Source organism: Myxococcus sp. RHSTA-1-4, from assembly GCF_020037125.1.
GTDB lineage: Bacteria > Myxococcota > Myxococcia > Myxococcales > Myxococcaceae > Myxococcus.
On record NZ_JAIQDG010000003.1, the window covers coordinates 1 to 57,671 of the forward strand.

The following is a 57,671-nucleotide window of genomic DNA, read 5'->3' on the forward strand; positions in this document are numbered from 1 at the left end:
CCACCGCCTTCGCTCCTTCCGAACTCTGGCTCGGCCCAGGCGGCCTCCGTCGCTGCCTGAGCCGGTGAACAGTTACCACGCTCTTTCGCTCCCCGTCCCCCAACAGCCCCATGGCGTAGAGGGCGAACGAGCCACGCCGGCTCTCCTCGCCGAGGACGTCGCCGACTTGCTGGAAGTACCTCTCAAGCCGCTGCACCGCGGCTGCATCCATGAAGGAGTCCATACCTACTTCATGAGTAGGGCGGATGGCGGACAACGCAATAGTGGCCAGGGCGCACAGCCCTCACTTGCCCGCTCCCCCCTGCCTACCCCTGACGCAGTAGTGTTAGGTCTCACCCAGCAAGGGCTGGCTCGTCAGCAGCGCCTCCTCGAACTTTCGCTGATGCCCCATGAACGAAGTTTCTTCGTTAATGAAGGCTGCGAGTGCCGCAACATCAGACTCGGGTGGTAGCGGTAGGTTAAACGTGATTGACAGGAAAGAAGTTAGCGCGAGCCTGTAGAGCGGGGCTGCGTACTCGATGACGTGGTGATTCGAACCTGGCACCTGCAGTGTCGCCTGCAATACCGGGTTGCCATGCAGGAAGTCGTTCCGGGCCTTGTAGAGTAACTCATAAAGCCACGACGCCAGTGTGCGGTCCTCCTTCTCGCTGCCTTTCTTGTGCTTCCTCGTCGGGTACTTGCGTTCCTTACAGCCACGAAGTTCCCAGGGAACGAGCTCCAGACAATCGAAGACCTTGAACAGGTCCGATGTTCCGCCGACACCGGGATGCACGAGAATCTCGAAGGCGCTAATCCAGAGTGCAATCAACCGTCCCTGGTCATAGAAGACGGCGTCGCTGCCGGCGGGCAGCATGGAGGCGTGGAGAGCCATGTTCAGGGACCGGAACAGAGCCTCGTCCTCGACTGCAGGCGCTTCGCTGCCGGACCAACGACGCCAGCGCTCGAGCAGTCTCTTCAAGAGCGGCATGTCGAGGTCTGAGGCATGGACCCTCAAGACTGGCACTTCAGGAGTGGATTGCCCCCGGAACTTCATCAGTTCGTGAATTCCACCGAACGCGGGCGTCGTGGCGACCACATACTTATCGTTCTTGCCGACCATCCACGGGTGGAACGTGAACGAGTTTCCGAAATAGATGCCCTCCTGGCGGGAGTAAGCGAGCCGCCGCGCATGGGCGTGCGGGATGACTGAATGCGCAATGAGATTGCGGAACCCCACAAGGGCCGTGTGATTGAAGAAGTGCTTGGGCGCGTCCGCGCGAACGAGCAGCACGGCAGGCTCGATGGGCACCTCGAAGGCGTCACTGAATCGCCGGAGGAACTCCGCGAAGCTCGGATGCTCCCGCCGAAGGTCCTCGATGCGCTCGTCATCAGCTGGCACCAGCGCGACCTCTCCACCTTCGACGGCGCCTTCGAGCTTGATGTTCGGCAGGACGAAGACGGGATTCCATTCCACGGACATTTCCGAAACCTCCACCGCCATCATGCGGCAGGGAGAGAACGTGCCAGAACGATAATCGTCACCTTTCCCATGAATTCGTGCGCGGTTGGGAGACGCTCTGGAACTTCCCAGCGCAGACGTCTGCGGGAGAGAGCTGAAAGCGGACCTCGCCTTGCCGAGGAACGGTAGCCAGGAGGCAGGGAGGGGCTGACGCAGTCAAGTTAAGCGGTTTGGGCATGTAAAGCCTGGATGCTGGTCGTGCCAGCCTTCATTCCCTCGGCCATGGCCGGCCTGCGTCTCCCCGTTCCGGGTTCGGGTCCTCGAGCAGGGCGGCGGCCCTCAGCCCGGCGTCCGAGCTGCCCCAGACCAGCGCGCGCGGGCCACGCGCGTACCTCCGCCTCCAGGACTGCGCGCTCATCACCAGGTTCAGCGCTCCCGTGGCGGCGCCCACGTCGCCGCAGCTCCGCACGGGCGTGTGGTAGGCGGAGGCGTCGCGGAACGCCTGTCCGAGCCGCAGCGCCACGAAGCCCCACTCCTCCGCGCGGTAGCGGTCGCCGTTGATGTCACAGAGGATGTTCTCCACCGTCTCACGCGTGCCGTCGAGCGGCGCGAGCGCCTCGCTCACGGCGGAGGTCAGCCCCTCGCCCAGGTTGAGCGCGTCGGTATTGATGAGCCTGCGCTCCCGGGCGGTGGCGGCGGTGCGCACGGTGGCCGCGGGCGTCAGGCCCAGCCGGCGCGCCTCGGACGCGTCCATCAGCGCCACGAAGGCGGCGGCCTCGCCGGGCACGAAGCCGGTGCGCGACCCCGCTTCGAGCCACTGGTTGTTCTCTCGCAGCCAGTCCAGCGTCTCCAGGTCATGGTAGCTGTCGACACCGCCCACGATGACCAGCGGGCAGCGCCCGGTGCGTCCAATCCGTGTGACGGCCTCCCGCAGCGCCTCCAGCGCCGCGGCGTGGCCGGCGAGACGGGGCTCGATTCGTGGGCGCAGCCGTCCTCCCTCGACAGCGCCGAGCGCGGCGGCCACCCGCGAGGCGTCCGCCGCGTCCCAGCCGGGGCGCTCCTCCGGGAGCCCCACGAGCACCGGCACCTCGGCGTCCAGGTGCGCCGCCGCCAGCTTCCCGAGGACCTCCTCCAGCGCCGCCGCCCCCAGCAGGGCCATGCGCGCCGCGCCACTCCATTCCCCGGCGTCCAGCAAGCCGTCCCGGGCGATGAACGAATCGGACTCGCCGCCCAGCTCCGGCACCGGCTCGCGCCGCACCCGGCTGATGCCCGCGCGCACGGCCGCCGCCACGCTCTCGGCCGTCGTCCCCACCGGCGCACGCGCTCCCGCCGCGACAAGCTGCACCTTCGCGCTCATCTCAGTCGCTCCTCAGGGTGATGACGGTGAAGTCGAGGTGGTCCGTCTCTCGCGGGCCGACCCGCAGGCCGGTCTGGTACACCATGCGCAGCTTCTTCAGCTCGGGCTCGATGACCACCGTGCCCAGGGTGGCCTCGTGAGAGCGCCGGACGGAGCCGAAGTGGGTGTCGAACCCGAAGCGCCCAGCTCGAGCCGTGGCGACCAGTGGCTGGCGATGGGGCCGAACCCGGCGGGGCCCCGCTCGGCCGGGTCGCCGTGCGGGTACTCGATGCGGTGGGCGGGCTGGTCCACCCGGTGCGCGTCGCGCGTGGCGAGGCCGCGGCCCACGGGGTTGCGGCTGTCGGCGCGGTGCTTGCGCGGGTCCGGGTCGGTGGTGTCGGTGCCTCCCCAGGCCCACTCGTAGGTGATGGGCTGGCTCACGAACGGCTTGGGCGCCGATGGGCTCACGCCCAGCACGCCGCGCCTGTAGAAGCGCTCGCCGTGGACCACCAGCAGCTTGTCGACGTCGTGGATGCGGACGGCGACCTCGACGCTGGGGGCGGGCCGGCCGCCGGGAGCGTGTGCGCTGGCCTGGAGGACGACGTCGGTGTGGGGCTTGGGGGCGACGAGGTCGGCCTCGTAGCGGAGGCTGGAGCGGCCGGGCTCCCCCAGGTAGACGGGCTCGCGCAGCGGCGGTTCCTGCTCGTCCGAGGGGCGGAGTCGACCCGCGTCGTCGAGGTCGAACGTGGCTTTGACCGCGACGACCCAGACGTGGTGGCCATCCTTGTCACGCACCCAGGTGCGCTCGGCGGCGTGCGGGGTGCGGTTGGAGAGGGTCCACATACGAGGTCCGGTGTGGAGCTCACTTTACGAGCGCGTCTGACATGGGCTTTGCCTACTTCACGCGTTTGCCTTTCAGGCCGGTGCGCGCCTCGAAGTCGCGGGCCAGGCGCTCCATTTCTACCGGGTCCTCGCAGCCCAGGCTGAAGGAGAAGGTGGGCTCTGTCGGGTGGCGGTAGAGCAGCAGGCCGGCGTCGCCGCGCTCGTAGAGGGCACAGTGCTCCGCGGGAGGGAGGCGCTGGAAACCCTGCTCCTCGGCCAGCGCGGGCACGAGGTCCGCGCGGTACTGGGCCGCGGCCTTGGGGTCCTCCGGGGAGGAGAACTCCCAGCGGTGGGGCAGCAGGGGCAGGCGAAGCTCCTTGAAGGCCGAGTAGTAGAGGAACTCCTCCAGGCCCACGTGCTTGGGGCGACTGGCTTCTGGAGGGAAGTTCTCATCCAGAGGCATGCGGACGAGCATGCAGTCGTCGGCGCCGTGAGGCCTTGTCCGGTCGAGGAAGTAGTCCCAGCCGGCGAGTCCGTCGTCTCCCGCCACGTAGATGTAGCGCTCGCGCTGTGGCCAGTCCATGACCAGGTAGGTCCCAATGTTCCCCTCGATAGCGAAGTCAGCCTCGGCGAGTTCGAGGCCTCCCATGCTCGCGCCCATCGTCTGCAGGAAGCGACGGTACGCGCCCGGCAGAGGCCCCGCGTACTTTTCCATGTGCGCGATGGCCAACTCGTCCGCCGGTACGACCTCTTCGGAGAAGCCGGGGCGGTACTTCTCGATGAATTCGACGAGTGCCTTCATGGTCCCTCCTATGAATCAGCCGCACTTCGTATCGCAATAGAGGGCGGGAAGCTTCTCCTGGCACTTCGAGCATGAAGGCACGTTCTCACCGGTCTTGAAGCGCTGGGTGCGCTCCTCCAGGGTGAGTTCCTTCGTTACCGGGTCCTCTACCAACGCCTGGAAGGTTATCTGGGGGCCCTTTCCGGGTTTGAGTCCCTTCACCACCGGGGAGAACCACCGCTCGATGAGTTGCTTGGGCTTGTGTCCCTTCGTCTTCTCCATGACCTGCCTGGCGGCACAAGGCCACTCATCCGTTTCGCCTCTGGTTTCCCAGGCGACGGGGGGACTTGCACACTCGAAGCCTGCCGATGAAACAGACATCGCGAAGGCTGGAGGTGCGTTGCCGGAACATGCCGCGAGCTTCTTGCCTTTATTGCCTTGGCAAGTGCAAACGCAGATCATGACACCGAGCATGTATCCCTTGGAGAAGGTGTCGTTTGCCTTGTCCCATCGAAGCACGGCGTTAGCCTTGAAGAACGACTTGAGGGCATCGACTTTCGCCTTGAACCCCGGGATTTCGCCTGTTAATGCGGCTAGTTCTTGCTTCTCGGTGGAGTTCAACCCGCGTTTGTCGCGCTTGGTCTCCAGGTCGATGAGTCTCCGCTGCTTTGCGATTAGCTCCGCTGTCGCCTTGCTCAGTTCTCGAATCTTCTCCTTCTGAGCGTCGAACGACTTGCGCACCGCCTTGAACAGCGTGCGAATCATCTCCAGCGTCTCCGCCCCTGCCTCCAGCGGGTGCGTCTTGCCGCAGCGCCCACAGGGCTTGTCGTCACCGTAGATGACGGCCATCATCCCGGGGGCCTGGATGATGCCCGTCATGGTGGCGGCGTTGGCGGGGCCGCCGGAGGGGCCGCAGTTGTTGAGCATGGGGTCGCCCAGCAGCTGGACGTTCTTGCCCTCAATCTGGACGTTCATCGAGCCGGGGCCGATGAACTTCGTGGGGCCGAGGGTGTTGCCGGAGAGGAGGCCTCCGCCGGTGCCCTTGCTGGCGAGGTCGCCCTGGCTGCCGAAGCTGGCGCCGGTGATGGCGACGGGCTGGCCTTCAATCGTCACCGTCTTGGAGTAGCCCTTGGGCGAATCCCCGCTGTTGCCGATGTTGGGCAGGGGCGTGGGGACGAAGGGGGCCGGAGGGCCGGGCATCTTGCAGACGTTGGGGAGGGTGGCGGCGGCGATGCCGGAGCTGCCCTTTGTGACGGGAGTCCTGGGGAAGTTGACGGTGACCTTGGCCATGGCGGGTTGACTCCTTCACCATCCGGATTGGGCTCATGGAAGTGCTTGTGGTGGGCCACCAGCATCTTGCCGCCGTCTGACATACGCTCCGGCTACTTCACGCGTCTGCCTTTCAGGCCGGTGCGCCACCTGAAGCATCCCCTCATTTTCGAAATCCCCTCGGCGGACGCTCGGTTGGCCGGCTGTGGATCTCCGAGGGAAAGGTCCAAATAAAGGGATGCCTCATGTCTGCCCGAGCTTCGCTTGGAGGAAGGCTGGAAGTTCGATTCTACATGAATCGGCGTGTCCCGTGCGCGCGGTCCGCCCTCGCCGCGAGTTCGCGCAAGGCGTGCGTGTCACCTCTTGTCCGCACGAGCCGTCTCCCGGCAGCATCCGCTCCGGAGGGAGAACCCCATGAGCAGCCTTGGCAATACCGACAAAGAAGCAGGAGCCGTCCGGCCTCACAGCAGCCTCCGCACCTACGCTCTCGCCGGCCGCCGCGGCCTGCGAGTCTCTCCCCTCTCGCTCGGCGCCGGCACCTTCGGCGATGGCTGGGACCCGGCGTGGCAATCGCCACCCGATGAAATCGAGCGCATCCTCGGTGTCTACCTGGACGCGGGCGGCAACGTCATCGACACGGCGGACCGCTATCAGAATGGCCGGAGCGAGGAGCTCGTGGGCGCCTGGTTGCGCAAGTCGGGCCGGCGCGACGACGTGGTGCTCGCGACGAAGTGCGGGTATGGCGCGCCCGGTGACGTCCACCAGGGAGGCAATGCCCGCCTGACGATGCAGCGCGCCCTGGAGGCGTCACTGCGAAGGCTGGGCACGGACGTCATCGACCTCTACCACGTACACCTCTGGGACACCTTCACCCCCGTGGACGAGGTGATGGCGACGCTCGACACGTTCGTGCGGGCGGGGAAGATTCGCTACGTCGGGATGAGCAACGTGCCCGCGTGGTACCTCGGGCGGGCGCAGACGCTCGCCGAGTGGCGCGGCTGGGAGCCGGTGGCCGTGGTGCAGGTGAACTACAGCCTGCTGGCGCGCACCATCGAGTACGAGTTCGTCGATGCCGCGCAGGAGCTGGGCATCGGCCTCACGGCCTGGAGCCCGCTGGCCAATGGCCTGCTCTCCGGCAAATACCGGGTGAACGAGCAGGGCCAGTTCGAAGGAGACGGGCGCGTGACGAAGACGTGGGTCACCGACACCACGGTGGAGCCCTCCGCCCAGACGAAGCGGATGCTGGACACGCTCGTGGCCACGGCGGCCGAGCTGGAGCGGACGCCCGCCCAGGTCGCGCTGAACTGGGTTGCGAACCGTCCGGGCGTCGTCTCCACCGTCATTGGCGCGCGGACCGAGGCGCAGCTCCGCGACAACCTCGCGGCGTTGGACTTCGCGCTGCCGCCGGCGCTCGCGGCCCGGCTGGAGGAGGCGGGGAGGCCCCCCGCGCAGTACCCCTACTCGTTCTTCACCGATGCGTTCCACGACGCCACGGTCCGCTCCGGCCTGCCCGTGCAACGCGAGCCCCGTGGGTATCGCGGCCGTGGCTTCCGCTGACGGAGCGCTCGCGCGGAGGCCGCCAGGTTCGACGCCGGCAAGGAATTGACAGACAGCCCGGGCCCCGAGGTGAGGAGGCCCGGGCTGTCAGCCCGCCGTGCCGGGCCTGTTACTTCACGCAGGTCGTGTACTTGTTGTTGTACGCGGTGCCGCACGAGTAGCTGGTGCCCGTGCCCGTCGCGTAGTAGCCGCTCGGGCAGCCCGTGCCGCACGAGTAGATGGTCGAACCGCCCAGGGCCTGGCACGTGGTGTTCTTGTTGCTGTACGCGGTGCCGCACGAGTAGCTGGTGCCGGTGGCCGTCGGGTAGTAGCCGCCCGGGCAGCCCGTGCCGCACGGGTAGATGGTCGAACCGCCCAGCGACTCGCACGTGGTGTACTTGTTGCCGTACGCGGTGCCGCACGAGTAGTTGGTGCCGGTGGCCGTCGGGTAGTACCCGCTCGGACAGCCCGTGCCGCACGGGTAGATGGTGAGCTCACTCTCCGCCGTTCCCAGTGCCTCTTCCTGGACCGGCTCCGCCTCCTCCTGGACGGGACCACAGCCCGTGCTGGCCAGCAGCGCGATGCAGGCGACTGCACTCAGTACGGAGATTCTGCTGCTCTTCATGGTGTCTACCTTTCGTTGTTCAATCTCAGTTGGTTTGTCTGAGATGTTTTGGTGCATGTTTCGGGCATGCGGCGCGGGCCAGGAATGCGATTGCGAACCCGCCGGACATGGGGGTGCCGCAGCGCCCCCGGCCGCCATCAAGCGAGCCGGGGTGCTCTCCCGGATGCGTGCTCGTCCGTCAGGCGGTCAGTACGTCGTCGTGTTCGCCATGTTGATGGTGAAGGCAGTCGTGCCGTTGATGCCCGTCAGGCGGAACTTCGAGACGCCCGTGACCTTGGGCTGGCTCAGGTTGGAGCCGTTCAGCAGGATGTACCTGGAGCGGCCGGCCTGCATGCTCCAGGACGCGACGTCCTTCCAGGTGTTGGTGGCGGAGTCGAACGTCGAGAGCATCACCGAGCCGACGTAGAATGAGCCATTGAACGTGGTCGACTGGTTCACGGTGAGCACGAGGATGCTCAGGTCGAGCTTGCCCGTGGGGGCCATGGCGGGCGTCGGACTGACGTCGACGTAGGGCGCGTCGACCCGGAAGCCGCTGGAGGTCGGACCGGAGAGGGGAGAGGTGTTGGGGAACTCGAGGGTCAGCGTGCCATCGCTGGTGAGCTGCGTGCAGGTCGTCCCCGCGGCACAGTCGACGCTGTCCATCGCCGTGAACGTCTGCTGAATGGCGAGGGCACTGAAAGAGGCCACGAGCACCGCGGCGAATGTGAGCTTTCTCATGATGCGTTCCCGGGGAATGGAGAGCGGAGGTCTGCAAAACAGACAAATGATGCAAAGGCAGGAAACGTGCCATTCCTGTCTCCTCTAGAACCCCATGGATGCTGCGCAATTTGTGCGCACAGTGCGCATCCACTGCGCCTGGCCGTGGTGGTCAGGTTGCGTGATAGGGTGTCCACCCAGGAGGTAGTGTCCGGGTGTCACGAGCGTCTCTCGTCCAGCTCACGCTGCTGCCGTTGATGCTTGCCACCGGCGCCCAGGCCTGGCAGGTGGACGGCGACGCGCGGCGAATCGACACGGCCGGAAGGGCCGGGGACACGGCGCGGGAGCTGCGGGTGGCGCCCGGGGTCGTCACCTCCCTGGTGTTCGACACGCCGCTGGACCTGGAGGCCATGAAGGCGGAGTTGGAGGGGCTGGGCGCGCGCTTCGGGCTGGTGGACGTGGGCCAGAGCCGGATGACGATGCTGCTGCGCCCGTCCGCGGGCTTCTCGCCGGGCTCACGTCAGCGGGTGGAGGTGCGCTTCTCCCGGGGCGAGGAGCCCCGGCGCGCGGTGCTCGAGCTGGTGTCGGTGCCGAAGGCGGAGGCGGAGCGGCAGGTGGAGGTGACACGCCAGCGTCCGCCGGAGGAGGGGCGGGTGGCCGCGCTGGAGGCTCGCGGCGCCGCTTGCGAGGCGGAGCTGGAGGCGGTGAAGGCACGAAGCGCCATGCCGCTGGCCATGCTGGTGCTGGAGGGGGGCTTGAAGCCGGAGCACCCTCGTGGAGGTCGGCTCCTCAAATCCAACGAGGACTGGCCGCACCCGGAAGATATGGAGCTGACGCAGGCGGCTTTGTACCGCACGAAGGGACGAGCTGCTCTCTCTCTGCGCCTAAGTCTCGCGCTGGGCTCGCAGCGCTGGACGCCGGGGGAAGCCGTGGTGGAGGACGCGCGCACGGGGCGGCGCCGGAAGGTGCACGGCGTGGCCATGAATCAGCCGGCGCTTGAGCCGGGCGCGGAGGCGCTGCTGGTGGTGGAGTGGGAAGCGACTTCCGAGGCAGGCGGCATCGTGGATGTGCGGGTACTGGAGCGGGAGGGCGCGCGCCACGTCGGTGTCGGCGATGTGGAACCGGGCCCTCCCTGAGCATGAACGCGCCGGGCGCCCGGATTCCGGGCGTACGTGCCACGACGAGGCCAGGGTGAGACGAGCATGAGCAATGCGGAAGAGCTGGGGCCAGGAGTGCGGGTGGGGGACTTCCTGCTGGCGCGCAAGCTGGGGGAGGGGGGCTTCGGCGGCGTGTGGCTGGCCCACGGCATCCACGAACCCCGGGTGCCGGTGGCCCTCAAGCTGGGCTGGGAGTCGGAGGCGGGGCGCAAGGCGGGCGGTCGTGGCCGCAGGGAGTTGCGGGTGCTGCTGGAGTTGGACCATCCCCACATCGTGCGCCCGCTGGCGTATGGCCTCTGGCCGGCGCGTCCCGGAGGCAGGCCCTACCTCGTCATGGAGTATGTGGAAGGGGAAGCGCTGGACGCGTGGGTCCGCCGCGCCAACCCATCGTTGGAGGTGCTGGGGACCGTCTTCGGCAAGCTGCTGTCGGCGCTGGCCCATGCGCACTCGCGTGGTGTGCTGCACCGGGACCTGAAGCCCGGCAACGTGTGGGTGGATGCGGCCACGCAGCCGACGCTGCTGGACTGGGGCGCCGGGGACGCGGTTGGGGCGCTGACGCTCACCGAGCGGGGACTGCCCCCAGGCACGCCGGGTTATCGCAGCCCCCAGGCGGAGTGCTTCGCCGGCCCGGGCGCGTACGCCTGCACGCCCCTGGACGATCTGTACGCGCTGGGCGTCACCTTTTATGTGGCGCTCACCGAGGTGCACCCCTTCCCCTTCGAGTCGCGCGAGCAGCTCTCGCTTGCGGTGGCGCACGTCCGGCCCGTGGCGGCGCACGCCCTCAACCCCCGCGTGCCCGAGGTGCTGGGCACATGGGTGTCTCGGCTGATGGCCTCCCGGGTGGAGGAGCGCTTCTTCAGCGCATCCGATGCTCTGGACGCGTTGCGCGCGGTGCTGACCACGCCCGGGGGGGACTGGGGCACCCGCGTCTACGAGCACCAGGCCCCCAAGCCGCATCGAGAGGCGCCCACCCAGCCGCCGACCACCGGGGACGGCCCGCCGGCGGAGGATGTGGAGGTGCTCGCTCACCATGCACTGAGCGCTTCGTGGGCGCGGGACGTCGACGAGCGGCATGAGGCCGCTGTGGCGCGCCGGGATGCGCTGCTGGCGGTGGCCGCCGCACGCGCAGAGGTGGTTGCGGTACCCGCCCGGAACGAGGTGCCCCCCGCTATACCGGAAGCGGGCCCTCCCGTGCCGAAGCGCCCACGGGTCCGAGTGGCACGCGGGTGGGGTTGGGTCCTGGGTGGCCTGCTCGTCCTGACCGTGGGCGTGGGGCTGCGGTGGATTGGGTGGGAGATTCCGCGCGCCGATTCGGTTGCGCGCCAGCCCTCGCCAACCACGAAGCCCGTGGCACCCTCCCGCCTCGAAAGCGCTCAGCCCGAGGCGGTGGTGCCCGCTACGTTGACTCCTGCATCTTCGCTCCCCCTGCCGCTACCAGCCAAGGAAGGCCTTTCCGTGAATCCGTCTCCGCTGCTTGCTCCTACTGCCTCCGCCCCTACCAGCCGCCGATCGCGGCTCGTCGCTCGCGCCGCGCAGTGCGTGGTGGGGGCTACCCTCGCGGCCACGCAAGCGGCCTGCCCGGGCATTCCCCTGCGTCCCGCCGAAGAGAAGTGTCCGCTTGGCGCCTTTCAGACCATCAAGGACCTGGGTTTGCCGTCCGATGAGACGCTGGCCATTTGGCTCGACGCCAGTTTGCCCCACCACATGAGGAAGGGCCTCTACCGCGAGGGGCCCCTCACGAGTGAGGTCATCAGCCCCCTTGCAATCCGGCATGCCTTGATCTCCGGCCAAGTCATCTTCGGAGGCAACGGGCGGATGTTCGTGCGCTACACTGCGATTACGCCCAGGGGCGGCAGGACGATGCCCTTCTGTGCCCAGCTTGGCGATTCATTTGACGCGGGAGGGGTTGGACTACCCATGGATGATGGCTCCACACCTCAGGCCATCAAGATGGGCTCACGGGGGACTGGCTACTTGGTCGACCACTTCTATTAACCGAGCCTCTTCAGCAAGGTCGGCTAATGCAGGCCTCTCGGAGAGGGTGTCCGCCCTCCCTCAATTGGGCTTGCGCCTCTTGCCGCGCTTGAATCTGGTCAGCTTATCGGCAGCGGCTGCAACGCGTTTGCGCACATTGGCCTTGCCGTCCGGCTTCCACTGCGCGGCCTGACGGATGAAGTCCTCGTCCTGCGTGCGGCTGCTGAGCAGATCCTTGTCGAATTTGATTCTGACCAGGAGCGGGAACCGCACCGCCTGACCACTGATGAGCCCCTGTCCAGGGCCGAAGCCAGGAAGCATGCGAGCGTCGGACTCGGAGAGGTTCTCCATGACGGACCGTACGAAAGCCTGGTCCTTGGGGTTCACGAGTCGCAGCACAAGGAAGCTGTTGCACTGGGCCAGAATGGTCTCATCGACACGGCTGGGGCGCTGAGTTACCAGCATGAGGCCCACTCCGAACTTTCGTCCCTCCGTTACCACTTTCCGCAGTGTGGCGAGAGATGGGGTGTCGTCCGTTCCCTCTCTGCCGGAGGGGATGAAGTTGTGGGCTTCTTCGACTACGGACAGGAATGGAGCGATCCTGTCGGAGAGCTCGGCACGGTGAGCGAAAAGCGCCTCCATGAGCAGTGACACAATGGTGCTCTGCGTGAGGTGGTCGTACCCACCGAGGTACAGGATGGATACCTGACTGGGGGCGACGATCTCCTCAGGTTGTTCATGAGGATCGGGCAACTGCTCGAACTTCAACGAGGGGTGGAGCTGACGGAGCCGCTTGTTGCTCGACTCCATCTTTGCGAGCTGTGCGACCACGAGGTTCAAGGCGCGACGCGTTGCGAGCATGGTGGGGCGTCGGTGAGGACCGCTATTGGCGGATTGACTCCCGATCTGCCTCTCCACGTGGCCCAGCAGACGCCGGATATACCCGATGACGGACTCGCCCGCCTCGGGCGCCTCCTGCGCCATGACTGCGTGCATGAACTCGAATTGAGGCTCGGTCAGGCCCTCAGTCATCTTGGCGATGAGTGTCTCGACAATGGCGCGGTTCTCCTCGGCCATGACCAGGTGTGGGTAGAACAATCGGACCTGGGTGTCGGGGAACAGGTCCCGCTTCTCCCAAAGTCCGATGTAGTCGCCGTGAGGATCGAAGATGACAAGGGGGTAGCCCTGGTCAATGAGCTCGCGAAGGATTCTCCGGGCCGCAACCGCCTTTCCACCTCCTGTCATGGCGAGAATGGCCATATGACGGGCAACGACTCGCTCAGCGGAGATGGCCACAGGGACATCAGAGCGGGCGATGAGTGTCCCGATCGGAAGTTGGGTCTGTCCCTCCAGTCCTCCGGCGAGAAGCTCCCGGATGGCTTCCGCGGGTGGATAACGCACGTCAGCGGCGGGCGGGATGGGGTACGTCAGTGGGAAGAGGTCCAGACGCCCTGTTTCTTCCGCCCACGTGAACCCAAGCACGAGCACGCGAGCCTGGAGTTGGTCCCTGCTGTTGGACAACACCGTGTCCACGAGAGAAATGGACTCGTTGGCCAGCTCCTGGGCTGCTTCGTAGGGGAAGAAGGGATTGTACCGGTCGATCGACGTGATGCGTCCCCATGCAATGATGTTGGACCGGTCGGTGTAGTCCTCGTTGGGAATTTCCATCGGCACAGCCACTAGGTCGCCGACTCGTGAGCGAAAGCTCTTGAGGATGAACGAGAACTCAGAGGTCGAGGCATCACCGACGATGGTGCCAATCGAGTCCCAGGTGCTGAGGGATTCCATGGTCTAGGATCTCCGGAAGTCGGGCCTGAAAAGCCAGTCGCGAGTGTTTGCGCTGACGATACGTCGAGCCATCCGAATGACAGCCGGATTCCCGCTATCCATGGCCCTACGCATCAACTGGGCGGTCAGCATTACGTTCATCTGTCGGGACATCCACTCGGGCACCTTGGCGTGCTTGTCCACGATGTCGAGCCCCACCGGGAAGGAGTATCGGGGCAACAGGCGCGACATGTGAACGATCAGTTGCAGAAGCTCGCTGAAGTCAAAAGGCCCGGTGCGGAACGCCTCGACACGGATGGGCATCGTCTCCGCGTGTGGCTTGACGTACGTGGTCAGTGGGCGCGGGAAGCCCTTGATGTCCATCGCCCACGAGGTGGGAATCTTGTTGTCGGGCCCCTGCTTGTCCAGAGCAACGGGTGCGATGTATTCGGCCTCGTCGAGCACGCACTCCAGCAGGATGGGATCGGTGATGCGGTATTCACGAAGCTTCTGGAACATCGTCCGCATGCTTGTGCCGTCAAGGTAGCCGTCCGCCTTGAGCTGCTCGAGGAGGGCCATAGTGAGGATGCCGGGAGTGGCGGATGTAGGTCGCTCTACCACGCCACAAACGGTGGCCGTCGCCTGCTCCAGCATTCGGAGTTGCTCCCGGTAGACGGATACGAACTGAGCGGCCCTCCCCTCGCGACGCTTCCCGCCGCCCGGCAGCAGCTTCTGGGCGGTGGAGGACGTGAAGGAAGGAAAGTCCTCCAGCGCATAGGGAGAGACCGGGATGACCAGGGGGCCGTGCAGGATGCACATGGAGGGTTTCTCACTCTGGAGCATTGCCAGAGCACCCGCAGCCTCACAGCAGTAGCGGGCAGCATCCCGCAGCTTCATTACGTCGTCGAAGCCCTCCTCGTACACACCTGTACCCGCGGAGTCGTAGAGTTCGTCCACGAGCTGTACGTCAAAGGCGAACCGCTCGCGCTGCTGGCTCCGACCCCCGGGAGTCACTACATAGGAACCCACACGGATGGCGAGGGGAGCGCTGCCAAGCGAGGTGACATTCGCGACCCCACCATCGACAAAACCAATTTTATGGCCTTGGAACTTCTGCCATGTCGCCCGATGGTCTACATGGACCTTCTGGAGCTTTCCCGCCTCCATCAGGGTCTGCCGGAGGGTGTCCGCGAGCGTATCCAGCACATCCATGAACTCGGCCTGTGCGTTGGCCGAGAGTGAGAGGCCAGACTTGAGAATCTCCGTCAGGATGTGCGGCCGGACGAGCCGCTTATCCAGGCGCTTGCGTTTGGGACGTGCGGGTTCGGATGGGGGCTGCGGAACGACGCGCAGTGGCGGCCCTGACCTCGGAGGTTTCAGTGGCTGCGGTGCATCGTGCGCTTCAGGGGGCGGGAGCGTGCTGTCGCGGCGGAGACCTATTGCCTGCTGGAGACTCAACGCGAACGGGTCCGCATGAGACCATGCCGCCATGCCGTCCGGAAGCGCCCCTGCCGCAAGCCCCCGAAGCGCTGCATGCTGCACCGGGCTGCCCGAGCGGGTGACGACATCCCAGTCCAACGCACAGGCGCAGTCATTCTGGACCGTGATGAGGCCCCAGAAGAAATCGCCAGCCTGGACTCCCTCCAGCCCACGGCCTTCGACCTTGTTGCCTACGAGCCGCCAGTTCTTCTTTTGCCGACGAAGGGGACGCCGGGTGACGTTCCGGTCCGAGTGCCTCCGCGTGACCACTTCGATTTCTTCCTGGTCGAGCCCCTCTGGAAAGAGGGTGTCCATGACGGACGCGTTGAAGTTGATGGCCCGCTGCTTTGCCCCACCTTCTCGCCCTTCCCGCCTGACTGCAGCGAACCACCCGAGCTCCGACGAGCGCAGCTCGCGAAGCACGAAGAACTGCCTTGGGAGTGTGGTCTTGCTCACGGGTGCCTCGCATCAAGCGCTGGAACGTCCTAGCGCCCCCCTCACATCTGCGTCAGGCGACAACTCTTACCACTGAGTCCTTCCCTGATTGTAGAGATTCCACGTAATCCGGGAAGGGGTGCGCAACTCTTGCGCCGAGCGTGGCGAGCAACTCGTGAGCGATGGCCCAGGCCAGGAGCGGCGGAACGCTGTTGCCGATCTGCCGGAAGGCGGGATTCATCGTGCCGGAGAATCTGAACCCATCTGGGAACGACTGAAGGCGCGCCGCCTCTCGCACGGAGATGACCCGCTGTTGCGAGGACTCGTAGTGGATGTGGCTGTAGGTGTCCTTGCCCAGGTGGGCCATCAACGTCCTGGCGGGCTCGTCCTTGGCCATCTTCCGCCACTTGTTGGGGAATTTCTTGGGGTCATACGGAGGAACGTAGTCGGCGCGGCGTGGGAGCGGCTGCCCTGACTTTCGGCACTTTTCGACCTGTTGCTCGTACAACTTCTCGGCGAGCGCATGGGCCTTGGGATAGTCGTCTCCAGGCTTCATTCTCTTGAAGAGCCGGTAGTCGCGTTGGGTGAGGCAGCGTGTGACGTGGTCCCTCAGGTATCCCGCAGATGGAAAATCGGGCCACTCCTTCATGAGTCGCGCATAGGCGCTAGGCGGATTGTCCCCATAGGGCAGCTTGCCGTTGAGGCGTCGGGTCCCACGGCGGTCCAGTCCGTGGATATGGTCTTCCAGGGGGGGGAGGTCCGCTAGGGCCTCTTCGACGGTCACCCAGGGGCGAGCATTTAGGGGGGGCGCCGCTGGGGCGCGGAATCGACTGTGCTGGGTCTCGCTCGTGTGGAGGATGTGCTTCAAGGCGACTTTGCGCGAGCCCTCGTATCCGGGGGGGAAGTTGCCCCTCCGGGTTGGTTCCGGAAATGAGGGCTTGAGACCCAGCTTTTCGTGGATGGCCACGAGGAAGAAGCGCTCGCGCAGTTGGGGAACTCCATAGTTGGCGGCGTTCAGCAGGGTGTAGGCGCACTTGTAGCCCAGCTGTTCCAGCGACTCGCAGATCTCGTCCCCGAGGTTGTGTCCGCCCCAATTGAGGATGTCGGGCACATTCTCCATGACCAACGCGAGGGGCTTCAGCTCATCCACGTACTCAAGATAGGGAACGTAGAGCCTGGCACGTGGATCGTTCTTGAACGCGACGGGGTCCTTCGCGACTTCCCGCAGCTTGGCACGCCCGACCCGGGTGAAGGCCGGGCAGGGGGGACCACCCACGATGATGTCGACGCCCCTCTCCGTTCGCCACCTCAGGTCGTCGAGAAACTCACTGGGCTTTACCCGCAAGATATCCTTGGGGTTGGCCTGCAGCTCGTCAGGCTCACCGTCCTTGTGGTGATGGAAGTTCAGGGCGTAGGAGCGGGAAGCATCCTTGTCGATTTCGATCCCGCCGATGCTGAAGCAGCCCGCGGTTACGAAGCCGAGCGCCATCCCTCCGCAACCGGAGAAAAGGTCCAGCAGCCGTGGTGGTTCTCCCAGCTGAATTCTCTCCCACTTGTCCTTGATGCGCGCGCCCATTCCGCTGGGGCTTATAGCCCATGAACCGGGGGGCGCCCACTTACGATCCGCCCCTCTGGGGCTGCCGCGCCGGCCTCTTCCACTTGCGCGTGCTCCGCTGTGCGACGACGGACCTGCGTTCCATCGGGCTCCTCAGGTCCTCCATCCAGCGTTGCTCCATGTCGCCCTCGCCCGGTAGCGCATCGACCTGAACGACCCTCCAAGAGGGAGGCGGATTCCACTCCGCGTCCTGTAGCGCTGCTCGGACGGTGTCGACGACTTCGGGAAGTGCCTCGAAGACTTGATGCTCCCAGATGCGGCAGACCCGCCAACCGTCGGCTTCGAGCTGGAGCGTCTGCCGACGGTCGCGTCCAACGTTCTCCTGCAGCTTGGCCGACCAGAAATCACTCCGCGTTCTAGGCCGCACGTAATGCTCGGGGCATCCGTGCCAGAAGCATCCATCAATGAAGATAGCGACCCGGGCTCTGGCGAAGACTACGTCCGGGCGACCCGAAGGCGTCCTGGCCTGAAGTCGAAAGCGCAGACCGGCCTGCCACAGGGCAGAGCGCAGAAGTCGTTCGGGAGAGGTGTCCCTGCCTCGGATCCTCGACATCTGCTCGGAGCGAGTAAGCGCCATACCCTCCCATTCCCTGGTTGCTCGCCTGGGGTGCGTATGCCCCGAGCGGTGTCCTGAATATCCCGACTTCAGAGGTTATTTTCAAGAGGTCCAACTGGGGGAGTCAGTAAGCAATTTCTACGACTGGGTTAATGTGCGCTCATTGACACTGGGGAGCGCATTCGGTGGGGACTCCCTTTCGCGAGGAACCGATGGCGGACACGAAGTGGTTTTTCCCCTCGACCCAGGGGGGAGAAGAGAGTGGCCTCAACGAGCCCGGAATCGAATTCTTCCGGCAGCCTGGAGCTCTAGCTCGTGAGACGCTCCAGAACAGCGGTGACGCGTGGGATGGCGGCAGCAACCCGGTAACGGTCACGTTTGAATTGCTCGATCTGCCCATCGAACAGTTCCCGGGTGTCGACCGGTTGCGTGAGGTCATTCAGAGTTGCCGCAACTACGTGCTGACGCCCTATAAGGACGAACGTCAAAAGATTGAAAATGGACGCGACTGGTTTGAAGAAGCGCTCAAGCTTCTTGCCGGGACGCATGTACCCGTGTTGCGCATCCGCGATGAGCACACGACGGGACTGGAAGGGAGTGAGCACGACGAGGACAAGGCCTGGGTCCGCCTGATCAAGAAGCAGGGAAGCGCCGCAATGCATGGTGCCGGCGGCGGCACCTATGGCATCGGGCAGCGCGCGCCTTTCGCATTCTCGCGGCTGCGGACAGTTTTCTACTCAACGCGTACTCGCGATGGGAAGAGCGCGTTCATAGGTAAGACAATCCTCAGCTCATTCCGAGAAGGGGAAGAGGTCTTCCGCCCCATCGGATTCTGGGGCAATCAGGTGGAGAGGGGGAGAGGAGTCTATGCGGTGCGCTCCGACGAGCACATTCCCGCACCGTTTCGACGCTCGACGGTAGGCACCGACCTCTACATCATGGGATTCAGTCCGGAGGGTTGGCGGGTCCGAGTGGTGGATTCAGTCATCCGGAACTTCTTTGCTGCCATCCATGGAGGACGCTTGGTCGTCCGGCTTGTTGGAGGCGGAGAGCCAATAGAGATCAGCGCGAGGACGATTGAACAGGTGGTCGAGACGCGGCTCAAGGAAGCCCTTCAGGCTGCAGGCTCTCGGAAGGGAGCTCAAAAAGAAGTTCGGGATACACTGGGCGCCACGAGGCATTACCTGAAGGCTCTTGGCAGCCCGGTAGGGGGCAAGCCATTCGAGTTTTCGCATTCGAAACTGGGACGCGTGCAGTTGTATGTTGCAATGGACGACGATGCGCCGTCGCGCACCGCATTCATGCGCACACCGCGCATCCTCGTCTATGAGCGGACTCAGAATCTGCTTAATGGTTATGCCGCTGTCTTCCTGTGTGAAGATTCCGTCGGCAACGAGGTGCTTGCCCGTATGGAAGATCCGGCTCACTCGGAGTGGAATCGCGAGAGAATTGAAGAAGGCGATCGCATCATCTCTGAGATCAACTCGTTCGTCCGGGGGTCCCTGAAGAAGCTGGCGGAAAAGGATCCCGACGAGCCCCAGGACCTTCCCGACCTTGGCCGCTACCTTCCCGAGGACAGCGCCATTCGTCCCGGAGCACGGCAGAGAGGGGCTCGTGTGCGCACCGACCGCGTTACCGAGGACGAAACTGCTCGGCACCAGCAACCCAAGGGGGCAAAGCGCGCCAAGCGAACTCAGAAGCTACCCGGTGGTCCACAGGTGCTGCTTCTTCCCATCGAGTCAGGCGATCTGGGAGAGTCGGACAACCTGTCGGCTGCGCAAGACGGTGAGCCTGTGGGCGCGAATGAAAGTGGCGCGTCGCATGAGCGGACCTCTCAGGGGGGGGCTCAGGGGCATGAGGAGGCTGTGACCACTGCGGGAGTCGGGCTCACCGGTGCTGAGGGCCCGGGCGAACTGCCTGGTACGTTGGGAAGGGAGAGTTCGGTGCCCGGCAACCGGGAGGGCTCGCGCGGTGGACCAGGTCCGTTCGGTCCAGAGGGGCCCGGTTCGATTGAGTGGCCCGAAGCTCAACGTGGCGCAGGCCCCTCGTCTGAGGAGGGAGGCTCAGCCTCTGCTCAGGTTGGAGGACAGGATGCCACTACAGGCTCCGATACTGCTCCCGGGAGTCGCGGCTCGGGGCTTCGTGCACTGTCCCCCTCTCGCGTGTCCTTCCGTGCATGGTTCTCTCCAGAGGAACGAACCACTCACTTGCTACTGCGGTCGACGCGTAGAGGGCGTGCGACGTTGAGGCTTGTCGCTTCAGGCGAGGATTCGGACTACGAGTTGCAGATTTCCTCAGCGTTCGATGTTCGTACGGGGGAGCAGTTCAAGTGCGTTGGCGACCGCATCCTGGACTTGGCATTCGAGGCGGAACAGCGCCGGGAGCTGCGTCTCGATCTTCGCCCCGCGCGTCGTGTCGCGCTCTCCATCGAGGTGGACCATGGCGCGTAGGCCTCGGACAATTTCGTTTCCGCATCCGGTTGTAGGTGTTGGCGATGATGTCGACGGAGCCCTGAGCTGCAACGAGCCCGAACTCGATTTTGGGGTCGACACCACGGCCCTCATTGTCGATGGGCTCCAGGTTGAGAACCCGACAATTGCCGGTCTCATCCGACAGGGAGAAGCCGCATTCACGGTCCGCGTCACCTGCGGAGCCACGTACTACCGGGAGACATTCCAGACGCAAGAGGGGCAACTGCGACACGTTCTCCCAACCTCGAAGTTGTTGGGGGACGTGAAAATCCAGGTTCGCGTATGTACGCTAAAGCGTCTTGAGAGCTACCGTCCTGAGGGGTTGCACCCGGACTACGAGGGGCGCTCCTTCGCCGTGCAAGCAGGTGATGTGCTCGCGGTAGGGGATGATTTCACTGTTCGCGCGGAGAAACAGTTTGACCCGCTTGCAACGGATATCCCATCCATCATGCGCATCACTCGTGGCAAGGAGAAACAGGGGGCGTTTCATGTTGATTTTACCAGGGAACAGATTGTTATCTCCCTGTCGCATGAAGATTATGCCCGTTATGGAGTTGCCAGCAATGTGGCTCCAGGTGTCATCCATTCTGCTGTCGTGTTTCCTGTCCTGTGTGAGGCGATTGCGATTCTTTGTCGTCCGCCCGAGGAGAATGAGTTCCTGGTCGAAACCCGGTGGTTTCCACGGTTGAAGGAGATGCTTGAGGCGCGAGGTATCGACGCAAGCGAAAGTCTGGTGATTGCAGCTCAAAAGTTGCTCGACGCGCCACTCGCACGGGCGCTTGCAGACACACTGAAGGGTCGCGAGGACGACTGAGATGTCACGTATCCATGTGCTCCGTAAGCAGACGCTCGATGAGTTGGAGAATCGCGTGGTCAGCGGTGAGGGCATCCCAAGGTATCTACAACCGGGGCCTTTTGATTTTCTACCCGAACAGTTGCTGGAGTTCCCACACGAGCCCCAGCAGGATGCGCCGACGCTGATGCTCGAGGATGGTCGCCGGGGGCGCGCTTCTACGGATATCGAGAATGCACTCAAGATATATGAGTGGCTTGGGCCTATGTCCGAGACAGAGGCGCGCGATGAGCGATTGTGGGCGTGGTTGGCTCACGTTCCATTTGCGGATTACACGCGTTCGCGCTGGCCGGTTCCCACCGACGCCAAACAGGCTCGAGACTCCATCTTTGATCATTGGTTCGTCTACCACGAAGGCCGGAGGTCGCTGCGTCGCCATGCAATTGGACGCCTTTGGTGGGCGGTCCATCTGACGCGTGCGCCCTGGGAATACGACGATGCGCTCGCTCCGCTGCGAAAGGACGACCCGTACGCCTATACCCGGATGCTTCTTGGTAATCAGGAGGTCTTCTTTCATACGCTCGAACGTGAGTTTGGTAGTAATAGGCGCATTCTGATTGCTCTGCTTGAGGTGATTGATCGCTTCCGCGCTCGCCGGGCTCCGACCCCTCTCGTTAAGTGGTTGGCGAAAGAGGTCAATCTGGCCTGTCGCTACCGTGAACTCGACCTGCTGCCCATTGAAGAACTCCTTGCGTTCATGGAGGCGATGGCGGCGCTGGAGAGGGAGTCCACTGCAGGCACCTGAGTGCGATGTCGAGGTGGTCGACCGGGAGTTCCTCTGCCTTCCCTCATGAGCATGGGGCACCGACTTGCCTGAGGGGAGCGCCATTTCGCCTTCTCTCCTCGCGCCACCGGTGCGCAAGTGCGGTTCCTGACACCGCCGCGCTCGCCTAGCGCTCAGTTCCCACCAAGCCTCCGGTAGCCTGGGCCTTCCTTGTCTCAGGCTTCATGGAGGGGCAGGGGCTTCCGGGGGGATTCGCATGGCCAGGGACGAGAAGAACAGAGCCCTCATCGACGGCATGAGCCCGGGACCGGCAGCACTCAGCGCTGTCCATCAACGAGGATGATGGAAGCGTGCTGGGCATCGACAAGTTGGTGCTCGATGAGAAGGTGCTCGGGGAAATCCCGTTGGAGCAGCGCTTGGTATTTGTGCTCGCTGAGTCCACCTCCACCTACCTCTTCTGCCAGTCCGTGGCTGAGCGGGTGCTCGCGCTCCACTCGGAGGGCCCGCGCTGACCGGAACGGCGCCGCGGGCCTCACTCCGTGGCGCTTCAGGGCCGGCGCGCCGGTGGCGGAGTCCCCGCCTTCGGCGCGGGGCGCGTGTCCTCGTCCGCCTCCCGCTCGCGCGGCGTCTCATTCCCTCGCGGACGGTGGGGGAGGGCGGTGGCTATCATGTTCAGCAGCCGCAGCTCCGAGCGGGACATGCCCTCGAGCTTCTGCCTCAGCTCGCGCAGCGCCGCGGGCTCCTTCTCGGGCGCGGCCAGGGGCTTGCGCCGCCTCCCCGGGGCCATGTCAAAGGCCATGTCCAGCGCCAGGGCCTCGTGCGGCGGCACCCGCAGCACCTTGCACACGGCGCGCAGCGTGGTGAGGCTGGGTAGCATCTGGCCGCGCTCCAGCCGTGCGTACACCTCCCGGGCGAGGCCGAGCTGCTCGGCCACGTCCGCCTGGGTGAGGCCCAGCAGCTTGCGGGCCTCGCGCAAGCGCATGCCCAGGTGAATGCCGAGTTCAGTCTTCATTCCGTGCCATCTCGCGAGGCGGCCCTCTGTAGCACGGCCGACCCGGGAGGTGATGGAGCCACGCGGCGGATTCAACGACCCGGGCCGAGGAGGCGGGGCGTACCGTGCGCGTGGAGCGCTCGGGGTAGTAGGCTAGGGAGCGGCAACCTCGGGAGGGCTCGTCCATGTCCACGTTCGACCGGAAGCCACGCCCTGCCTTCTCCTCCTCCCCGGCCCCGGACGCGAAGCCGGCGTCGCTGAGCCAGGGGAAGACCCCCCTGACGAACCCGCTCCAGCCCCAGGCCGCCCCGGCGGGTGGCACCGGAGCGGTGGAGCTGTCATCACCGGGCGCCAGTGAGGCCGGGGAGTCTCCTCCCGCTCCGGCCCTCCGGTTCGACTTCTCCCGCATCCCCCTCTACCCCCCGCTTCGGGAATCGCTCCAGCGGACCTTCGGTCCCGAGGCGGCGCGCATCCCCATCCACCCGCGCTCATCCCTCGCCACGGGCGCCAGGGGCCTCACCGTGAACGGCGAGGTCCACCTCGCGCCGGGCTTCGATGACGTGCGGAGTGCCGACGGCCGCGGGCGCGTGGGGCACGAGGTCGCCCATGCGCTCCAGCAGCGTGCCGGCGCCGGAGGCGGACTGACGGGAGCGCGCCGGGCGAATCTGGAGGCGGAGGCCGGCCTCGCCGCCCGCTCCTTCATCGAGGGAACGCCCTTCGCCATCCGTGGCCAGGCGCCGGCACGGCTCGCCCTCTACGATGGGGACCCTCCCAACGGGCTGCCTCCACCGCAGACCGTCCGGTGGGGAGGAGACCCCTTCACCATCACCTTCGAGCGCAGCCAGGAGAACGGCTCGGACTCCCTCTCCGCGAGCATCGAGTACACCGGCCCCTTCCCCCTCGAGGGGCCCTCGCTGGAGGGCCGGCGCATACGCCTGCGCGTCACGCTGGGCTCCGCGCCGCTGCGGGCGGTCCTCCTGCCTCCGAACGAGTTCGCTCCCGGCGAGAACGCGCTCTCCCTGGACCTCTACGGCAACGGCGCCCGCGTGGTGAAGCTGCTCGACCGGGTCCGGGTCGATGCGAGTCCCGGCAAGGGCCGGCACCACGACCTCTCGTTCGGTTTCAGCGGTGGCAGCACGTCGTACCTCTCCGTCTGGGTGAAGGACCCGAACGCCCGCCCGGCGACGGAAGCGCCCTCACCCGCGACGCAGGGAGACCTCCCCGGCGAGAATCCAGCGTCCCTGATGGACCTGCGCACCCTCGGCGCCGAGCTCCGCATCGACGGGGATGGGGACCAGTCCAAGGAGCTCCTGCTGCACCTGGTGCCGAAGGACCAGTGGCCCGACCCGACATTCAAGGACGTGCCCCGGAACATGCAGCTGCGCGTGATGCAGTTGTCGTCCCGGCAGGAGCGGGCCTTCATGTTCCAGCTTCCCGCTCCGGCGCCCCACGCCCGGGGCAGCTTCTTCCCCCTCTTCCGCGAGGCCACGGATGGGAAGGCGCCGTCCCGCATCTCCCTGGTCCTGCCCACCGACTCCCAGCCGCTGCTCATCTACCCGCCCACCCGCGACACGAAGGGTGTCACGTACCGCATCACCGTGGCGGGCCAGCAGCTCACCGCGGTGTTTCCCCCGGAGAAGGTCGTGCACCGCATCGCCTCCGCGGGCGAGGTGCGGACGGCGGGCGGCATCTCCTCCGTGGACATCACCCTGGGGGCCTACCGGGACCGCTTCCGCCTGACCGTGACGCGCAGTGGCGGGAGCGCCATGCTCGGCATCTCGGCGCTCGGCCCCCAGGGGCCCTCGGGGGGCACGGGCGTGCCGCTCCAGTTCGCGGGCGTCCCCTCCCTGGAGGTCCTCGACGGGGACGGGCTCTCCCTGGCACTCGACCTGGACCACGACCAGCAGGCCGACCTGCGCCTCCATGACCGGCTCGACTCGCCGGCTGAAGTGGATGGCGGAGGCAACCCGGAGCAGAACCGCAACCACCAACTGCGCGTGGTGGGCCCCGCCGTCGGCGGCGAGAAGCTCTTCCACTTCACGGTGCGCCAGGGCTCCCTGCGCGGAGGGGCTGCCCGCCCGAGCCGTGAGGACCAGCTCGCGGCCTCCAGCGCGCAGGCCATCACCGGCCTGGGGGAGCAGGCCGCCCTCGGGTCCGTCAGCGACGAGCTGAACGCCTACGAGGGCGCCATGCGCGCCGAGCGCCACAAGGCCGCCAGCCGCGGGCTGCTGGGCAAGGGCACCTACCAGGCCTGGACGGAGCTGTCCGCCGACATGGTCCGCCTGGAGCCGCAGGCGAATGCCAACAACGTGCAGCCCGCCCTCCGGGACCAGGCCAGCGCCCATGCCGCGGCCTTCTACCAGGCACTCGCGGACGAGACGCGCGGCGAGGTGCGGTTCCGGGCGGGGCATGGCTGGTGGAGCACGAGCAACCCGTACACGGGCGCGAACATCAGCCCGGCGGGGGAGCGGGGGGCGGGCCCGGAGCTCGCGGGGAGCCTGAAGAACGGAAGGTGGCAGGCCGCGCTGTCGCAATACCGGTTGCTGGTCCAGGGCATGGACCAGTGGATTGTCGAGCGGCTCCGCAAGGCGGGCCGCACGCAGGACGTGCAGGATGCGCAGCGCGTCGAGTACCTGGGCGCGATGCGGGAGCAGCTCGAGGCGCTGCGCGGGAAGCCCGGCATCCGCCGCGTGCAGGCCGTCTTCCACCCGGATGAGCAGTACAAGTCCACGGCCCGCATCTTCGAGGTGCCGTTGTCGCTCCTCCTCTGGTCGGAGGGCGGCAAGTGGCACCTCAAGGACATCACCAACCCGAAGAACACCTTCGAGGACACGGAGGACGCCGCGCGGGGACAGAGCGAGCCACCGCGGTCGCTCTTCGAGAAGCTCGACTACAAGGTCCACTTCCCCAAGGGCATCATCCACTACCAGGTGCCCGGCGGGAGCGGCGGGCGCATCGAGACGACCGAGCGGCGAAGCTGGCACGAGTACCTGAGCTACATCGGGCTCGGGGCCGCCGCGGTGGGCGTCTCGCTGGCGACCTTCGGTACGGGCACCGTGGCGGTGGCGGGTGCGTGGGTGCTGGCGGGCTCGGGCGTCATTGGCGCCGTGGCGGCCGCCGGCGACGTGGAGGAGCGGCTGCGCCATGGCAACCGCGACTGGTCGGCCATCTCGCTCGATGTCGCGGCCATCCTCGCGGGGCTGGCGGGCGCCTCGGCCCTGGCCGCAGGGCGCATCACGCTGGGCGCCACGGCCGCGGCCCGGCAGGGCCAGGCCTGGTCCGGACTGGCGGCGCGGCTCGCCGTCTTTTCGGAGCGGCTCTACCTGCCGCTGAACCTCGGCAAGGGAGCCGCGGACGCGCTCACCCTGGTCGTCCTCACGGACCAGATTGCCGGGCAGCTCGACCAGATTGAACAGGCGCCCGGGAGCCGCTCGGACAAGGACAGGGCCAAGGCGCTGGTGCTGGCGCAGTTCCTGGCGACGGGGGGAATCCTCGCGCTGGGCATCAAGGGCTCCCTGCCCCGGCCCGGGCGGGGCCAGCGCCTCTACCTGCACTTCCCCGCGGAAGGTCCTCCGGTCGCCACGCTCCTCCAGCACCTGGAAGAGACGACGCAGGGGCTGCGGGGCGTGCGGCCCCACCTCACGGACACGGACTTCCTGGCGCGGGCCGAGCGCGCCAACAACCTCCAGGTGAGCCTGACCAACAACAAGAAGGTGCCGGCGACGAAGATTGTCTTCCTGGAGCCGATGCCGGGCTCCAGCCCGCTCAAGGTCGTCGAGGTGCTCGACGACACGGGCGCGGCGCTGGGCAAGCTCAAGGCCACCGCGGATGGATTCCAGATTCCGCTCCAGCCCGCGGCGCGGGTGCGCGTCACGCTGGCCGATGGCACCGTCTTCGAGTGGATTCCCACGCAGGCTCCGCACCCCGGCTACCGGCTGGCCATCAAGCCGTCGAAGCCCTTCCAGGAAGCGGGCTTCTCGGGGGGACATACCCGGGAGGCCTGGGCCGCGACCATGCGGGCCTACGGAGACAAGATAAAGGTCACCAGCCAGCAGAAGCTCGGCTTCCGGGTGCCCGGCGACAAGGTCGATACCGAAATCCGGGGCATCCGCTATGAGTACGACGGCAAGGCCGTCAACGTGCCGAAGACCTTCTTCGAGGGGCAGGGGACGGGCTCGCTCACGAACTTCGAGAAGCACCTGTATGCCCACGCGTCGTACGCGCTGGAGAGCGCCGCGCCCACGGACCGGTTGGTCGCGGTGAAGGTGCCGGTCGTGGACGGGGCGGGCAATCCCGCGGTGCTCAAGGTCATCATCGCGCGGGACGTACCCGCCGCGGGGGACCGCATCGGCACCATCCGGAGCTGGTGGATTTCCGAGGAGAACTTCACCAACCCACAGCTCGTCCGTCCTCCCTGAGCGCCCGGCGGCTCAATCCACCTCGAAGCGGGAGGAAGCCCTGGTACCTTCGAGCCATGCGCACCGTCCGCCTCGAAGGTCCGAGCATCCGCGTCTCCGAAGACCCGAATCGCGTCATTGGTGAGTTCCTGGAGTTCGCGCTCTCGCTGAAGAACATCTCCGGGCGCCCACCGGCCGAGGAGTTCGCCGAGCGGTTCTCTCCGGAGGGGCAGGGGATGAGCCTGCCCGACGTCTTCATGGCCTACCGTCCCGAGAGCCCGGATGACCTTCCCCCGGAGTCTGGCGAGGAGGCCCTGGAGGCGCTGGGCCGCGAGGAGCTCTGGGTGCTCTCACGGCTCCAGTATGGCCAGGGGCCGGAGTCCGCCATCGTCGAAGGGCCCGAGCTGCGGCACCTCTTGCAGGAGGCCCTCTCCCAGCGCGGCGCGGCCTCCGTGTCCTGAGGCCTCGGGGCTCAGGGGACTCCACGCAGCCGCAGTCCCACGCGCGCGAGCAGGGGCGGGCCCAGGGTGTCCACGCCGGCGCGGCCCGCGAGGTACTCGCGGTCGAAGAGGTTCTCCACGGTGGCGAAGCCGTCCACCTTCCAGAAGAGGCGGCGGCTGGCGGACACGCCGACCACGGCGTAGCCCCCCAGGGCGCGCTCGTTGAGGTCGTCCTCGTACTGGATGCCGGTGACTCGCAGCTGCACCGTGGCGGTGACGAGGGCCGGGTCGTCGAAGGTGACGATGGCCGTGCCCCGGTGTCTCGGGTCCTGCGCGAGCTGCCGGCCCACCAGCTCCGGCTGGCCCGGGGCCCGGGTGACGGCCGGGTCCACGAAGGTGTACGCGAGCAGCGCCGTCCACCGGCGCGACAGCCGCCAGTCCACGCTCGTCTCCACGCCCCGCACCCGGGCCTGGCCCAGGTTCTGCCGCTGGCGCGTGGAGCCATCCGGCAGCGGCTCGGCGAGGGTGACGTTGGTGATGGGCTCGTCGAGCACGTTCCAGAAGCCGGTGACGCGCGCGGTGAGGCCGCGGGGGGACGCGGCCTCCACGCCGGCCTCGGCGCCCCACAGCCGCTCGGCGCGCAGCTCCGGGTTGGCGGCGGTGAGCACGGTGCCCACCTGGAAGGGACGGTACAGCTCGTTGAGCGTGGGGGCGCGGAAGGCGCGGTAGCCGGAGGCGCGCAGCGTGAGCCACTGCACGGGGCGCAGCCGCAGGCCCAGGCGCGGGCTGAGCTGCTGCTCGCCACGGTCCTCGAAGGAGGTGGTCTCCACGGCGCCACTGGCGCGCTCCACGCGTTGCTCGCCGTCCAGGTTGCGCCAGACGTCCAGGCGGAGCGCGGCGGACAGCTCCAGCGCGGGAGAGACGGTGTAGAGGTCCTGGAGGTAGAGGCCGCCGGAGAGCTGGGTGCCGCCGGTGGTGCGCACGCGGGTGGAGGTGGGCGTGGGCTCGGGCGGGAAGAGGTGCTCCTCGGAGGTGCCGGCCATGCGCCGCGCGTCCAGGCCGGCGGAGAGCACGTGGGTGCCGCCCCACGTCCACGAGGGCGCCGTCCAGAAGAGGGACGCGCCCTGGTCCTCCGCGGGCACGTCCTGGAAGGCGGCGCGTGACTCGCTGGCGCGGTCCGGTGCCACTCGCGCGCGGTTCTGTTCGAAGCGCTGCACGCGGCCGAAGAGGTCCAGGGAGAAGGTGCCGCGGTCCTCCGTGCGAAGGCGCGCGCCCGCGCCGAGGTGGGCCAGCCCCACGCGGGCGGTGGTGGAGGCGGTGCCGCCGTTCTGGTTCTCCCGGAAGACGCCGGCGCGGGCGGAGAGGGAGAGGGACTCGGAGACGTCCGCGTCCACGCGGCCGTTGAGCACGGCGTGGTTGCTGGGCGTGGCGGTGTCGATGGGGCCGCGCTGCGAGGCGGCGACGATGGGGTAGCCGTCGCTGGTCAGCAACTCCGTCTCCAGTGAGGCGCGCACAGCGCCCCAGCGCTCCGTGCCCCGGGCGGCGAGGAGGCCGGTGTCGAGGTTGCCGTAGCTGAGGTCGGCCTCGAGGCCCGGCCCGGTGATGGGGCGGGAGAGGAGCTGCACCACCCCTCCGAGCGCGCCGCTGCCGTAGAGGGCGGAGCCGCCGCTGGGGACGACCTCGATGCGCTCCAGGCCGAGCCGGGGAAGGGAGCGCCAGAACACCCAGCCACCGAAGGGGTCATTCACCGGGAGGCCATCCTGGAGCACGAGGCCGCGCGCGACGCCCGAGGGCGCGAGGCCCCGGAGGTTGACTCCCTGCGCGGTGGGGTCCGAGACGAGGCTCGGCGTGCGGCGGAAGGTGGCGGCGGAGGGCAGGGTGCGGACGAGCGCGTCCTGCGTCAGCGTGGGGCTGCGCTCGATTTCGTCGCGGGGAATGACCACGATGGTGGCGGGCACGTCGCGGATGGGACGTGGCAGCCGGGTGCCCGTGACGACCGTGCCGGCGGGAGCGCGGTCCTCCTCGCTGGGGGCGTTGCTCGGAGGCGCGGAGGCTCCCGCATCGGCCTCCCTGGACGAGGCCATGGCGGGGACGTCCCGGGTGGGGGCCGCGGAGTCACCTGCTCCGCCGTCTGGCGCCTGTGCGCGGGCCCCTGTCGAAGACAGCAGCACCCTGAGCACGGCCCACGGGAGGAGCGCACGGGAGCGGGTGGGGCGCGGCATGAAGGTCCAGGGAGTCCGAGGGGCGCGCGGTCCAGGCATATGAGCGCTCTAGCGGATGCCCGGGCAGGCAGGCACGTGAAGCCGTCCGGCGTCCTGGGGCGCGGAGGCCCTGAGCGTCGCGTGTTGAACGGCGCCCGGCCCGGGGCGGGTCACCCGCCGGTGTGGCTCCCCGCGACGCCTCGCACCGTGTGCACCGCCGCGTCGACCTCGGCGAGGATGCGGCGGGCGTGGAGCAGGAAGGCCTCGCCCGCGGGCAGCAGGCGCATGCCGTTGCGGGTCCGCTCGAACAGGCGGGTGCCGAGCTCGTCCTCGAGCGCGAGGATGTGCCGGCTGAGCGGAGGCTGCGTCAGGTGCAGCCGCCGCGCGGCCCGGCCCACGTGGCCCTCTTCGGCCACGGCGATGAAGGACTGGATGTGCGTGAGGCTCACGCTCCGCAGTCTAGCGTGCTCCCGGCGGCCGGTACACGCGGGGCCGGCGGTCATTCCGAAACAGCATTGGACGCCACGCCGGGGTGGACGCCACCTTGGCGGCCATGACGATTCCCCTGTTCAAGGGCTCCGACGTGGAGCGCCTGCGCCGCGCGAGCCAGGCGGCGGCGGGCACGCTGGCATATGTCGCGTCGCGGCTCGCGCCCGGCGTCTCGACGGCGGACATCGACGCGTGGGTGCGGGAGGACACGGCGCGCCGGGGCGGCAAGCCCAGCCAGTTGGGCTTCCACGGCTTCCCCGCCACCGTCTGTACCAGCCGCAACCAGGTGGTCTGCCACGGCATCCCCCGCCCGGATGAGCACCTCGCCCCGGGCGACATCATCAACGTCGACGTGACGACGTTCCTCGACGGGTTCCATGGGGACACCTCGGCCACGTTCCTCATTGGCGACGTGTCCGCCGAAGCGCGTCACGTGGTGGACGTGGCGCGGCGGTGCCGGGACGCGGGCATCGCGGTGGTGCGCCACGGCGCGCGGCTGGGGGACATCGGCGCGGCCATCGAGGAGCTGGCTCGGAAGGAGGGCTGCAGCGTCGTGGAGGAGTTCGGCGGGCACGGCATCGGCCACCAGATGCACGCGCCTCCCGTGGTGCCCCACACGGGGAAGCGCGGCACGGGCATCAAGCTGCGCTCGGGCATGGTCCTCACCGTCGAGCCCATGGTGAACCTGGGACGCCCGGGCATCCGCGTGATGCCGGACGGCTGGACGGTGGTGACGGAGGACGGGCGCCTCTCCGCCCAGTTCGAGCACACGATTCTCGTCACCCGTGAGGGCTGTGAGGTGCTCACCCGGCAGGAGCTGCCGCTGACCATTCCCGTGCTTGTGAGTCAGCACTTCGGCACCGGGGCGGAAGCGGCGCACGGCGCCTGAGCACGCCCCGCGTGGAATGGAGGTTCCGTTCCACGTCTTGCTGGAAGAGGCGCCCGGCGCCCGGGCGTGTTCCACATGGAATGGAAGTTCCATTCCACGTCTTGCTGGAAGAGGCGCCCGGCGCCCGGGCGTGTCCCGCGTGGAATGGAGGTTCCGTTCCACCGGGCGGGCTCCCGAGCGTCCGCATGGGCCGGCTGCCGCGCGGAGCTCATGGACCCCGCCGGACGAGGCGGGCAGGCAGCCAGTCCTGCCGTGGCCCCGTGGGATGCACACCCTCATCGTCAGTGCCAGGAGGGCGGGCGATGAAGAGGGAGATGTTGCTGCACGAGCTGCATCCGGCGGTGGTCCACGCACCGCTGGCGCTGCTGCCCACGGCGGCGGTGGCGGACCTCATCTCGGTGACCACGGGGGACAAGGCCTGGGGGAAGGTGGCCCGCCGGGTGTGGGTGGCGGGCACGCTGGGCGGGCTGTTCGCGGGGGTCGCGGGACTGGCGGCCAGTCAGGAGGTGCGGATGGATTCTCCGCGCGCCCGGGACATGGCCTTTCTGCACGGCACGGGCAACACGCTCATCGTGCTGGGGGCCCTGGGGGTGACGGCGTGGCGGCTGCGGCGCGAGCCCACCCTCACCAGCGCACTGGTGGGCCTGGGCGCGTGCGGGCTGGCGCTCTACACGGCGGCGCTCGGCGGGAAGCTGGTCTACGAGCTGGGCGTGGGCATCAACCCGATGCCTCAGGACGCGGCGCAGGGCACGCTGAGGGGACCACCGCTGCTGTCGCGGAACGCGCCCGTGGTGCTGGTGAGGGACGCGCTCCGGGGCGTGAGGTGGCTGGTGTCGCGAGCCCGCGAGCTGCTCACCGGGGAAAGGCCGCTCGCTCCTGGCTCCGAGGGACTCCGCGCTGCCGAGGACGCCACCCTGCCGCTCCCGCTCGACGAGGTGCACCCGCCGGGCAGGCCCGTGCCGCGGGCCTGATGGGGGCCGCGCGCACTGAGTGGACGGGGGCGGGCCCGGTGCCCGCGAGTTGGAACGTGAACGGCATCGGCGCCCGGAAATGGGACCGCTGTTCCCACTTCCGGTCAGGCCTCCCGGGCATCCGGGCAGGCCCACCATCGTGGCAGGCGTGGCATCCTTGTTGCTGCTGACGGCGTGGCGGTTGCTCCCCACTCCCCCGCCCGTCCCCACAGCATGACTGCCCTCCTTCAGGAGCTCCGGCTCGCGGTCCGCGCGTTGCTGCGTGAGAAGGCGTTCACCGCCGTCGTCGTCACCACGCTGGCGCTGTCCATCGGCGCGACCACGGCCGTCTTCAGCACCGTGTACCAGGTGCTCTGGCGGCCCCTCCCGTACCCCGAGGCCTCCCAGCTCTACCGTCTCTTCCAGACCACCACGCCGGGCGCGGGCGCGGGGCCGCACCGGGACCGGGCTCGGGTGTCGACGCCCGTGTGGAACGCGTGGCGCGAGGGCGCGCGGAGCTTCTCCGCGATGGAGGGCTTCCAGGGCGGACGGCAGCAGCTCCGAGGAACGGAGTCCGATGAGCGGGTGATGGTGGCGCGGGCCTCCGCCGGGCTGCTGCCGATGCTCGGAGTCCAGCCCACGCTGGGGCGGCTCTGGGGGGCGGACCTCGAGGTGCCGGGGCGCGACCGCGAGGCCGTGCTCTCGCACTCGCTCTGGCAGCGGCGGTATGGAGGAGACCCCTCCGTGCTGGGGCGGAGCGTGGTCCTGGACGACGAGGTGCACACCCTCGTCGGCGTCCTCCCCGCGAGCTTCCAGTTCGAGCCCGAGGTGGAGGTCTGGAAGCCCCTGGCGCTCGACCCGGCCACCGAGAAGAACAGCGCGCTGCGCGTCTTCGGGCGGCTCCGCCCGCACGCCGCCCCGGAGCAGGGGCACGCCGAGCTGCTCCGGCTCGCGATGGACGCCGAGCGCGTCCCGGACGTGACGCTGACCGGCGTGAGCCTGGAGCCCCTGCATGGGCTCTGGGTGGAGCAGTCCCGCACGCAGCTCCAGGTGGTGACGGGGGTGGCGGTCCTGTTGCTGCTGCTCGGGTGCGCCAACCTCACGAATCTGCTCCTGGCGCGGGGCAGCGCGCGGATGCACGAGATGTCGGTGCGCATCGCGCTCGGCGCGAGCCGTGCCCGGCTCGTCCGGCTGGTGCTCGTGGAGAGCCTGGTGCGGGCGCTGCCCGGTGGCGCCATGGGTCTGCTCGTCGCCCTGTGGGGCCGCGAGCTGCTGAGCACGCTCATCCCACCCCAGCTCGTGACGGGGCCGGGCCTCGAGCCCTTCGTCCTGGTGACGGCGTTGGTGACCTCCATGGCGACCGCGGTGCTGGTGGGCGTGCTGCCCGCGCTCCACGCGTCCCGGGGCGGGGGGCGGGGCGTGCTCGGCCGGTTGACGCGCGGCTCCAGGGCGACGTCGATGGGCCTTGCCCGGCCGGTGCTCGTCATCGTCCAGTTGTCGCTGGCGATGGTGCCCCTGGTGGGCGCCGGGCTCATGCTGCGCACGGTGTGGAAGCTGCAGCATGTCCCGCTCGGCTTCGAGCCACGCGAGGTCGCCGTCGCCGAGCTGTTCGTCCCCCTGGAGAAGTACGCCGGGGGCGAGGCCGCCGTGGCCGCCACCCGGGAGGTCCTCGCCCGGCTGGAGGCGATTCCGGGGGTGACGGCGGTGGGCCTCACGGGCAACCTCCCGTTCTCCGGCAGTGTCTGGCGGCAGACCACGGGCTTCCACGTCGTGGGAGCGCCCGCTCCGGGCGAGGAGACGGCCCAGGCGGGGTACGTGCCCGCCACGGAGGGCTACTTCCGGGCGCTGGGAATCCCGCTGAAGGAGGGCCGCTACCCGAGCGCCGCGGACACGGCCGGCAGCCCGCGCGTGGTCGTCGTCACCGAGGCGTTCGCGCGCCGCTACCTCCCGGGCCGGAGCGCGGTGGGCGCCCGCCTCCAGCTGGACCTGACGGACGCGTCGCGGGGCTCCCACGAGGTCGTCGGCGTCGTCGGGGACGTGCCGATGGAGCGGCTCTCGACGGTGCCCCAGGGGGACCTCTACGTGCCCCTGGGGCAGGAGCCGCGCCGCAACCTGAGCCTCGCGGTGAAGTCCACGCTGCCCCTGGGGCAGCTCACGCCCTTGTTGCAGCAGCAGGTGCGGGCCGCGGACCCGAACCCGCGGATGGTGAAGGTCCGCCCGCTGGAGGGCGCCGTGGAGGACAGCTATGTCCAGGCGCGCGTGGTGGGGTGGCTCCTCGGCGCGTTCGCGGTGCTGGCGATGGTGCTGGCGGCGGTGGGGCTCTACGGCATCCTCGCCTTCTGGGTCGCCCAGCGCACCCGGGAGCTGGGGATTCGGAGCGCCCTGGGCGCGACGCCGGGCGGCCTGCTGCGGATGGTCGTCGGGCAGGGGCTGCGGCTCGCGGGCGTGGGGCTGGCGGTGGGCTTGCCAGGCGCGGCGCTGATGGCGGGCACCCTCTCCGCGCTGCTCTACGGTGTCTCCCCGTACGACCCGCTCATCTTCATCGGTGCGCCCGCGGTGCTGCTGCTCACCGCGCTGGCGGCGAGCTGGCTCCCGGCGGCCTCCGCCATGCGCGTGGCCCCGAACGAGGCGCTCAAGCGGGACACCTGAGCCGGTGGGGCGCGCTCACCGCCGCCAGAGCGCTGCCGTTGTTCTGGCGCCGTGCCGTGAAGGTTCGCCAGTGTTCACCTCGGACCTGGGGGGACTGCCCGAAGGGGCGGGGAGCGCCTCCCGCCACGGGACAGTCGCGGCACGCGGGTGTCACACGACGAATCTCCTTTCCCCCCGGGAGGTTTGATGTCGCCCGGAAATGGCGCTAGAGCTGCGTGGCAGCGAGCGGGGGACGCATGCGCGCACGGGTGGACATGGCGGGGCTGGGCGGACTGGTGCTGGGCATCGCGCTGCTCGCGGCCGGAGTGCCGCTGCTGGTTCCCAAGTGGGTGCTGGAGGACACGCCGAAGCGCCGGGAGCCCTCGGCGGCACCCGAGCGGGCGGCTTCCGCGGTGGCGGCGTCCGCTCTCAAGGAGCGCAAGGACGCACCGGAGCCGCGGCTCCAGGTGGAGCTGGCCCGGGGCAGCGAAGGCGTGGCGGTGGAGGTGGCGCGCGCGCGTTCGGAGCCGGCGGCGCTGGCCCGGTTCGCACAGCAGGCGCTGGTGCCGCTGACGCCGGACGAGGAGGCGCTGCTGCGCGAGGAGCCGGTGGATGACATCGCCGCGCTGGTGGTCCGCACGGAGCGCGCGTTCCTGGACGCGACGCCCGCGACGCGTGTGGAGAAGGAGCGGCGCTACCTGGCCGCGCTGAACCTGGCCGCGAAGCTGGCGGCTCCACCGGAGCCCTCCGCCGCGGACGTCCGGGCGCGGGAGGTGGACGCGCGCTACCAGCGGGCGCTCGCGGAGGAGCGGGTGAAGTGGCGGGGCCTGCCCCCCGAGGAGCAGGCCCACCAGCAGGACGCATTCAAGGAGTGGTTCTTCAGCGGGGAGGAGACGCGATGAAGGCGTTCATGGGGGCATTCCACGCGCTGGTGCTGCTGGTGCCCGCGGTGGCGCTGGCGGTGCCGCACTACGTGGCCCCGCGCGACTGGGGCAGCTTCATCTGGCTGAGTACGTACCTGGACGCCGGCCAGTCCTACACCTTCGAGACACGGGATTTGACGGGCACGGCGCCGGACACGGTGCTGCACGTGCTGCGGGACAGGAGCGGCTGGAGCCAGGTGGCGGTGAGTGACGACTGCGCGGGGACGACGCGCTCGTGTGTCACGTTCACTGCGCCCGACTCGGGTTACTACCGCGTGTGGGTGCGCGCGTACGCGGACGGGCGCGGCGGCACCGCGAGCGTGTACCGAAACGGTACGCTGCTCGTGGCCAACCAGCCCTTCGGCGGCGTGCCCATCTCCTTCGCGTGGAATGCGAAGGAGACCTTCCGGGCCACGTCCACCACGCCCAATGCCGGCGACCACCTCGTCTTCCTGCTGCGCTCCAACACGGAGTACCTGCAGCACGACGATGACAGCGGCCCGAAGCACTACCCGCGCGTCGTGGCCTCGAGCACGCAGAACGGCGGCAGCCAGCGGGTGGTGGTGGGGCGCTACCCGGGCAGCTCGGGCACGGCCAGCTTCGTCCATGACGAGGAGCTGTGGTCCACCATCTTCGACGACAACGATGGGGACGAGGACGGCATCTCCGACGCGCTGGAGCCGCTGGCCGGGTTGAGCAAGGACAACGCGGACTCGGACGGGGACATGGTGCCGGACACGTGGGAGCTGTTCGGCAACGATGGCTTCTCCTTCTCCGAGTGGGGGAGCCCCACGGCGCGGGACGTCTACGTGGAGGTGGACTGGATGCAGCACCCGACGAACCCGTACCTCACGCGCCAGCCCTACCCGGCGCTGGTGGCGGACGCGGCGGCGGTGTTCTCGCGGGACTCCGGAGTGCGGCTGCACGCCTTCATCGACGGGGCGCTGCCCTGGCACGAGGTGGTCTGCTTCGGCGCCTGTAGCGGCGGGGTGGACTTCTACTCGCTGAAGGGGAGCGGGTTCTCCTCGGCGAACCCGGAGCGGCGGCCGTACTTCCATTACGTGGTGTGGGCCAACAAGCACTCCAGCAGCACGAACTGCTCGTCGGGCCGGGCGGAGATGCTGGGCAACGACGTCATCATCAGCATGGGGTGCTGGAGCAGCCCGAGTGCCGCCGAGCAGCGCGGCACCTTCATCCACGAGCTGGGGCACAACCTGGCGCTGGACCACAACGGCAACGACGTGGCGGGGCAGTACAGCGAGGTGCACAACAGCGTGATGAACTACCGCTACCAGCTCACGGGCGTGAGCCACTCGGGGTGGCACTCGTACTCGTTCGGAGGCAACGGGTGCGCGGCGTGCGGCTCGTCGCCGAAAGCGGAGTGCATCGAGTGCCGCGACGGCTTCCTGGGCTGCGGCTTCCCCGGGTGCGGCTCGTGTGACTGTGACGTGAATGAGTGGGGCTCGCTGGCGGTGGACTTCTCGGACGACGGCGACGCGGATGACGGCGCGGGGCGCACGTTGCTGGCGAGCTACGCGCCGGATGACAAGGGCGGGCCGGCGCGGTTCCAGCCGCTCGTTCCGTATGTGGAGCGGCCGGAGGCGATGCGGCGCGAGGCGGTGCTCCGCAAGCGGGAGCGGCTGCTCGCCCGGGGACAGGTGGAGGGCAGGGACTTCCACGTGTCGCCGGACGGCACGGTGCTGTATGCCGAGTGCCCGTGAAGGGGCACGCGGCTGACACGGTGCTCCGGCGGCCCGGTGGATGCCGTGCGGCTGGACGCCGGGCGATGGGGGGCTTCCTCCTCGTCCTCGGACTCGCGGGCTGCCGGGCTCGCTCCGATTCCACTCCCTCGGAGGCGGGCCCGGCCGCGGCGCCTCCGGGGACGGCCGTGCTGGCAACGCCCTCCGGGGCGCGTCCCGGTTCCAGGACTCCGGAGGTGGGAGCGGGGGAGCTCCCTTCGCCGGAGCCTGTCTCCACGGAGCCCCGAGCCGGGGCCGTGAGTCCCTGTTCCGAGGTGTGGCGCGCCGCGCAGGTGGACGTGGCCTTCAAGGAGGAGCCGGAGGACGCGGCCGGGCAGCGCACGGGCCCCCGGCTGGAGCGGCGCTTCACGGTGGCCCGGCAGCTCCAGGGCGCGTACCGCTACCAGGACCAGTGGGCCTCGGTGCTGGAGTACGAGTCCGGCCCGGTGTGCGGAGGCGTGAGCTTCAGCCTCACGGTGCCGGACGTGCTCGCGGACCTGAGGGGGCGCGCGGTGACGTGGGCGAGCCACCGCGAGCCGGCGGGCTGCCTGTCGAGCGACGGCGAGGAACCGGTGCTGCTCGCGGGCGACACGCTGCGCGACGGGAAGGGGAAGCTGCTGCTGCTCACGGTGCCGAGCGGACCCACCACGCCTGGAGGCGAGGTGCTGCTGCCCCCGGGCCTCGTTCCGGAGCTGCGCGTCCAATGGGAGGAGGCCGGCTGCGCGGTGGAGCAGGGCGCTCGCACCCGGGGCGTCCGGCTGCGCTTCGAGGACGCGCGGGCCCGGAACGGAGCTTCCATTCCAGTCGTCGCGAGGGTCGGCGAGACGGTGCCGCTCACGCTGAACGGCACTCGTTACGAGGTTCGCGTGGCACGTGCCCGGGCGGACACGTCCGGCCGCTGCGGGCAGGCGGTGTTCACGCTGTTCCGGGAAGGACTGCGCGAGCAGCGGCCTGTCCGCTGATGCCCCGTCCCTGGGCGCCGCGACTGGCGAGGGCGCGGGGCGGGGATTCACTGCCCGTGAGCGCCTGCTGCCTGCTATTTTCAGTATTGTTGCTTTCTCGTGATTCGAGACAGAGTGCGCCCCCAGTTCCTTGGAGGGGAGTCAGCTTTGTCCAGACGCGTGGGTCTCGCTCGCGGGCTGTGTCTCGCGATGTTGCTATGGGGTGCGGGGGCGTTCGCCCAGGGCACCTCGGTCATCACCGGAACCATCTCCAACGCCGCGGACCAGAAGCCGCTCGCGGACGCGGTGGTGACGGCCACGTCGCCGAGGCTGCAAGGAGAGCAGGTCGTGGTGACGGACGTCACCGGCCTGTACCGCATCCCCCAGCTTCCGCCCGGCACGTACACGCTGCGCGTGGAGCGCGACGGCTACGAGCCCTTCGTGCGCACCGACGTCGTGCTGCGGCTGGACCGCACGGTGCGCGTCAACATCCAGATGCTGCCCTCGTCGCTGGGCGAGACCCTCACCGTCACCGCCGCGCCCCCCACGGTGGACGTGGGCTCCAGTACCGCGGGCCTGAGCGTGGATTCGGACTTCATCCGCAACATCGCCGTCGTCCGCCCGGGCTCCAAGGGCTCCGCGTCGCGCTCCTTCGAGTCCCTGGCCGAGCTGGCCCCTGGCGCCGTGGAGGACCGCTACGGCGTGAGCGTCAGCGGCAGCAGCTCGCCGGAGAGCCAGTACGTGGTGGACGGCCTGTCGGTGAACGACCCGAGCGTGGGCACGCTGGGCACGCCGCTGTCGGTGGAGTTCGTCCAGGAGGTCAACGTCATCACCGGTGGCTACATGCCCGAGTACGGCCGCTCCACGGGCGGCGTCCTCAACGTCGTCACCAAGTCCGGCTCCAACGAGTTCCACGGCTCCGTGTTCGCCAACATGGCGCCGGGCTTCCTCCAGCGCTCCGGCACGGAGGTCCGTCAGGCGGGCAGCGTCATCTCGGCCCAGGGCACCCCGTGGAACCAGGGTGACTTCGGCTTCGACCTGGGCGGCCCCATCGTCAAGGACAAGCTCTGGTTCTACGTGGGCGTGGCGCCGTCCTTCAACCGCATCCGCGTGGACCGCCAGCTCAGCAAGCTCGAGTTCTGCGACACGGTCGACCCGGCGAATGGCTGCGATGCCGTGGGCGCGCGGCGGAAGGACCCCACCACCGGCTTTGGCGTGGCGACGCCCATTGAAGGCACTCGCGTCAGCCGCTTCGCGGACGAGCGCAGCGTGCAGTACATGACCAAGCTGACGTACCTCTTCAACCCCGACCACAACCTGTCGCTGTCCGTCTTCGGCACCCCGCGCTCCTCCGGCGGCGCGGGCAAGTACTCGTTCAGCGACGACGGCGACCCCGAGGTGTGCGTCGGCCTGTCCTGCACCGCCTTCGTCCAGGGCTCCTACGACTCCATCGCCACGCGGCGCTCCAACGGCGTGCTGGACATCGTCGCGAAGCAGGCCTCGTCGTTCTTCGACAAGAAGCTGCTCGTCGACGCGACGCTCGGCTGGCACCACCAGGCCGACGACATCCTGCCGTCGGACGGCTCCGCGCTGGGCTCCAGCGAGGGGCTGGCCGGGCAGTCCAACATCGCCTGGCGCCGCACGCGCAACCCGGGTCCGCACTCCATCACCGAGTTCGAGTCGCTGCCCGACCCGTCCGTCTGTGGCGCCACGCCCGCCGAGCAGTCCCGCAACTGCCCCGTCACCAGCTACTCCACCGGCGGCCCCGGCACCATCAGCGTCCAGGAGCTGGACCGCGTGCAGGGCAAGGTGATGGGCACGTTCCTCCTGGAGGCGCTCGGCCACCACATCTTCAAGGCCGGCTTCGACGCGGAGCGGATGAGCTTCTACAACAACCGCGCGCGCACGGGCCGCACCCCCTGGCAGGAGTGCACGGACGGCTCCTGCTTCTTCAGCCTCAACGAGTACGGCTACCTGGCCGGCCCGGACACGCCGGTGTTCCTCGCCAGCAAGGAGGGCACGTCCACGTCGATGACGGTGGGCGGCTTCGTGCAGGACAGCTGGTCCGTGCTGGACAAGGTCACCGTCAACGTGGGCCTGCGCTACGACGTGCAGACCATTTGGGGCCTGGACAACCAGGTGGGCCTGCACCTGCCCAACCAGTGGTCGCCCCGCGCCGGCATCATCTACGACTTCACCCAGCAGGGCCGCTCCAAGGTGTTCGTGAACTTCGCGCGCTTCTACGAGAACGTGCCCCTGGACCTGGCGGACCTGTCCTTCCCGCAGCAGCAGCTCCTGTCCGCCACCTACGACGCGCCGGCGTGCAACCCGAGCGACCGCGAGTCGCTGCTGACGGGGTGCAGGGACAGCCGCAACCGGCAGCCCCTGGGCAACCGCGAGAGCCCCAACCAGCTCTGGGACGCCCAGGGCGGAGACCGCGTGCCGGTGGACCCGGACATTCGCGCGCAGTCCGCGGACGAAATCATGGTGGGCGCGGAGTACGAGCTGCTGCTGGGCCGCTTCGGCGCCACGTACACCCACCGCAGCCTCAACGACGTCATCGAGGACATGAGCCGGGATGACGGCAACACCTTCTTCCTCGGCAACCCCGGCAAGGGCTACTCGACGGACTTCCCGCTCGCGCGCCGCGAGTACGACGCGGTCAACGTGTACTACCAGAAGGCCTTCGCCAACGGCTGGCTGGCCCAGGCCAGCTACACGTGGTCCAGGCTGCGCGGCAACTACTCCGGCCTGTTCCGCGCGGACACCGGGCAGCTGTCGCCCAACCTGACGCGCGACTTCGACCTGCTGTCGCTCACCACCAACCGCGACGGCCCGCTGCCCGGAGACCGCGCGCACGTGCTCAAGGCGTTCGGCGCGCGCGAGCTGAGGCTGACCCAGGACACCAGCGTCGTCGTCGGTGGCAGCTACCGTGGCCGCTCGGGCACGCCGCTCAACTACCTGGGCGCGCACCCGCGGCGCAGCGGCTCGGAGACGTTCATCCTCCCCCGCGGCAGCGCCGGCCGGCTGCCCTGGGTGCACACCATCGACTCGCACGTGGGCGTCAGCCAGAAGCTGGCCGGTGACTACACGCTGGACCTGTCGCTGGACGTCTTCAACCTCTTCAACTTCCAGCAGTACACCAACGTGGACCAGACGCTGACCTTCACGCGCGTGTACGCCATCGAGCAGGGCGGGAAGCCGGCGGACCTCTCGGCGTGCCTCACCGCGCAGAACCCGGAGTGCCGAATCATCGCCACGTCGAACAACCAGCCCATCAACCCGGCGGACATCAACCCCAACTTCAAGCGCCCCACGGCGTACCAGGCGCCGCGCTCCATCCGTCTCGGCGCGAAGCTGAGCTTCTGAGCCCCGGCTCCCGACAGAGAGGACACCTTCCATGAAGCTTCGACTGATGGGATTGAGCCTGGGCGTGGCGGCGGCCGCCGTCACGGTGGGGGCGTGCAGCATGGAGGAGCCGGAGCCGCAGTGCGTGGTGGCACGCGCGGTCATCGACGGCTCCACCGGCTCGTTCGCGACGACGTACACCCTGAAGGCCGGACAGAACCCGGACCGCGCGTGCGCGCAGCTCAAGCCGGAGGCGCTGGGCCTGCAGAAGTTCTTCGGCGAGGACCCGGGCGCCCCGGACACCGTCGCCGTGCGCAGCGCGCGGATGGGCAAGCTGCTCGAGGACTTCGCGTCCCGGCCGGACCCCGACCCCACGCACCAGCCGTTCTCGGTGGGGCCGTTCGCCAGCGAGTCGCCGGGGCCGGACAACTTCTGCGACGTCCCCACGCTGACGCCCGCCCGGCTGGACGTGCCCGCCTCGGCCGCGGGGCTGCCGGACGGAGGCACGCTCCCGGACGGCGGTCCGCCTCCCGAGCTGCCTCCGCAGAGCTTCACCTACGAGTGGAGCAACCTGCGCATCTACAACACGCCGGGCATTCCCGGCACGCAGTTCACCGCGGAGCTGCGCTACACGGAGAACGGCTGCACCGCGGAGTACACCGCCAAGGGCATCTGGCCGGTGGTGAGCTGCCGGGGGCGCGACGGGAAGCCCAACGAGGCCGCGTGCGACCCGTACGCGGACTACGACGCCGGCCGGCTGCGCGGCTCGGGCATCAACCCCATCTTCCCCGTCAAGTGCGACCCGGACGCGCTCATCTGCGTGCTCACCGGCGAGGTGCCGTCGGAAGAGCAGCAGCCGTGACGCCCGCGCCGCGTTGACGTGAGCGGCCCCAGCGGGGACCGGAAGCCCGGAACACCGGGCAACCGGTCCCCGTTGACGTCTGGGGGAGTGCTCGCGCGTTCAGGACCCATCTCGACATTTCGCGCGCGGGACGCTACATCGTCGCGCCGCGCCGCCGGGGGCGAGCGCCACGGCGGTCCACGGCACGGTCCTGCGCAATGCTTTCGGTTCCCTTCTTCGGCACCGCGACGGAGCTCTCCAGGTTCACCCACCGGGCCGGTACCTCGGTGGTCCTCGCGAGCACGGACGGCGCGGAGAGCGCCTTCCCCCAGGACCTGGCGGAGCGCATCTGGGCGTGGTCCGCGGACGTGAGGCTGGCGTCGGCCAGTCCCGAGGCACTCCAGTGCGTCGCGGGTGACGCCATCCACCCCGGTGACGTCTTCATCTTCGCGGATGGCAAGCTGAGCTGGCGGAGCGAGCCGGCGCAGAACCTGGACACGCAGGCGCTCGCGGCGCACGCCGTCTCCGTCTTCGTCAGCGCGCTGTCGCAGCATGGCTACGTCCGGCTCAAGCAGCGCGAGCGCAACGAGGCCATCTTCACGCGCGTGAAGCTCGTGGCCATGGAGCGGCTCCTGAAGAACCGGGCGAAGCGGGCCGCCCGCGCGAAGCCGGCGCCCGAGCCGGTGGAGGACCCCTACACGCTGCTGGGGCTGACGCCGCAGGCCACCTTCGAGGAGGCCCGCGCGGCGCGCAACGCGCTGCTCCAGCAGTACCACCCGGACAAGGTGGCCGGGCTGGGGCCGAAGCTGCGCGAGGTGGCGGAGGTGGAGACGAAGCGAATCAACGCCGCCTTCGCGAGCCTCCAGGCCCCGGTGCGCGGCGGCCGCCGGCGAGGGTAGCCCTCACCCGCGACGCCGCGTCCGGGGCCCCACACCCGCGGGAGGACAGGGCTCCCGCGAGCATGGGGACGGCTCAGGAGGGACTACTGGGGCTTCGGCTGGCCGAACGGGAAGATGTCGTAGCCGATGCCGCCGAGGCTGCCCTGCTTCGGGTCGGCCTCGTCGAACTGGACGACCTCCAGGTGGTAGGGCGCGGGCTCCTGCGGAGCCTCGGGCGAGCGCTCGAAGTACAGGCCCAGCTCGTGCTCCTCGTTGAAGGCCACGGGGAGGTTGTAGAGCGTGCCGCCCATGGGGTTGATGACCTCGAAGGTGCCCTCACCCGTGCGCTCCAGGCCCTCGGCCCTGGCGCCGCCCTTCATCCAGGCCTCGACCAGGGCCGGGGGAAGCCGCAGCACCACGCGGCCCGCCTTCGTCGGGAAGGGACGCTGCTGGTCCGCCAGCGGCGTGCGCACCACGAAGCGCAGCGCCGTCACCTTCTCGTGGACGTTGCGGAGGATGAAGCGCACCTCCTGCTTCAGGGACTCCAGGTCCACGATGTTCACGTTGCGCCAGATGATGTTGTTGTTCTGCCGGACGTTGTAGTTGATGTCCGTCGTCTCCGCGAACGTCATCGGGTCCGTGGCGGACTCCCAGCGGGCCACGAGGCAGTAGTGGCCGGTGCCCGGCAGCGAGGCCCACGGCACCTGGATGATGGTGGTGTCCGGGGTGAAGCCGTTGACGGGCACGTCGCCGAACTGCGTCCAGTTGCTCTGCCAGTTCAGGCCGGTGGAGGCGTTGGCGTAGTACAGCTTCAGCCGGCCGCTGGCGCCCGGGCGCGGGCCGCCGTGCATCTTCACGTAGACGTAGTTCGTCTGGCCGAACTCCGGGTTCTGGTGGACGTGCGGGTTGGCGACGCCGTCCGGCTGCTTGCGGACCCAGATGTACGGGCTGGCCCACATGTCCTGGGTGGCGGTGGCCGGGTCCGGCTCCAGGCCGGTGTCGGACCAGGTGTCGCGCATCCAGACGTCATACGGGTCCGGGCAGGAGGCGCTGCGCAGCGCGCAGGTGGGCAGGTTGGCGCCCAGGTGGCTGATGATGGAGGTCATCGGCACGCCGCGGTTGGGGCAGTTGGCGCAGTGGTGCAGCGCGACGACGCGGTGGTCCGAGTAACCGATGACGGGCGAGCCCGAGGAGCCGCCCTGGGTGTCCGCGTAGTAGCCGACGTCGGCCGGGCCGCCGGACTGGCACGCGGGCTCGGTGGTGCTGAAGATTTCAGCGAAGCCCGAGGCGTCCGTGGAGTGGGTGGAGTTGCGGGCGATGCGCTTGCCCCAGGCCGCCGCGTGCTGGGGAATGTAGATGCGCTCGTTCACCACCGGCGCGGAGTTGCGGAGCTGGAGGTAGCCGTAGGTGTTGGTGGGGTTGGTGGGCAGGAGCACCAGCGCGTAGTCGCGCGGCGCGTTCACCGCCACCAGCGTGGAGGAGGTGGCCACCACGGTGCCGGGACAGGCGAACCAGCTCGAGCAGTTGGTGGCACAGGTGGCACCCTCGGCCATGAACTCGAAGTCGGTGTTGGCCGCGTCGGACGCGCTGCCGATGCAGTGCTCGTTGGTCATCACGTGGCCCTGGTTGCCCACGAGCCAGCCGGTGCAGGCGCCGGAGCCGTTGATGAGCAGGCGCGCCACGGCGCGCGAGTGCTTGTAGGCGCGCGGGTCCGAGCCCTGGTAGCAGCGCGCGTTCGCCGAGTCGTCCGGGCCGCACAGCGCCTCGGTCTCACCGCCGAGGGCGGAGAGGTCGGCGATGCCGCGGGCGAACTTGTCGATGGTGTAGCCGGACTTCGCGCGGCCGCCCACGCTCCACAGCTCGACGATGGCGACGTCACCGGAGATGTGGCCGCTCCAGAAGCCCTCCTTCACGGGGCCCGTGCCGTCGCCCTTGCCGAAGCGCTCGTAGCGGTACTCGCGCGAGCCGTCCGGGGCGCGGATGATGACGTAGTCGCCGGGCGCGAGGTTGAACTCGCTGAAGTGCGGGGCGATGTACGTGGCGCCGGGGCTGCTGATGCGGTCCGTCCAGGACAGCACCGCCTCCTTGCGTACGCCCTCCGCCCGCGCCTCGGGCTGGCGCGACTTGAACGTGGCGACGACGTCCTCGCCCACCTTCACGCGGCCCTGCGCGTCCTTCTTCAGCTCCGGTGTGGACTTGCGACCCTCGCAGACGGCGGCGTCTCCGGCGCTCGCGCCAGAGCCGACCAGCAGCAGGCCCGCCAGCAGCAGGCCTCTCAGATTCACTCTCAAGTGACACCTCGGGATGGATGGAATCGGGGAATGGGCGGCGCGAAGACGCGCCGGCCCGGCCGAGGCAGGAGCAAGCAACGAGCCAGGAAACCGCCGGTTCCAGGGCTCGCGCCATCCCAGAGGAGGTGCACCGGGAGGGTAGGGCCGCACCCCGGGCGCCAGGCCTTCCCGGCTGTGACCTTTCATGTCACAGCGAGGGGCGTGCTGTTGCCTGCGGGGCCACTGCGGGGTGGCCCTGTCGAGCGTGGGGAGGCGGGCGCTGGAGCGCCCTCAGGCCACGGAGGCCAGGGAGGGCCCGTCGCGTCCTCCGCCGAGGCTGAGGGCCACCTGGTGCTTGAAGCGCTCCAGGTCCCCATCCTTGTGCAGGAAGATTTCGCCGCGAGGGGCACAGAAGAAGGGCTCGCTGCTGTGGATGATGAGCGGGGTGTGACGGAGCCGCTCGTCCGCGCGCAGCCGCTGGCACAGCTCCAGGCCGTTCATCCTCGGCATGCGCACGTCGGTGATGATGAGGTCGGGCCGCAGCGCGAGGGCCAGCGCCAGCCCCTCCTGTCCGTCCCTGGCGGTGGTGACTCCGCAGCCCAGCTCTTCGAGGGTCAGCGTGTAGATCTCCAGCAGGTCTCCATCATCATCGACCAGCAGGACCCTGGGCTGTGAGTTCATGATGCGCCTCGTTCAAGCAATGGCCGCTTTCGCGCCCCGTTCATATAGACAGGTCCACGAGAGCGAGGATGTGAACGGGCGTTTTTGCCCGTGGGTCCGGGCGGCGCGGTGGCTTTCCTCGCCATCTTCCCGCCGGTGGGCTCCTGCCCGGTGGGCGGACGGGGGACTTCCCGCCCGCCCGGCGCCTGGCTGGAGTCACGCGGGCGGGAGGGACTCCTGGCCTCAGGCGGGGACGAGGTCCACCGGCAGGCTCTGGGGCCCGCGGATGGTGAGGCCGGGGAGCCACTGGATGTCCGGGGAGCGGAGCCGGAGCGCGCGGATGCGGGGGATGAGCGCCTCCAGCGCGAGCCGGGCCTCCATCCGCGCGAGCTGGGCGCCCAGGCAGAAGTGGATGCCGTGCCCGAAGGTGAGGTGCTGGGTGCCCTTGTCCCGGCCCGGGAGGAACCGCTCCGGCTGTTCGAAGACGCTCTCGTCGCGGTTGGCGCTGGCCACCAGCCCCATCACCAGGCTGCCCGCGGGCACCGTCGTGCCGGACAGCTCCACGTCCGACAGGGCGATGCGGAAGGCGAACTGGGTGGGGGGCTCGTAGCGGAGCACCTCCTCCAGGAAGCGGGGGATGTGCGTCTTGTCCGCGCGGGCGTGCTCGAGGTGCTCCGGGTGGCGGGCGAGGAGGATGGCCGCATGGCCGATGAGCTGGGCCGTCGTCTCCATGCCCGCGGGCAGCAGCAGGAATAGGAACGACAGGACTTCTTCGTCGGTGAGCTGGCGCCCCTCCACCTCGGCCCGGAGCAAATCACTCACCATGTCGTCACCGGGAGCGCGGCGGCGCGCGGCGATGACGTCTCCGAGGTAGGCCTCCATCTCCCTCACCGTGGCGCGGACGCCCTCGTATTGCGCGGGCACGGCGGAGCTGAGGAGGCCCATGTTCACCGACCAGCGCTTGAACTCGGTGAAGGTGGACGGCTCCAGGCCGAGCATCCGGCCGATGATGTTGCGTGGCAGCGCGAAGGAGAGCGCGTCCACGAAGTCCACCTCGCGCCGGCGGACGGCGGCCTCGGCCAGCGTCTCCGCCTCCTGGCGCACCTGGGCCTCCAGCCGCGCCATGCCGCTGGCGCCGAAGGCGCGGCTGAGCAGCGCGCGGAGCGGGGTGTGGCGCGGCGGGTCCTTCGTGACGAGCGACTGGGCTATCGGGTTCGGACCCAGCCAGGGCGGCTCGGCCGTCACCGCGAGCGCCTCGGACGAGAAGCGCTGGGCGTCCTTGTAGAGGGTGCGCACGTCCTCGTAGCGGGCGGCGGCATAGGCGCCGAAGGGCTCGATGCGGCAGAGCCCGGGCTCGGCGCGCATCCGGGCGTAGAGGGCGTGGCGCTCCGCGTCGGTGGTGGGGGCGAACAGGTCGTACGTCTGCAACGGCGTCTCCGTGGTGGTGGCCGCGGCGTCGAAGCCTGGGCGCGGCGGCCCGCTGGCCCGTGAGGGTTGGGGCTCTTGATGGAGATACGGACGGTGCCGGGCGGGCTGGCTACTCGGGCGTCGAGTCGATGACCTTCTTCGCGATGCCGAAGGAGAACCCGGCCCTCGCGAGCGCGGCGAGGTCTCTCTGTCGGTTCTCCTCCCGGGAGGCGGCATTCTTCCGGAAGGGGCCGAGGCGCTTCTTCCGGGCCCAGATGCGCGCGGCCTCCTCGTCGGAGACCTCCGCCGTCGCGTCCGCGAGCTTCTGGGTGACGAGCTCCGCCGCGACGCCCTTCATCCGCAGCTTCTGGGCAATCACCCGGGTGCTGCGGCCCGAGGCGCGCAGCGAGTGGGCCTTCATGCGCGCATAGGCCTCGTCATCGAGGAGGCCGTTGCGGATGAGCTTGGCGACGAGCGCGTCCAGCCACCCGAGCGCCTCGGCGCGGTCCCCACCGTGGAACTTGAGGGACCTGTCCACCCGGCGCATGAGCACGCGCTTGAGCTGGCTCTGCGTGGCCGCGTACCGCTTCAGGTAGTGCAGCGCGGCGTTCTCCAGGTACGTCGGAGACACCTTGCGAGGTCGTTTCGGCTTCCGGGGGCCCGCCGCCTTCCTGTCCTGTCCTCCCTGCGCCTCGTCCATGACGGGGGCGGGTCTACCACCCGGGTCTGACGGTCAGAAGCGTGGGTTTGCCCCCGGGGAGGTAGGGGGCGCACGGCCCGGGTGGCCCCCGTCCGGCCGTCTGCTACTTCGCGGACTCGAACAGCGCGGACACCGTGCCGGACGGGTCCTCGATGACGCAGAAGCGGCCCATGGGGCCCGCGGAGCGCACCTTGCCGCGGACCTTGCCTCCCAGCGCGGTGACGCGCTCCAGGCTCCGGTCCAGGTCCTCCACGGTGATGTAGACAATCCACCCGGTGGGCATGTCCGCGTTCGGCCCGCGCGCGTGACAGATGCCGCCCGCGGGCGTCTCGCTGCCGGGCGGAGTCATCACGAAGTCCTCGTACCCGCCCATGTCGATGCCGGAGACCGTCCAGCCGACCACGTCCCAGTAGAAGTCCCTCACCGCCACCGCGTCCTTCACCGTGAGGTCCATCCAGCCCACTGTGCCTACCGCCGGCTTGCCTGACTCGCTCATGTGCCCCTCCCTTTTCGGTGGGGCACTCTAGCGGCGCGCAGCGGGGAGGCCGAGCCCCTCACAGCGACTTCAGCGACTCCGGCACCTCCCACTCCGGCTTGAGCCGGGAGATGACCTTGGCGAGGTTCTCCTTGTCCTGCGCCTTCTCCAGCGCGGCCTCGGGAGTAATCACGCCCTCCTTCACCAGCCGCTCCAGGTGCATGTCCAGCGTCTGCATGCCCTGGCTCTGGCCGGCCTGCATCTTGGACGCAATCTGGAAGACCTTGCCCTCGCGAATCATGGAGGCGATGGCGCTGCCACCCACCAGGATTTCCAGCGCCGCCACGCGGCCCTTGCCGTCCGCCGTCTTGATGAGCTGCTGCGCGACGATGCCCGCCAGGCTCTCCGCCAGCATGCCGCGCACCTGCGCCTGCTCGTCCGCCGGGAAGGCGTTGATGATGCGGTCGATGGTGGCCGGCGCGCTGTTGGTGTGCACCGTGGCGAACACCAGCACGCCGAAGCTCGCGAGCTGCAGCGCCAGCTTCATCGTCTCGTTGGTGCGAAGCTCGCCGATGAGGATGACGTTCGGGTCCTCGCGCCCCGCCGAGCGGATGGCCGTCGCGAAGCTGGACGCATGCGGGCCCACCTCCCGGTGCGTCACCTGGGCCTTCTGCGACTCGTGGACGAACTCCACCGGGTCCTCAATCGTGAGGATGTGCGCCGGGCGGCTGTGGTTGATGTAATGAATCATCCCCGCCAGCGTCGTGGACTTGCCGCTGCCCGTGGGGCCCGTCACCAGCACCAGCCCGCTGCGCCGGTCCGCCAGCTTGCGCACCACCTCCGGCGTCTTGAGGTCCTCCAGCGACAGCACCTTGCTGGGAATGGTGCGGAAGACCGCCGCCAGCCCCGTCATCTTGTTGAAGTAGTTGGCGCGGAAGCGGGCCTTCGTCCCGTAGCCGTAGGCGAAGTCCAGGTCCAGGTCCTCCTGAATCTGGCGCTTCTGCTCCGGGGTGATGATTTCGAAGAGCAGCGCCTCGATGTCCGCCTGCGTGAGCGGCATCTCGTGTAGCGGAATCAGCTCGCCGCGGATGCGGCCCAGGGGCGGGTAGCCGACGCCCAGGTGCAAGTCACTGCCCTTCTGCTCCAGCAGCGCGTCGAAGAGGGTGGCGATACGAGGGGTGGCGTTCATCTCACGAGCCCTTCCTGCCCATCAGCGAGCCCATCTTGCTCAGGAGCCGCGCTCCGTCCTGGGGCGTCTCCGGCGCCGCCACCGTGGCGCCCGGGCGCTTGCCCGTCACCATGGCCTCCAGCTCGTCCGGGTTGTCCGCGAAGCCCTTCGCCACCTCCAGCGTCACCTTGCCGGCGCGGACCAGGTCCGCCAGCGAGTCCTCGAAGCGGATGATGCCCAGGCTCTTGCCGCGCTGCTGCAGCGAGGGAATCTGGTACGTCTTGTTGTCGCGGATGAGGTTGCCCAGGCCCACCGAGCCCGGCAGCAGCTCCGCCGCCGCCACCAGGCCCTTGCCGTCCGCGCCGGGCATCAGCCGCTGGCTGACGATGAGGCGCAGGCCGCTGGACAGCGACAGGCGCACCTGCTGCTGGTCCGCCGGCGGGAAGAGGTCGATGAGCCGGTCGATGGTCTTCGCCGCGCTCGGCGTGTTCATGGTGCTGATGAGCAGGTGGCCCGTCTCGCTGGCCGCCAGCGCCATGCGCACCGTCTCCGTGTCGCGCAGCTCGCCCACCACGATGACGTCCGGGTCCTCGCGGAGGCTGCCCTTGAGCGCGCTGGCGAACGTCTTCGTGTGCGTGCCCACCTCGCGCTGGCTGATGAGCGCCTTCTTGCGCGGGTGGACGAACTCCACCGGGTCCTCCACCGTGAGCACGTGGTGCGTCGTCTCGCGGTTGATGATGTCCACGATGGCCGCCAGCGTGCTCGTCTTGCCGTGGCCGGACGGGCCGGTGATGACGATGAGGCCCTGGTGGTGGTGCGTCGCCTTGGCGATGTCCGCGGGCAGGCCCAGCGACTCCAGCGTGGGCACTTCACGCGCAATCACGCGGAAGGTCCCCTTGAGCCCCGTGCGCTGGCGGCTCACGTTGACGCGGAAGCGCCCCATCTCCGGCGACTCCAGCGAGAAGTCGCAGCTGCCGTCCTTCTCCAGCACCGGCCGCAGCCGCTCGGGCACCACGGGGTGCAGCAGTTGCTCCACCCGGGCCGCCTCCAGCGGCGCGCCCTGGGGCACCAGGTCACCCACGAGACGGAAGAGGGCGGGGCGGCCCGCCACGAGGTGCACGTCGCTGGCCCCCATGCTCCGGGCCTCCTCGAGGAGCACGGCCAGGTCTCTCGCCGTGCCGGTGAAGGCGCGCGGCATGGGGGCCGCGCGGGCCTGCACCGGGGCCGCCGCCTCCGCCGGAGCCGGACGCGCGGCGGCGGGCACGGCAGCGGCGGCGGCCTGCTCGGACGCGGGCGCACGAGCGGAGGGCGCGGATGCCGCGGCGGGCGTGGACACGGGCGCGCGCGCGGCGGCGGCCTGCGCCGTGGCGGCGGGAGCCGCGGACACGGGCGCGCGAGCGGCGGCCTGCGCCGTGGCGGCGGGCGCGGCGGTGGAGGGCGCGGGCGCGGCCGGCGCGGCCTCCGAGGCGCGGCTCAGCCGCAGGTGGACGAGGTCCCCCCGGCGCATGGCGGCGATGGAGAGCGCGCCCAGGCCGGTGGCGTTGACGGACCACTGCACGGGCGTCTCCGTCACGGTGCCGGCGCGCGCCAGGCCCACCATGGCCTGGAGGGCGCGGGTGACGTCCTCGGTGGTGACGGGGGAGGGGTCCACCGGCTCGTAGCCGTTGCTCCCACGGATCATCGGCGGGCGGCCGGTCGCCAGGGTCAGCTCGGTGACTCCGGGGCGGGCCAGGTGCCGCAACAGCTCTGCGAGGGGTTTCATGCGGGGGGATGTCCAGACCGCGGGGGACGCGGGGAGCGCAGGATAATCGACATTCCGTCCGAAGCGCGTCACCCGGCGGATGACGCCGGGCCGTCGCGCCCGTCATCCCGACCTCCGGGCAGGCGCTCCCACACCCACCGTCCGGGCAGGCGGCCGCCAGGCGGCGTCGCGCACCGCCTGGAGGACAGGCCTGGAGGGAGGGGGAACCCGTGTGGGGGAAGTCATGCTCCGGGGCCGGAGTGCCGGGCCCACGCGGAGCGGGGGCAGGAGGGGGACCTCCCGCCCGGGGACCGCGGGGCCGCCTACAGCTCGCGGGACATCAGGAGGCGGAGCTTCCCGGACTTCTTGGACACCACCGTGGCCACGGTGGTGAAGCCCGCCTTCCGGTAGAAGCTCACCGCGGCCGAGTTGGACGGATCCACCCGGAGGGCGATGGTCTTCCGGTACATGTCCCGGGCCGCCTTGAGGGCCTGCTCCAGCAGGACGCCGCCGAGGCCCTTCCGGCGCAGCTCGGGCTTGACCACGATGTTGCGCAGGTACGCCGCGCCCGGCACCGGGCCGTCCCGCTCCACCGTCACGTAGCCGACCCCCTGGCCCTGCAGCTTCGCCACGTGGATGTAGGGCCTGAGCTGGGTGAGCGCCTTGAGGCTGTCTTCCTGCGTCTCTCCCCGGCTCTTCCAGGGCTCGGAGCCGGCGCGCAGGGCCGCCACCGCCGTCATGTCCTCGTCGGTGGGCGCGGTGAACTTCACCGCCGTCATCAGGTCGTTGGGGACGCCCGCCACGTCCAGCACCGGCGCTGGGGCCGTCTCCACGCCCGGGTCCACCTGCTTCATCGTCATCGCCTTGCTCCTCCGTCGAGCTGAGATCCTAACCGCTCCCCCGGCACCCGTGCACGCGGTGATTCCGCGCACATTGTCCTCTCAAGTGAGGAGACTGTCTTCCCCAATTGTGAGGAGCCGGACTCGGCCAAACCCCCCATGCGCTCAGCCCATTCCAGGGATGAGCCCTGCTTCCACGCCCGGAATCCGACCGGCCTTCCGTGCGAGCCTGCTTCCCACTATAAAAACCGGAGCCGTGTACGAGGGTTGGACCGCCGACCTCGACCGGCCCCCGCCCGAGTCCCGCCCTTGCAACTCAACCACGCCCAGCGAGAGCTCACGCTCAAGATCGTCTACTACGGGCCCGGGCTGAGCGGGAAGACGACGAACCTGCGCCATCTCCACGCCCGGGCCTCCGCTGAGATTCGCGGCCGCCTGCTCACCGTGGAGACCCACGACGACCGCACCCTCTTCTTCGACCTGCTGCCGGTCTTCTTCTCCACGTCGTCCGGCTTCAAGGTGAAGGTGAAGCTCTTCACCGTGCCCGGCCAGGTCATCCACAACGCGACGCGCCGCATCGTGCTCCAGGGGGCGGACGCGGTGGCCTTCATCGCGGACAGCCGGCGCGGCGCCACGGCGGAGAACAACGCCTACTGGCGCAACCTGCAGGAGAACATGAAGGAGATCGGCCTGGACGCGGACCAGGTGCCGGTGGTCATCCAGTTCAACAAGCGGGACCTGCCGGACGCCCGGACGGACGAGGAAATCAAAGCGGCACGGAAGCGGGGCGGAGAGGCGGTGGTGGGGGCGGTGGCGCTCAAGGGCGAAGGGGTGCTGGAGACGTTCCACGCGGTGGCGCAGGCGGCCTACCGGCGGCTGGACGCGCGCGCCCACCTGGCGCGCAACCTGGGGCTGACGGAAGAGGAGTTCCTGGGGCAGATATTCCGGCGCATGGACGTCACCGGCACGGAGCTGGAGGCCCGGTACGGGCAACCGGCCGGCGGTGAGCGGAGCGGCACGGGGGGCGGGCGATGAGCATGCCTCCGGAGGGGCCGGGCTCCCAGCGCCGCGAGTCGGTGCTGCAGCGGCGGCTGACGCTGTCGGACATGCTGGATTTGCCCTCCTTCACCGAGGTGGTGAAGAGCTTCAGCGAGCTGTACCGCGTGGGCATCAAGGTGCTGGACACGCGAGGCACCCGGCTGGCGGACGTGAAGGTGGGGCACGGCGAGTTCTGCTCGTATGTCTTCTCCTTGCCGGACGGGCGCTCGCACTGCACGGCCACGGTGGCCCGGGTGAAGGACGGCCCGGTGGCCCCGGTGCACGGCGCGCGGGTGGCGTCCGGCGACGGCGCGCGGGAGGCGGGCATCGTCGCGCTGCCGTGCTTCACCGGCCTGCGCTACCTGATGATGCCGGTGGCCTGGGAGGGCGAGGCGCTGGGCCGGGTCATCCTGGGGCCCTTCTCGCCGGAGGAGCTGGTGGACTTCCCGCCCTCCCTGACGGACCTGCCCGGGCTGGACCTGGCGCGGGCGCACGAGCTGGTGGGCAAGGTGCGGCGCGCCCCCGAGCGCACGGCGGCGCAGGTGCTGACGCACTTCGGGCAGGTGCTGGCCGCGCTGGTGGCCAGCGGGCAGCGGGCGTACCTGGCGACGCAGCTCCACATCGAGACGATGCTGGAGACGCACCGGGACCTGGAGGCGCAGAACGCGAAGCTGGCGCAGGCCAACACGCGGCTGAAGGAGCTGGACCGGCTGAAGTCCACCTTCCTGGGCACGGTGAGCCACGAGCTGCGCACGCCGCTGGCGTCCATCATCGGCTACTCGGAGATGCTGGCCGAGGGGCTGGCCGGGGCGCTCAACCCGGAGCAGCTCCTGTACGTGCGCACCATCGTGGAGAAGGGCGAGTCGCTGCTCAACCTCATCTCCTCCATCCTGGACCTGAGCCAGATTGAGGCGGGCAAGCTGCGGCTGGCGATTTCGCCGGTGGACCTGGGCACCGTCATCCAGACGGCCGTGTCCAGCGTGGCGCCGCAGGCGCAGCGCAAGGGCGTGGAGCTGGAGGTGCGGCTGCCGCCCGGGCCCCAGCCCCGCCTGACGGGGGACGCGGACAAGCTGCGGCAGGTGATGGTGAACCTGCTGGCCAACGCGGTGAAGTTCACCCAGTCCGGAGGCCGCGTCTCCGTGGTGATGTCGGAGGCGGGCGCGCTGTCCGAGCTGGGCTCGCAGGGCTACCGGGTGTGCGTGGAGGACACGGGCGTGGGCATCCGCCCGGACCAGTTCGAGTTCATCTTCCAGAGCTTCTACCAGGTGGACGGCAGCTCCACGCGCGAGCACGGCGGCGCGGGGCTGGGGCTGGCGATTGTAAAGAGCCTGGTGGAGGGCCACGGCGGCCGGGTGTCCGTGGAGAGCGAGTTCGGCCGCGGCTCGCGCTTCACGGTGGTGCTGCCCCTGCGGCCGCCCCTGCCCGAGCACGGCCTGCTCACGGCCGTGCCGCCGACGTCGAAGGAGCCACCTTCCGAGCCGGACCGGTTCTGAGGGCCGGCGGGCCGGAGCGGAACCTCCATTCCGGGGCCACGCTCCGGGCCCGGGCGGCGGGTGTTGCTCGCGGACAGAGGGCGTGACTTTCAGTCCGGGGCCTCACGCAAGTCCCCCCGAAGCTCGAAGCGCCGCGTATGGTGCGGCCCCATGCTCTCCGGACGTCCTCCCGCCGCCTCCTACGTACTCATCGACGCAGAGAACATCGACTGGGCCGTGTCCAACGTCGTGGGACGCAAGCCCGAGTCCCAGGACCGCGTGCAGTTCGACCGCCTGGTGGCCTTCTGTGAAAGCAACTTCCCGGCGCCCGTGCGCTGCATCGTGGTGCTCAACGCCCGGGGCGAGCAGCTTCCGGACGTGATGATTGGCTTCGTGCGGGCCCTGAAGTCCGCCGGCTGCGAGGTGGCGCTGCTCTACGGGCGGCCCGAGCAGAAGGTCGTGGACCTGGGCATCCTCAAGCTGCTGGAGCACATCCGCACGCAGCGGCCGAACACCGCCGTGGTGCTCGCCAGCCATGACGGGACGGACTTCGCCGACGCGCTCAAGCCCATGCTCGCGGAGAAGCGGCAGGTGGCCGTGCTGGGCCTGCGCGAGTACATGAGCCAGCGCTTCCGCGAGCTCGTCCCCTCGGGGCTCAAGATTCTGGACCTGGAGATGAACGCCCGCGTCTTCCAGCGCCCCCTGCCGCGCATGCTCCCCGTCAACGTGGACGAGTTCGACCCCACGGTGTTCATCTAGCGCTCCTCGTGGGTCCGCGCGGCTCGGGGAGGAAGCTGAGCGGGGTGTCCCTGCCCAGCGCGATGAAGGGGGCCCAGTAGTAGGGGTGCGGCCGGGTCTTCCGCAGGACGCGCATGGCGTCCCGCAGCCCGTCCGCGCGCCCCCTGCCGGCGGCCAGGCGGCGGTAGTAGTCCTCCATGAGCAGGCGCGTGCCGTCGTCGTTCACCTTCCACAGGCTCATCACCACCGTCTCGGCGCCCGCGATGATGAAGGCACGGCGCAGGCCGTAGATGCCCTGGCCGTGCTGGACGTCCCCACGCCCCGTGTCGCAGGCGGAGAGGACCACGAGCTGGGTGCCCCACAGGTCCAGGCTCGCGAACTCGAGGGCGGTGACCGGTGCTCCTCCGGCACCGCGGGCCGGGCCGCGCGCGTCCGCGAGGACGAGGCCGGAGCGCAGCAGCGGGTCCGCCGGACGGTGCAGCGGAGCGCCACCTCCGAAGCCTCCGAAGTAGCCGACGGCGCGTGAGCCCCTGGGAGCCGGCGCGTCGTCCAGGAAGAAACCGTGGGTGCCGATGTGGAGGATTCCGGGCGCGGTGAGCTCGAGGAGCCGCTGCCAGGTGGCCTCGGGCCCCAGGTAGAGCCGGGCCTGGGGCCACAGGCGCTGGATGGCCTCGGCCTCCTTCCGGGTGCCCGGCAGGGGTGTCCATTGCCGCCCGGTCAGGCCGGCGTCCCGCATGGAGGAGAGACGCTCCGCTCTGGGAGGATGCCGTGCTTCCGAGCGGGGCAACGCCTGGGCCGCACCCATGGGCGCATCGAAGGCGGGGTCGGCGAGGACGACGACGGAGCTCGACGGAGCGACGCCCTCGGGGCGCGGCAGCAGGTCCTTGCCCGAGGTGAGATAGGTGAGGCCGAAGACGTCCAGCAGGAAGCGGCGGCCGTCGTGGAGCACCGCGAAGGGGACGAGGCCGAGCTGGCCGTCCGGCGCCAGGAAGAGGCTGCGCACCCCGCCGAGGAGCGGCAGGAGGGGCGCGAAGGCGAAGGAGTAGAGCGCCCGGGCACGGCGCAGGTAGTGGGCGTCGCGGCGCGCCAGGGCGTCGCGCAGGTGGGTGGCCGCGCGGTCGATGGGCTCCGCGGGACCGAGGTCGACGGTGCGGATGCTCGCATCCGGGAAGAGCACCAGCGCCAGGTAGCGGAGGTGCGCGGGTGACTGGGAGCCAGGTGCCCGGGACGGGCGGTCGAACGGCCGGTCCGTGTAGGCAATGAACTCGACGAGCGCGCCGCGCGGCGGCAGGGTGGCGGCGACCCGGTCGACGATGTCCTCGGGGAGCGGGAGCGCCGTGAGGGCGCGCAGGGAGGAGGAGCGCCTGGCGAGCTCCTCTTCGAGCGCGTCTCCCTGGCTGGCGAGGTCCTTCAGCCGCCGCGGGGAGTCGGTGGGGGAGAGGGTGCCGGGGCCCTGGAGCGAGAGCGTGGCGAGCTCGGTGCGAAGGCCCCGCAGCCGCTCGAAGGTGGCACGGTCCTGCTCGCCGAGCCCGCGGTACACGGCGCGGGAGGTATTGGCGATTTCGTCCACGGAGCGGCCCTTGCGCAGCAGCACGGCGGTGAGGGCCAGGCGCCGCGCACCGGCATCGCCGGGATGCGCGCGAAGCAGGGAGTAGAGGCGCTCCTCGTCCGTCCGGAGGAGCTGGAGGAAGCTCGCGAGACGCGGCTCGGAGAAGTCCAGGGCCTCCCGGCGCAGGCGTTGCTCGGAGATGGCGAAAGCGCGCGAGAGGAGGGGGACGGCCTCATCGAGGCGATGCTGGGCGAGGAGGAGCCAGCCGAGGTTGTTGAGCGCGCGGGCGACGTCGGGATGGTCCTTGCCGAGCGCCGTCTCTTGAAGGGCGAGCGCACGCGCCTGGAAGCTCTCGGCCTGGGAGAGCGAGCCCCGCGCCTGATGCAGGAGGGCGAGGTTGTTGAGCGCCGTGGCGACGTCCGCAT

44 protein-coding genes and 1 pseudogene (1 of these 45 running past the window's edge) are annotated in these 57,671 nt (G+C 69.1%); 21 read left to right on the forward strand and 24 right to left on the reverse strand.

The window, feature by feature from the left end; genetic code table 11:
- The 6 genes and pseudogenes from K8638_RS05845 to K8638_RS05870 form a co-directional block, all read right to left on the reverse strand.
- Window positions 1-223: pseudogene (locus tag K8638_RS05845) on the reverse strand (hypothetical protein); the annotation flags it as partial.
- A gap of 102 nt (window positions 224-325) precedes the next feature.
- Complete coding sequence (locus K8638_RS05850) at window positions 326-1,459, reverse strand: hypothetical protein (protein WP_223753418.1); 1,134 nt, start codon at window positions 1,457-1,459, stop codon at window positions 326-328.
- 247 nt (window positions 1,460-1,706) lie between these two features.
- Entirely contained in the window at window positions 1,707-2,795 is a 1,089-nt protein-coding gene (locus K8638_RS05855; protein WP_223753419.1) for a hypothetical protein, read from the reverse strand.
- Window positions 2,796-2,891: 96 nt separating this feature from the next.
- The gene (locus tag K8638_RS05860; RefSeq protein ID WP_223753420.1) at window positions 2,892-3,617 is read right to left on the reverse strand and encodes a DUF2169 domain-containing protein; all 726 of its coding nucleotides are present in this window, start codon (window positions 3,615-3,617) and stop codon (window positions 2,892-2,894) included.
- Window positions 3,618-3,669: 52 nt separating this feature from the next.
- A complete protein-coding gene (locus K8638_RS05865; protein WP_223753421.1) occupies window positions 3,670-4,398 on the reverse strand; it encodes a hypothetical protein in 729 nt (242 codons plus the stop codon).
- Window positions 4,399-4,413: 15 nt separating this feature from the next.
- Entirely contained in the window at window positions 4,414-5,667 is a 1,254-nt protein-coding gene (locus K8638_RS05870; RefSeq protein ID WP_223753422.1) for a PAAR-like domain-containing protein, read from the reverse strand.
- Window positions 5,668-6,060: 393 nt separating this feature from the next.
- On the opposite strand from K8638_RS05870, the gene K8638_RS05875 reads away from it, so the two are divergent.
- Window positions 6,061-7,203, forward strand: coding sequence for an aldo/keto reductase (locus K8638_RS05875; protein ID WP_223753423.1), 1,143 nt, complete (start codon window positions 6,061-6,063; stop codon window positions 7,201-7,203).
- 109 nt (window positions 7,204-7,312) lie between these two features.
- Here the strand turns inward: K8638_RS05875 and K8638_RS05880 are convergent, their stop codons facing one another.
- Both K8638_RS05880 and K8638_RS05885 read right to left on the reverse strand, forming a co-directional pair.
- Window positions 7,313-7,807: a hypothetical protein gene (locus K8638_RS05880; protein ID WP_223753424.1), complete on the reverse strand. Its 495-nt coding sequence runs from the start codon at window positions 7,805-7,807 to the stop codon at window positions 7,313-7,315.
- Window positions 7,808-7,993: 186 nt separating this feature from the next.
- A complete protein-coding gene (locus K8638_RS05885) occupies window positions 7,994-8,524 on the reverse strand; it encodes a hypothetical protein (RefSeq protein WP_223753425.1) in 531 nt (176 codons plus the stop codon).
- A gap of 194 nt (window positions 8,525-8,718) precedes the next feature.
- Here K8638_RS05885 and K8638_RS05890 point away from each other — a divergent pair, with 194 nt between their 5' ends.
- Together K8638_RS05890 and K8638_RS05895 are read left to right on the forward strand one after the other, a co-directional pair.
- Window positions 8,719-9,639, forward strand: a complete 921-nt coding sequence (locus tag K8638_RS05890; RefSeq protein WP_223753426.1) for a DUF2381 family protein — start codon at window positions 8,719-8,721, stop codon at window positions 9,637-9,639.
- A gap of 66 nt (window positions 9,640-9,705) precedes the next feature.
- Complete coding sequence (locus tag K8638_RS05895; protein WP_223753427.1) at window positions 9,706-11,655, forward strand: serine/threonine-protein kinase; 1,950 nt, start codon at window positions 9,706-9,708, stop codon at window positions 11,653-11,655.
- A gap of 60 nt (window positions 11,656-11,715) precedes the next feature.
- Here the strand turns inward: K8638_RS05895 and K8638_RS05900 are convergent, their stop codons facing one another.
- The 4 genes from K8638_RS05900 to K8638_RS05915 are packed head-to-tail and all read right to left on the reverse strand — an operon-like array spanning window position 11,716 to window position 17,507.
- On the reverse strand, window positions 11,716-13,422 hold the full coding sequence (locus K8638_RS05900; RefSeq protein WP_223753428.1) for an ATP-binding protein: 1,707 nt from the start codon (window positions 13,420-13,422) through the stop codon (window positions 11,716-11,718).
- A gap of 3 nt (window positions 13,423-13,425) precedes the next feature.
- The gene (locus K8638_RS05905) at window positions 13,426-15,336 is read right to left on the reverse strand and encodes a DNA double-strand break repair nuclease NurA (protein WP_223753429.1); all 1,911 of its coding nucleotides are present in this window, start codon (window positions 15,334-15,336) and stop codon (window positions 13,426-13,428) included.
- Window positions 15,337-15,388: 52 nt separating this feature from the next.
- The gene (locus tag K8638_RS05910) at window positions 15,389-16,891 is read right to left on the reverse strand and encodes a DNA cytosine methyltransferase (RefSeq protein WP_223753430.1); all 1,503 of its coding nucleotides are present in this window, start codon (window positions 16,889-16,891) and stop codon (window positions 15,389-15,391) included.
- Between the two features lie 40 nt (window positions 16,892-16,931).
- Window positions 16,932-17,507 (reverse strand): very short patch repair endonuclease, encoded by a 576-nt coding sequence (locus tag K8638_RS05915; protein WP_223753431.1) that lies wholly within the window; start codon window positions 17,505-17,507, stop codon window positions 16,932-16,934.
- 191 nt (window positions 17,508-17,698) lie between these two features.
- On the opposite strand from K8638_RS05915, the gene K8638_RS05920 reads away from it, so the two are divergent.
- The 4 genes from K8638_RS05920 (at window position 17,699) to K8638_RS05935 (ending at window position 22,046) form a co-directional block, all read left to right on the forward strand.
- The gene (locus tag K8638_RS05920) at window positions 17,699-19,936 is read left to right on the forward strand and encodes a hypothetical protein (protein WP_223753432.1); all 2,238 of its coding nucleotides are present in this window, start codon (window positions 17,699-17,701) and stop codon (window positions 19,934-19,936) included.
- Window positions 19,926-20,771: a hypothetical protein gene (locus tag K8638_RS05925; protein ID WP_223753433.1), complete on the forward strand. Its 846-nt coding sequence runs from the start codon at window positions 19,926-19,928 to the stop codon at window positions 20,769-20,771. The genes K8638_RS05920 and K8638_RS05925 overlap by 11 nt, the downstream gene beginning before the upstream one ends.
- A 1-nt stretch (window position 20,772) precedes the next feature.
- Window positions 20,773-21,555 (forward strand): DUF6339 family protein, encoded by a 783-nt coding sequence (locus K8638_RS05930; RefSeq protein ID WP_223753434.1) that lies wholly within the window; start codon window positions 20,773-20,775, stop codon window positions 21,553-21,555.
- Between the two features lie 329 nt (window positions 21,556-21,884).
- Entirely contained in the window at window positions 21,885-22,046 is a 162-nt protein-coding gene (locus K8638_RS05935; RefSeq protein ID WP_223753435.1) for a hypothetical protein, read from the forward strand.
- A gap of 35 nt (window positions 22,047-22,081) precedes the next feature.
- Here the strand turns inward: K8638_RS05935 and K8638_RS05940 are convergent, their stop codons facing one another.
- Window positions 22,082-22,546: a helix-turn-helix transcriptional regulator gene (locus K8638_RS05940; protein ID WP_223753436.1), complete on the reverse strand. Its 465-nt coding sequence runs from the start codon at window positions 22,544-22,546 to the stop codon at window positions 22,082-22,084.
- 164 nt (window positions 22,547-22,710) lie between these two features.
- Here K8638_RS05940 and K8638_RS05945 point away from each other — a divergent pair, with 164 nt between their 5' ends.
- Both K8638_RS05945 and K8638_RS05950 read left to right on the forward strand, forming a co-directional pair.
- On the forward strand, window positions 22,711-26,943 hold the full coding sequence (locus K8638_RS05945) for a DUF4157 domain-containing protein (RefSeq protein ID WP_223753437.1): 4,233 nt from the start codon (window positions 22,711-22,713) through the stop codon (window positions 26,941-26,943).
- Window positions 26,944-26,999: 56 nt separating this feature from the next.
- On the forward strand, window positions 27,000-27,383 hold the full coding sequence (locus tag K8638_RS05950; RefSeq protein WP_223753438.1) for a hypothetical protein: 384 nt from the start codon (window positions 27,000-27,002) through the stop codon (window positions 27,381-27,383).
- 11 nt (window positions 27,384-27,394) lie between these two features.
- On the opposite strand, the gene K8638_RS05955 is transcribed toward K8638_RS05950, so the two are convergent.
- Both K8638_RS05955 and K8638_RS05960 read right to left on the reverse strand, forming a co-directional pair.
- On the reverse strand, window positions 27,395-29,584 hold the full coding sequence (locus K8638_RS05955) for a TonB-dependent receptor plug domain-containing protein (RefSeq protein ID WP_370643923.1): 2,190 nt from the start codon (window positions 29,582-29,584) through the stop codon (window positions 27,395-27,397).
- 149 nt (window positions 29,585-29,733) lie between these two features.
- Window positions 29,734-30,012: a LysR family transcriptional regulator gene (locus tag K8638_RS05960; RefSeq protein WP_223753440.1), complete on the reverse strand. Its 279-nt coding sequence runs from the start codon at window positions 30,010-30,012 to the stop codon at window positions 29,734-29,736.
- 104 nt (window positions 30,013-30,116) lie between these two features.
- On the opposite strand from K8638_RS05960, the gene map reads away from it, so the two are divergent.
- The 9 genes from map to K8638_RS06005 all read left to right on the forward strand — a co-directional run bounded on the left by map (window position 30,117) and on the right by K8638_RS06005 (window position 43,210).
- Complete coding sequence (gene map / locus K8638_RS05965; RefSeq protein WP_223753441.1) at window positions 30,117-30,941, forward strand: type I methionyl aminopeptidase; 825 nt, start codon at window positions 30,117-30,119, stop codon at window positions 30,939-30,941.
- Window positions 30,942-31,243: 302 nt separating this feature from the next.
- Entirely contained in the window at window positions 31,244-31,912 is a 669-nt protein-coding gene (locus K8638_RS05970) for a DUF2231 domain-containing protein (protein ID WP_223753442.1), read from the forward strand.
- A 213-nt stretch (window positions 31,913-32,125) separates the two neighbouring features.
- Window positions 32,126-34,540 (forward strand): ABC transporter permease, encoded by a 2,415-nt coding sequence (locus tag K8638_RS05975; protein WP_223753443.1) that lies wholly within the window; start codon window positions 32,126-32,128, stop codon window positions 34,538-34,540.
- Between the two features lie 236 nt (window positions 34,541-34,776).
- A complete protein-coding gene (locus K8638_RS05980; RefSeq protein WP_223753444.1) occupies window positions 34,777-35,421 on the forward strand; it encodes a hypothetical protein in 645 nt (214 codons plus the stop codon).
- The gene (locus K8638_RS05985) at window positions 35,418-37,163 is read left to right on the forward strand and encodes a hypothetical protein (RefSeq protein ID WP_223753445.1); all 1,746 of its coding nucleotides are present in this window, start codon (window positions 35,418-35,420) and stop codon (window positions 37,161-37,163) included. Before K8638_RS05980 ends, K8638_RS05985 begins: the two co-directional genes overlap by 4 nt.
- A 275-nt stretch (window positions 37,164-37,438) precedes the next feature.
- A complete protein-coding gene (locus K8638_RS05990; RefSeq protein ID WP_223753446.1) occupies window positions 37,439-38,143 on the forward strand; it encodes a hypothetical protein in 705 nt (234 codons plus the stop codon).
- A 189-nt stretch (window positions 38,144-38,332) separates the two neighbouring features.
- Window positions 38,333-41,491, forward strand: coding sequence for a TonB-dependent receptor domain-containing protein (locus K8638_RS05995; RefSeq protein WP_223753447.1), 3,159 nt, complete (start codon window positions 38,333-38,335; stop codon window positions 41,489-41,491).
- Window positions 41,492-41,522: 31 nt separating this feature from the next.
- Entirely contained in the window at window positions 41,523-42,332 is an 810-nt protein-coding gene (locus K8638_RS06000; RefSeq protein WP_223753448.1) for a hypothetical protein, read from the forward strand.
- Window positions 42,333-42,529: 197 nt separating this feature from the next.
- The gene (locus tag K8638_RS06005) at window positions 42,530-43,210 is read left to right on the forward strand and encodes a DnaJ family molecular chaperone (RefSeq protein ID WP_223753449.1); all 681 of its coding nucleotides are present in this window, start codon (window positions 42,530-42,532) and stop codon (window positions 43,208-43,210) included.
- 83 nt (window positions 43,211-43,293) lie between these two features.
- On the opposite strand, the gene K8638_RS06010 is transcribed toward K8638_RS06005, so the two are convergent.
- From K8638_RS06010 to K8638_RS06045, 8 genes are all read right to left on the reverse strand, one after another.
- Window positions 43,294-45,474 (reverse strand): serine protease, encoded by a 2,181-nt coding sequence (locus K8638_RS06010; protein WP_223753450.1) that lies wholly within the window; start codon window positions 45,472-45,474, stop codon window positions 43,294-43,296.
- A gap of 276 nt (window positions 45,475-45,750) precedes the next feature.
- On the reverse strand, window positions 45,751-46,140 hold the full coding sequence (locus K8638_RS06015) for a PleD family two-component system response regulator (protein ID WP_223753451.1): 390 nt from the start codon (window positions 46,138-46,140) through the stop codon (window positions 45,751-45,753).
- A 222-nt stretch (window positions 46,141-46,362) separates the two neighbouring features.
- Window positions 46,363-47,547 carry a cytochrome P450 gene (locus K8638_RS06020; RefSeq protein WP_223753452.1) on the reverse strand — a complete coding sequence of 395 codons (1,185 nt, stop codon included), beginning with the start codon at window positions 47,545-47,547 and terminating at the stop codon, window positions 46,363-46,365.
- 109 nt (window positions 47,548-47,656) lie between these two features.
- Complete coding sequence (locus tag K8638_RS06025) at window positions 47,657-48,226, reverse strand: regulatory protein RecX (RefSeq protein WP_223753453.1); 570 nt, start codon at window positions 48,224-48,226, stop codon at window positions 47,657-47,659.
- A 103-nt stretch (window positions 48,227-48,329) separates the two neighbouring features.
- A complete protein-coding gene (locus K8638_RS06030) occupies window positions 48,330-48,722 on the reverse strand; it encodes a VOC family protein (RefSeq protein ID WP_223753454.1) in 393 nt (130 codons plus the stop codon).
- Window positions 48,723-48,780: 58 nt separating this feature from the next.
- Window positions 48,781-49,890, reverse strand: a complete 1,110-nt coding sequence (locus tag K8638_RS06035) for a type IV pilus twitching motility protein PilT (protein WP_223753455.1) — start codon at window positions 49,888-49,890, stop codon at window positions 48,781-48,783.
- A 1-nt stretch (window position 49,891) separates the two neighbouring features.
- The gene (locus K8638_RS06040) at window positions 49,892-51,631 is read right to left on the reverse strand and encodes a type IV pilus twitching motility protein PilT (RefSeq protein ID WP_223753456.1); all 1,740 of its coding nucleotides are present in this window, start codon (window positions 51,629-51,631) and stop codon (window positions 49,892-49,894) included.
- 302 nt (window positions 51,632-51,933) lie between these two features.
- On the reverse strand, window positions 51,934-52,470 hold the full coding sequence (locus K8638_RS06045; protein ID WP_223753457.1) for an N-acetyltransferase: 537 nt from the start codon (window positions 52,468-52,470) through the stop codon (window positions 51,934-51,936).
- Window positions 52,471-52,758: 288 nt separating this feature from the next.
- Here K8638_RS06045 and K8638_RS06050 point away from each other — a divergent pair, with 288 nt between their 5' ends.
- The 3 genes from K8638_RS06050 (at window position 52,759) to K8638_RS06060 (ending at window position 55,718) form a co-directional block, all read left to right on the forward strand.
- On the forward strand, window positions 52,759-53,484 hold the full coding sequence (locus tag K8638_RS06050; RefSeq protein WP_223753458.1) for an ATP/GTP-binding protein: 726 nt from the start codon (window positions 52,759-52,761) through the stop codon (window positions 53,482-53,484).
- Complete coding sequence (locus K8638_RS06055) at window positions 53,481-54,980, forward strand: ATP-binding protein (RefSeq protein ID WP_223753459.1); 1,500 nt, start codon at window positions 53,481-53,483, stop codon at window positions 54,978-54,980. Before K8638_RS06050 ends, K8638_RS06055 begins: the two co-directional genes overlap by 4 nt.
- Before the next feature lie 150 nt (window positions 54,981-55,130).
- On the forward strand, window positions 55,131-55,718 hold the full coding sequence (locus K8638_RS06060) for an NYN domain-containing protein (protein ID WP_223753460.1): 588 nt from the start codon (window positions 55,131-55,133) through the stop codon (window positions 55,716-55,718).
- Here K8638_RS06060 and K8638_RS06065 read toward each other — a convergent pair.
- Window positions 55,711-57,671, reverse strand: partial view of a tetratricopeptide repeat protein gene (locus K8638_RS06065; protein WP_370643924.1) — the 3' portion only. 979 nt of this gene lie beyond the right edge of the window; the window shows 1,961 of its 2,940 coding nt (coding positions 980-2,940); its start codon lies off the right edge, out of view — the gene reads right to left on this strand; the stop codon is at window positions 55,711-55,713. The two genes, K8638_RS06060 and K8638_RS06065, sit on opposite strands and share 8 nt — an antisense overlap.

Coding starts and splice junctions, on each gene's coding strand:
- K8638_RS05995 (WP_223753447.1), top strand. CDS start 38,333: ATGTTGCTATGGGGTGCGGGGGCGTTCGCCCAGGGCACCTCGGTCATC.
- K8638_RS06030 (WP_223753454.1), bottom strand. CDS start 48,722: ATGAGCGAGTCAGGCAAGCCGGCGGTAGGCACAGTGGGCTGGATGGAC.
- K8638_RS05915 (WP_223753431.1), bottom strand. CDS start 17,507: ATGGCGCTTACTCGCTCCGAGCAGATGTCGAGGATCCGAGGCAGGGAC.
- K8638_RS05950 (WP_223753438.1), top strand. CDS start 27,000: ATGCGCACCGTCCGCCTCGAAGGTCCGAGCATCCGCGTCTCCGAAGAC.
- K8638_RS06060 (WP_223753460.1), top strand. CDS start 55,131: ATGCTCTCCGGACGTCCTCCCGCCGCCTCCTACGTACTCATCGACGCA.
- K8638_RS05930 (WP_223753434.1), top strand. CDS start 20,773: ATGTCACGTATCCATGTGCTCCGTAAGCAGACGCTCGATGAGTTGGAG.
- K8638_RS06035 (WP_223753455.1), bottom strand. CDS start 49,890: ATGAACGCCACCCCTCGTATCGCCACCCTCTTCGACGCGCTGCTGGAG.
- K8638_RS05955 (WP_370643923.1), bottom strand. CDS start 29,584: ATGCCGCGCCCCACCCGCTCCCGTGCGCTCCTCCCGTGGGCCGTGCTC.
- K8638_RS05865 (WP_223753421.1), bottom strand. CDS start 4,398: ATGAAGGCACTCGTCGAATTCATCGAGAAGTACCGCCCCGGCTTCTCC.
- K8638_RS05880 (WP_223753424.1), bottom strand. CDS start 7,807: ATGAAGAGCAGCAGAATCTCCGTACTGAGTGCAGTCGCCTGCATCGCG.
- K8638_RS05885 (WP_223753425.1), bottom strand. CDS start 8,524: ATGAGAAAGCTCACATTCGCCGCGGTGCTCGTGGCCTCTTTCAGTGCC.
- K8638_RS05860 (WP_223753420.1), bottom strand. CDS start 3,617: ATGTGGACCCTCTCCAACCGCACCCCGCACGCCGCCGAGCGCACCTGG.
- K8638_RS05895 (WP_223753427.1), top strand. CDS start 9,706: ATGAGCAATGCGGAAGAGCTGGGGCCAGGAGTGCGGGTGGGGGACTTC.
- K8638_RS06025 (WP_223753453.1), bottom strand. CDS start 48,226: ATGGACGAGGCGCAGGGAGGACAGGACAGGAAGGCGGCGGGCCCCCGG.
- K8638_RS06000 (WP_223753448.1), top strand. CDS start 41,523: ATGAAGCTTCGACTGATGGGATTGAGCCTGGGCGTGGCGGCGGCCGCC.
- K8638_RS05850 (WP_223753418.1), bottom strand. CDS start 1,459: ATGTCCGTGGAATGGAATCCCGTCTTCGTCCTGCCGAACATCAAGCTC.
- K8638_RS06040 (WP_223753456.1), bottom strand. CDS start 51,631: ATGAAACCCCTCGCAGAGCTGTTGCGGCACCTGGCCCGCCCCGGAGTC.
- K8638_RS05970 (WP_223753442.1), top strand. CDS start 31,244: ATGAAGAGGGAGATGTTGCTGCACGAGCTGCATCCGGCGGTGGTCCAC.
- K8638_RS05875 (WP_223753423.1), top strand. CDS start 6,061: ATGAGCAGCCTTGGCAATACCGACAAAGAAGCAGGAGCCGTCCGGCCT.
- K8638_RS05910 (WP_223753430.1), bottom strand. CDS start 16,891: ATGGGCGCGCGCATCAAGGACAAGTGGGAGAGAATTCAGCTGGGAGAA.
- K8638_RS06045 (WP_223753457.1), bottom strand. CDS start 52,470: ATGACGATGAAGCAGGTGGACCCGGGCGTGGAGACGGCCCCAGCGCCG.
- K8638_RS06005 (WP_223753449.1), top strand. CDS start 42,530: ATGCTTTCGGTTCCCTTCTTCGGCACCGCGACGGAGCTCTCCAGGTTC.
- K8638_RS05855 (WP_223753419.1), bottom strand. CDS start 2,795: ATGAGCGCGAAGGTGCAGCTTGTCGCGGCGGGAGCGCGTGCGCCGGTG.
- K8638_RS05945 (WP_223753437.1), top strand. CDS start 22,711: ATGTCCACGTTCGACCGGAAGCCACGCCCTGCCTTCTCCTCCTCCCCG.
- K8638_RS05920 (WP_223753432.1), top strand. CDS start 17,699: ATGGCGGACACGAAGTGGTTTTTCCCCTCGACCCAGGGGGGAGAAGAG.
- K8638_RS05870 (WP_223753422.1), bottom strand. CDS start 5,667: ATGGCCAAGGTCACCGTCAACTTCCCCAGGACTCCCGTCACAAAGGGC.
- K8638_RS06055 (WP_223753459.1), top strand. CDS start 53,481: ATGAGCATGCCTCCGGAGGGGCCGGGCTCCCAGCGCCGCGAGTCGGTG.
- K8638_RS05900 (WP_223753428.1), bottom strand. CDS start 13,422: ATGGAATCCCTCAGCACCTGGGACTCGATTGGCACCATCGTCGGTGAT.
- map (WP_223753441.1), top strand. CDS start 30,117: ATGACGATTCCCCTGTTCAAGGGCTCCGACGTGGAGCGCCTGCGCCGC.
- K8638_RS05980 (WP_223753444.1), top strand. CDS start 34,777: ATGCGCGCACGGGTGGACATGGCGGGGCTGGGCGGACTGGTGCTGGGC.
- K8638_RS05985 (WP_223753445.1), top strand. CDS start 35,418: ATGAAGGCGTTCATGGGGGCATTCCACGCGCTGGTGCTGCTGGTGCCC.
- K8638_RS05925 (WP_223753433.1), top strand. CDS start 19,926: ATGGCGCGTAGGCCTCGGACAATTTCGTTTCCGCATCCGGTTGTAGGT.
- K8638_RS05975 (WP_223753443.1), top strand. CDS start 32,126: ATGACTGCCCTCCTTCAGGAGCTCCGGCTCGCGGTCCGCGCGTTGCTG.
- K8638_RS06015 (WP_223753451.1), bottom strand. CDS start 46,140: ATGAACTCACAGCCCAGGGTCCTGCTGGTCGATGATGATGGAGACCTG.
- K8638_RS05940 (WP_223753436.1), bottom strand. CDS start 22,546: ATGAAGACTGAACTCGGCATTCACCTGGGCATGCGCTTGCGCGAGGCC.